Origin of the sequence: Veillonella sp. T34266-5, assembly GCF_002959815.1 — a bacterium.
Classification (GTDB): domain Bacteria; phylum Bacillota; class Negativicutes; order Veillonellales; family Veillonellaceae; genus Veillonella; species Veillonella atypica.
In genome coordinates this window covers 57,672-115,342 of record NZ_PPCZ01000024.1, presented here as the reverse complement: position 1 = coordinate 115,342, position 57,671 = coordinate 57,672, and the positions used below count along the sequence as shown (strand labels likewise).

Annotated in this window: 55 protein-coding genes (2 of these 55 cut by a window edge); 54 read left to right on the top strand and 1 reads right to left on the bottom strand. The window is 37.5% G+C overall.

The annotated features are described in order from the left end of the window. The 29 genes from VIHSUH07_RS08555 to VIHSUH07_RS08410 form a co-directional block, all read left to right on the top strand. A protein-coding gene (locus tag VIHSUH07_RS08555) for a sirohydrochlorin cobaltochelatase (protein ID WP_105084626.1) crosses the window boundary here: on the top strand, positions 1-340 show its 3' portion. 542 nt of this gene lie to the left of the window's left edge; 340 of the gene's 882 nt are visible here — the last part of the coding sequence; its start codon lies off the left edge, out of view; the stop codon is at positions 338-340. Between the two features lie 209 nt (positions 341-549). Beyond that, the gene (locus VIHSUH07_RS08550) at positions 550-1,404 is read left to right on the top strand and encodes a sirohydrochlorin cobaltochelatase (protein WP_105084625.1); all 855 of its coding nucleotides are present in this window, start codon (positions 550-552) and stop codon (positions 1,402-1,404) included. A gap of 93 nt (positions 1,405-1,497) precedes the next feature. Then, on the top strand, positions 1,498-2,205 hold the full coding sequence (cobI, locus tag VIHSUH07_RS08545; protein WP_005376046.1) for a precorrin-2 C(20)-methyltransferase: 708 nt from the start codon (positions 1,498-1,500) through the stop codon (positions 2,203-2,205). Between the two features lie 71 nt (positions 2,206-2,276). Beyond that, the gene (locus VIHSUH07_RS08540; protein WP_105084624.1) at positions 2,277-3,650 is read left to right on the top strand and encodes a cobyrinate a,c-diamide synthase; all 1,374 of its coding nucleotides are present in this window, start codon (positions 2,277-2,279) and stop codon (positions 3,648-3,650) included. An 82-nt stretch (positions 3,651-3,732) separates the two neighbouring features. Continuing rightward, positions 3,733-4,275, top strand: a complete 543-nt coding sequence (gene cobO, locus VIHSUH07_RS08535) for a cob(I)yrinic acid a,c-diamide adenosyltransferase (RefSeq protein ID WP_105084623.1) — start codon at positions 3,733-3,735, stop codon at positions 4,273-4,275. A 337-nt stretch (positions 4,276-4,612) separates the two neighbouring features. After that, positions 4,613-5,002: a class II SORL domain-containing protein gene (locus tag VIHSUH07_RS08525; protein WP_105084621.1), complete on the top strand. Its 390-nt coding sequence runs from the start codon at positions 4,613-4,615 to the stop codon at positions 5,000-5,002. A 233-nt stretch (positions 5,003-5,235) separates the two neighbouring features. Continuing rightward, positions 5,236-6,465, top strand: coding sequence for an aspartate kinase (locus tag VIHSUH07_RS08520; RefSeq protein ID WP_105084620.1), 1,230 nt, complete (start codon positions 5,236-5,238; stop codon positions 6,463-6,465). A gap of 8 nt (positions 6,466-6,473) precedes the next feature. Further along, on the top strand, positions 6,474-6,788 hold the full coding sequence (locus VIHSUH07_RS08515; RefSeq protein ID WP_105084619.1) for a hypothetical protein: 315 nt from the start codon (positions 6,474-6,476) through the stop codon (positions 6,786-6,788). Between the two features lie 225 nt (positions 6,789-7,013). Next, positions 7,014-9,920 (top strand): insulinase family protein, encoded by a 2,907-nt coding sequence (locus VIHSUH07_RS08510; protein WP_105084618.1) that lies wholly within the window; start codon positions 7,014-7,016, stop codon positions 9,918-9,920. A gap of 100 nt (positions 9,921-10,020) precedes the next feature. Next, positions 10,021-10,968, top strand: a complete 948-nt coding sequence (gene gluQRS / locus VIHSUH07_RS08505; RefSeq protein WP_105084617.1) for a tRNA glutamyl-Q(34) synthetase GluQRS — start codon at positions 10,021-10,023, stop codon at positions 10,966-10,968. A gap of 53 nt (positions 10,969-11,021) precedes the next feature. Continuing rightward, entirely contained in the window at positions 11,022-11,396 is a 375-nt protein-coding gene (locus VIHSUH07_RS08500) for a CoA-binding protein (protein ID WP_105084616.1), read from the top strand. A 9-nt stretch (positions 11,397-11,405) separates the two neighbouring features. Next, positions 11,406-11,726, top strand: a complete 321-nt coding sequence (locus VIHSUH07_RS08495; protein WP_105084615.1) for a thioredoxin family protein — start codon at positions 11,406-11,408, stop codon at positions 11,724-11,726. A gap of 361 nt (positions 11,727-12,087) precedes the next feature. Continuing rightward, a complete protein-coding gene (locus tag VIHSUH07_RS08490; protein ID WP_105084614.1) occupies positions 12,088-19,113 on the top strand; it encodes an ESPR-type extended signal peptide-containing protein in 7,026 nt (2,341 codons plus the stop codon). Between the two features lie 353 nt (positions 19,114-19,466). Next, entirely contained in the window at positions 19,467-19,898 is a 432-nt protein-coding gene (mraZ, locus tag VIHSUH07_RS08485; protein WP_005376259.1) for a division/cell wall cluster transcriptional repressor MraZ, read from the top strand. Between the two features lie 9 nt (positions 19,899-19,907). Then, positions 19,908-20,840 carry a 16S rRNA (cytosine(1402)-N(4))-methyltransferase RsmH gene (gene rsmH / locus VIHSUH07_RS08480; protein WP_005376203.1) on the top strand — a complete coding sequence of 311 codons (933 nt, stop codon included), beginning with the start codon at positions 19,908-19,910 and terminating at the stop codon, positions 20,838-20,840. A 20-nt stretch (positions 20,841-20,860) separates the two neighbouring features. Beyond that, on the top strand, positions 20,861-21,265 hold the full coding sequence (gene ftsL, locus VIHSUH07_RS08475) for a cell division protein FtsL (RefSeq protein WP_016475708.1): 405 nt from the start codon (positions 20,861-20,863) through the stop codon (positions 21,263-21,265). Between the two features lie 58 nt (positions 21,266-21,323). Then, the gene (locus VIHSUH07_RS08470) at positions 21,324-22,808 is read left to right on the top strand and encodes a UDP-N-acetylmuramoyl-L-alanyl-D-glutamate--2,6-diaminopimelate ligase (protein ID WP_105084613.1); all 1,485 of its coding nucleotides are present in this window, start codon (positions 21,324-21,326) and stop codon (positions 22,806-22,808) included. 1 nt (position 22,809) lies between these two features. Then, positions 22,810-24,168, top strand: a complete 1,359-nt coding sequence (locus VIHSUH07_RS08465; protein ID WP_105084612.1) for a UDP-N-acetylmuramoyl-tripeptide--D-alanyl-D-alanine ligase — start codon at positions 22,810-22,812, stop codon at positions 24,166-24,168. A 61-nt stretch (positions 24,169-24,229) separates the two neighbouring features. Beyond that, positions 24,230-25,216 carry a phospho-N-acetylmuramoyl-pentapeptide-transferase gene (gene mraY, locus VIHSUH07_RS08460; RefSeq protein ID WP_016475705.1) on the top strand — a complete coding sequence of 329 codons (987 nt, stop codon included), beginning with the start codon at positions 24,230-24,232 and terminating at the stop codon, positions 25,214-25,216. 126 nt (positions 25,217-25,342) lie between these two features. After that, complete coding sequence (gene murD / locus VIHSUH07_RS08455; RefSeq protein ID WP_105084611.1) at positions 25,343-26,707, top strand: UDP-N-acetylmuramoyl-L-alanine--D-glutamate ligase; 1,365 nt, start codon at positions 25,343-25,345, stop codon at positions 26,705-26,707. A 4-nt stretch (positions 26,708-26,711) separates the two neighbouring features. Next, entirely contained in the window at positions 26,712-27,821 is a 1,110-nt protein-coding gene (murG, locus tag VIHSUH07_RS08450; RefSeq protein WP_105084610.1) for an undecaprenyldiphospho-muramoylpentapeptide beta-N-acetylglucosaminyltransferase, read from the top strand. Between the two features lie 15 nt (positions 27,822-27,836). Beyond that, the gene (gene murC, locus VIHSUH07_RS08445) at positions 27,837-29,219 is read left to right on the top strand and encodes a UDP-N-acetylmuramate--L-alanine ligase (RefSeq protein ID WP_105084609.1); all 1,383 of its coding nucleotides are present in this window, start codon (positions 27,837-27,839) and stop codon (positions 29,217-29,219) included. Continuing rightward, positions 29,216-30,148 (top strand): D-alanine--D-alanine ligase, encoded by a 933-nt coding sequence (locus VIHSUH07_RS08440; RefSeq protein WP_105084608.1) that lies wholly within the window; start codon positions 29,216-29,218, stop codon positions 30,146-30,148. The genes murC and VIHSUH07_RS08440 overlap by 4 nt, the downstream gene beginning before the upstream one ends. 27 nt (positions 30,149-30,175) lie before the next feature. After that, entirely contained in the window at positions 30,176-31,144 is a 969-nt protein-coding gene (locus VIHSUH07_RS08435; RefSeq protein WP_105084607.1) for a cell division protein FtsQ/DivIB, read from the top strand. 29 nt (positions 31,145-31,173) lie between these two features. Continuing rightward, positions 31,174-31,854 carry a DUF881 domain-containing protein gene (locus VIHSUH07_RS08430; protein ID WP_005379199.1) on the top strand — a complete coding sequence of 227 codons (681 nt, stop codon included), beginning with the start codon at positions 31,174-31,176 and terminating at the stop codon, positions 31,852-31,854. After that, a complete protein-coding gene (locus tag VIHSUH07_RS08425; RefSeq protein WP_105084606.1) occupies positions 31,851-32,195 on the top strand; it encodes a small basic family protein in 345 nt (114 codons plus the stop codon). Before VIHSUH07_RS08430 ends, VIHSUH07_RS08425 begins: the two co-directional genes overlap by 4 nt. Before the next feature lie 146 nt (positions 32,196-32,341). Further along, a complete protein-coding gene (gene ftsZ / locus VIHSUH07_RS08420; protein ID WP_016475699.1) occupies positions 32,342-33,385 on the top strand; it encodes a cell division protein FtsZ in 1,044 nt (347 codons plus the stop codon). Positions 33,386-33,466: 81 nt separating this feature from the next. Next, positions 33,467-34,039: an outer membrane beta-barrel protein gene (locus VIHSUH07_RS08415; RefSeq protein ID WP_005376108.1), complete on the top strand. Its 573-nt coding sequence runs from the start codon at positions 33,467-33,469 to the stop codon at positions 34,037-34,039. Positions 34,040-34,195: 156 nt separating this feature from the next. Continuing rightward, a complete protein-coding gene (locus VIHSUH07_RS08410; RefSeq protein WP_105084605.1) occupies positions 34,196-35,443 on the top strand; it encodes an aminotransferase class I/II-fold pyridoxal phosphate-dependent enzyme in 1,248 nt (415 codons plus the stop codon). A 46-nt stretch (positions 35,444-35,489) separates the two neighbouring features. Here the strand turns inward: VIHSUH07_RS08410 and VIHSUH07_RS08405 are convergent, their stop codons facing one another. After that, positions 35,490-35,759 (bottom strand): DUF896 domain-containing protein, encoded by a 270-nt coding sequence (locus VIHSUH07_RS08405; RefSeq protein WP_105084604.1) that lies wholly within the window; start codon positions 35,757-35,759, stop codon positions 35,490-35,492. Positions 35,760-35,882: 123 nt separating this feature from the next. Here VIHSUH07_RS08405 and nth point away from each other — a divergent pair, with 123 nt between their 5' ends. From nth to VIHSUH07_RS08280, 25 genes are all read left to right on the top strand, one after another. Beyond that, entirely contained in the window at positions 35,883-36,518 is a 636-nt protein-coding gene (nth, locus tag VIHSUH07_RS08400; RefSeq protein WP_105084603.1) for an endonuclease III, read from the top strand. A 1-nt stretch (position 36,519) separates the two neighbouring features. Continuing rightward, the gene (locus VIHSUH07_RS08395) at positions 36,520-37,959 is read left to right on the top strand and encodes a hypothetical protein (protein ID WP_105084602.1); all 1,440 of its coding nucleotides are present in this window, start codon (positions 36,520-36,522) and stop codon (positions 37,957-37,959) included. A 102-nt stretch (positions 37,960-38,061) separates the two neighbouring features. Beyond that, positions 38,062-38,331: a YdbC family protein gene (locus VIHSUH07_RS08390; protein ID WP_005376370.1), complete on the top strand. Its 270-nt coding sequence runs from the start codon at positions 38,062-38,064 to the stop codon at positions 38,329-38,331. 73 nt (positions 38,332-38,404) lie between these two features. Then, a complete protein-coding gene (gene rpmE / locus VIHSUH07_RS08385) occupies positions 38,405-38,602 on the top strand; it encodes a 50S ribosomal protein L31 (RefSeq protein WP_004696185.1) in 198 nt (65 codons plus the stop codon). Positions 38,603-38,659: 57 nt separating this feature from the next. Then, the gene (locus tag VIHSUH07_RS08380; protein WP_005376009.1) at positions 38,660-39,571 is read left to right on the top strand and encodes a DUF1385 domain-containing protein; all 912 of its coding nucleotides are present in this window, start codon (positions 38,660-38,662) and stop codon (positions 39,569-39,571) included. 14 nt (positions 39,572-39,585) lie between these two features. After that, positions 39,586-40,668, top strand: a complete 1,083-nt coding sequence (gene prfA, locus VIHSUH07_RS08375) for a peptide chain release factor 1 (protein ID WP_005376124.1) — start codon at positions 39,586-39,588, stop codon at positions 40,666-40,668. After that, positions 40,661-41,530, top strand: a complete 870-nt coding sequence (gene prmC, locus VIHSUH07_RS08370) for a peptide chain release factor N(5)-glutamine methyltransferase (RefSeq protein ID WP_105084601.1) — start codon at positions 40,661-40,663, stop codon at positions 41,528-41,530. The genes prfA and prmC overlap by 8 nt, the downstream gene beginning before the upstream one ends. Before the next feature lie 4 nt (positions 41,531-41,534). Further along, a complete protein-coding gene (locus tag VIHSUH07_RS08365) occupies positions 41,535-42,569 on the top strand; it encodes an L-threonylcarbamoyladenylate synthase (protein WP_105084600.1) in 1,035 nt (344 codons plus the stop codon). Positions 42,570-42,684: 115 nt separating this feature from the next. Next, positions 42,685-43,125 (top strand): low molecular weight protein arginine phosphatase, encoded by a 441-nt coding sequence (locus VIHSUH07_RS08360; RefSeq protein ID WP_105084599.1) that lies wholly within the window; start codon positions 42,685-42,687, stop codon positions 43,123-43,125. Positions 43,126-43,136: 11 nt separating this feature from the next. Then, on the top strand, positions 43,137-43,574 hold the full coding sequence (gene rpiB, locus VIHSUH07_RS08355; protein ID WP_005376273.1) for a ribose 5-phosphate isomerase B: 438 nt from the start codon (positions 43,137-43,139) through the stop codon (positions 43,572-43,574). Between the two features lie 59 nt (positions 43,575-43,633). Continuing rightward, positions 43,634-44,875, top strand: a complete 1,242-nt coding sequence (gene glyA, locus VIHSUH07_RS08350) for a serine hydroxymethyltransferase (RefSeq protein ID WP_105084598.1) — start codon at positions 43,634-43,636, stop codon at positions 44,873-44,875. Positions 44,876-45,060: 185 nt separating this feature from the next. Further along, a complete protein-coding gene (gene upp / locus VIHSUH07_RS08345) occupies positions 45,061-45,687 on the top strand; it encodes a uracil phosphoribosyltransferase (RefSeq protein ID WP_005376354.1) in 627 nt (208 codons plus the stop codon). A 35-nt stretch (positions 45,688-45,722) separates the two neighbouring features. Beyond that, the gene (locus VIHSUH07_RS08340; RefSeq protein ID WP_146104945.1) at positions 45,723-46,079 is read left to right on the top strand and encodes a zinc ribbon domain-containing protein; all 357 of its coding nucleotides are present in this window, start codon (positions 45,723-45,725) and stop codon (positions 46,077-46,079) included. A 165-nt stretch (positions 46,080-46,244) separates the two neighbouring features. Next, positions 46,245-47,270: a sugar-binding transcriptional regulator gene (locus tag VIHSUH07_RS08335; protein WP_105084596.1), complete on the top strand. Its 1,026-nt coding sequence runs from the start codon at positions 46,245-46,247 to the stop codon at positions 47,268-47,270. 52 nt (positions 47,271-47,322) lie between these two features. After that, complete coding sequence (gene gap / locus VIHSUH07_RS08330; protein WP_105084595.1) at positions 47,323-48,333, top strand: type I glyceraldehyde-3-phosphate dehydrogenase; 1,011 nt, start codon at positions 47,323-47,325, stop codon at positions 48,331-48,333. Between the two features lie 17 nt (positions 48,334-48,350). After that, positions 48,351-49,529, top strand: a complete 1,179-nt coding sequence (locus tag VIHSUH07_RS08325; RefSeq protein WP_105084594.1) for a phosphoglycerate kinase — start codon at positions 48,351-48,353, stop codon at positions 49,527-49,529. 1 nt (position 49,530) lies between these two features. Then, on the top strand, positions 49,531-50,301 hold the full coding sequence (gene tpiA, locus VIHSUH07_RS08320) for a triose-phosphate isomerase (RefSeq protein ID WP_105084593.1): 771 nt from the start codon (positions 49,531-49,533) through the stop codon (positions 50,299-50,301). Positions 50,302-50,319: 18 nt separating this feature from the next. After that, positions 50,320-51,843: a 2,3-bisphosphoglycerate-independent phosphoglycerate mutase gene (gene gpmI, locus VIHSUH07_RS08315; RefSeq protein ID WP_105084592.1), complete on the top strand. Its 1,524-nt coding sequence runs from the start codon at positions 50,320-50,322 to the stop codon at positions 51,841-51,843. Positions 51,844-51,870: 27 nt separating this feature from the next. Beyond that, complete coding sequence (gene eno, locus VIHSUH07_RS08310) at positions 51,871-53,157, top strand: phosphopyruvate hydratase (RefSeq protein WP_005379220.1); 1,287 nt, start codon at positions 51,871-51,873, stop codon at positions 53,155-53,157. A gap of 220 nt (positions 53,158-53,377) precedes the next feature. Then, positions 53,378-54,394: a GspE/PulE family protein gene (locus VIHSUH07_RS08305; RefSeq protein WP_105084591.1), complete on the top strand. Its 1,017-nt coding sequence runs from the start codon at positions 53,378-53,380 to the stop codon at positions 54,392-54,394. A gap of 22 nt (positions 54,395-54,416) precedes the next feature. Further along, positions 54,417-55,415, top strand: a complete 999-nt coding sequence (locus tag VIHSUH07_RS08300; protein ID WP_105084714.1) for a type IV pilus twitching motility protein PilT — start codon at positions 54,417-54,419, stop codon at positions 55,413-55,415. A 12-nt stretch (positions 55,416-55,427) separates the two neighbouring features. Continuing rightward, positions 55,428-56,600 carry a type II secretion system F family protein gene (locus tag VIHSUH07_RS08295; RefSeq protein WP_105084590.1) on the top strand — a complete coding sequence of 391 codons (1,173 nt, stop codon included), beginning with the start codon at positions 55,428-55,430 and terminating at the stop codon, positions 56,598-56,600. Positions 56,601-56,616: 16 nt separating this feature from the next. Further along, positions 56,617-57,030, top strand: a complete 414-nt coding sequence (locus tag VIHSUH07_RS08290) for a competence type IV pilus major pilin ComGC (protein WP_005379173.1) — start codon at positions 56,617-56,619, stop codon at positions 57,028-57,030. A gap of 11 nt (positions 57,031-57,041) precedes the next feature. Continuing rightward, positions 57,042-57,608, top strand: coding sequence for a prepilin peptidase (locus tag VIHSUH07_RS08285; RefSeq protein WP_105084589.1), 567 nt, complete (start codon positions 57,042-57,044; stop codon positions 57,606-57,608). Beyond that, positions 57,566-57,671 carry the 5' end (the start) of a hypothetical protein gene (locus VIHSUH07_RS08280; RefSeq protein WP_105084588.1) on the top strand. It continues 353 nt past the right edge of the window, so 106 of the gene's 459 nt are visible here — the first part of the coding sequence; its start codon is at positions 57,566-57,568; the stop codon falls past the right edge of the window. The genes VIHSUH07_RS08285 and VIHSUH07_RS08280 overlap by 43 nt, the downstream gene beginning before the upstream one ends.

Genomic DNA, 57,671 nt, shown 5'->3' with positions numbered 1-57,671 from the left:
AAACGGATTCCCTACATTTAAGCAGGCCTTAACGATGGTAGATCGAATGGGTCATAAAGATGTACTCGTTGTACCATTGGCTTTGATTGGCTCCACTCATTTAATGGATTACCTTGGCGGTGATCGTTCCGATTCTATTTATGCACTTTTAACAGAACAAGGGTACAATGTAGATATCTGGAATGAAGGCCTTGGTGAAAACCCATATGTACAAGATTTATTCTTGAAACATTTAGGTCAAGCGATTCGTATGTCTGACAGAAAACGTAGCTCTCAACGCGAATCATATCAAACTGTTATCCGACCTTCCCGCATAGAAGCACAAGGAATGATTTCCTAATTGCTTCTGGTAAGGTTGTATATAAACTCTCTCATAAATACACACTATCTTCAAAAAGCATCCACCTTTAGGGGCGGATGCTTTTTGCTATGCATCTATAAGGGTATGAAAGTTAATTATAATATTACCTTTATACGGGGTATGGTATCCAACTATAGTAATGCGTGTGGTATGATGAATAATGAATTATATTTAATAAGGAGACCGTTATGAAACAAGCTATATTAGTAGTGGCCTTTGGCTCAACAGTTGATTCCGCTCGTGAACATCAAATCGATGCCGTTGTAAATCGTATTAAAGAGACATATTCAGATTATGAAGTGCGCTTAGCCTTTTCATCGCGTATCATCGTAAAGCGTTTGCGCGACCGTGGTATTGAAATTTCTACAGAGCAAGGCGCATTAGATGCTCTCATTGGTGAAGGATATACAGATATTTATGTACAACCATTGCACTTCACTGGTGGTGAAGAGTTTGATAAGTTGAAACACAATATTCTAAATCATGAACGGGCACACGAACTTAATACATTGCGTGTTGGCAGACCATTGGTATACTATATGGGCCAAGAGGAACACCCAAATGATTATCAGATTTTAATCGATGCATTTGTTAAATCTTTGGCTATTAGAGACAATGATGGTTTATTATTAGTCGGTCATGGTGGTTTAGGATCTGGTAATTCTGCGTATGGTTATTTGCAATACCAATTAATTCGCAGCGGTCTTGGTCATGTTCGTGTAGCCACCTTGGAAAATGCCCCTTACGTAGAGGATGTAGCAGTACCTTGGGAATGGCTTGATGGCAAGAAACCTAATAAGATTTATGTACACCCATTGCTCCTCGTACTTGGTGATCATGCACTGAATGATTTATTTGGCGATGAAGAGGATAGTGTAGTTAATGTATTGAAAGAGGCCGGTTATGAAGTAGAAGAAATGCATCATGCCCTCGGTGAATATACAGAAATCCAAGATATTTATTGCCAACATATTCAAGATTGTATCGATGATATATATGGTAAACGTAGCAGCCATAGACCGGCGATTCCGAATGTGAAATAAGCATCGGCTTTCACAAAAAATTTTGAATATATTTAATTAATTAGGTATAATAGTAATGTTAATCATATTGAAATATAGAATAGGAGAATCATCATGAAAGGTAAATTATATGGCATAGGTGTTGGTCCTGGGGACTCTGAATTAATGACTGTGAAAGCTGCGCGTATCGTAGGCGAAGCGGACGTTATCATTACACCTAAAACAGAGAAGAAAGATGGTTCTGTAGCCCTTAATATTGCGAAACCATATATTCAAGAACATACTGAAATTGTACCAGTTGTATTCCCAATGGTACTCGATGATGCTACACAACAAGAAGGTTGGGAAGAAGCTAAGCGCGTTATCGTATCGTATTTAGAGCAAGGGAAAAATGTTGTTTTCTTAACACTTGGCGATCCAATGTTCTATAGTACATATATGTATGTATATCGTTTGATTGAAAATACTGGATTTGAAATCGAAACAATTCCTGGTATCACTGCATTCTGTGCCATTGGTTCCCATCTTGGCTATCCAATCGTAGAAAAAGAAGAGGTTTTGGCTATCGTTCCAGCCACTGCACCTAAGGAAAAAATTGATGCTGTTATGGCTGTTGCTGATGATGCAGTTATCATGAAGGTGTATAAAAACTTTGATGAAGTGCAAGAAGTATTGTTGAAACACAATATGGCTGACGACGCGGTTATGATTTCTCGCGTTGGCTTGCCTGATGAACAAGTTTTCGTAGGTCTTGATAATATGCCTAAGGACAAGAAATTAAACTATTTGTCCACAATTTTGGCAAAACGTAAAGATCGTTAATTGACTATACTCTGATATCTGAATGCTTTTAGTGAAAGCCGTATAGATAGTATTAATAAGAGGTAATACATATGAATACTGTACCCATTCCACGTGTTGTTATAGCTGGTACCAATTCCGGTGTCGGCAAAACGACTATTGTTGCGGGCCTTCTCGCAGCGTATCGAGCAAGTGGCCATGGGGTGCAATCCTTTAAAGTGGGCCCGGATTATATCGATCCGGGCTTTCATAAAATTGCATCGGGCCGTGAAAGTTATAATTTAGATTCTTGGTTAGTTCCACCGGATACATTGCCAACATTTTTTTCATCCATGGCGGGCGATGCAGATCTGGCCATTATTGAAGGCGTTATGGGGCTGTATGATGGTGGCCGAGAGGGTGTGAGCAGTACGGCTCAAATCGCTAAGCAATTAGGTGCTCCTGTTGTGCTCGTTATCGATTGTAAGGCCATGGGTGAAAGTGCAGCAGCCATTGCCATGGGCTTTAGAGAGTATGATAAGGATGTGGATTTTAAAGGCGTCATTTTAAATCGCTTAGGTTCCGATAACCATGAACGCATGGTTCGTGAAGGTATGGAAAAAATTGGAGTTCCTGTTATTGGGGCTATACGCCGTGATGATCGCATGCACTCTCCTGAACGTCATCTTGGTTTGACACCGGTTACAGAAGTTGACCCTACAGAGGCAATTGCAACGATTCAGCATGCTGTAGAATCTATGGTAGATTTAGAGGCACTCTATAATGTAGCGGCCAGTGCAGCACCTATGCCGGCACCGATTGATATAACCAAGGGTGTTACAAAACGAACAAAAATTGGCGTTGCCTATGATGAAGCCTTTTCGTTCTACTACCCAGCCAGCTTGTCTGCCCTTGAAGCACAAGGTGCTGAACTAGTTTACTTTAGCCCTTTAAAAGATAGCGCTATTCCTGATGTAGATGGCCTCGTATTTGGCGGTGGTTTCCCTGAAATGTTCTTGCAGGCTTTATCCGAAAATACGGCCATGAAGGAATCAATCCGTAAAGCTAATCAATGTAGTATGCCTATCTATGCTGAATGTGGTGGCCTTATGTACCTTTGTGAACATATTCACGATTTTGATGGTAATGTGTTTGATACAGTTGGTGTTGTGCCTGCCAATTGTGTAATGCAACAAAAACTGCAAAAGGTAGGATATGTAACGGCAACGGCTAAACGCAATACATTACTTGGCAATACAGGAACAGCTTTACATGGTCATGAATTCCATTTCTCCACCATGGAACCAACCATTGAAGAATTCCCATGGGCCTTTCACTTAGAAGGGGGCCGCAAACCTCAGTCCTATGATGGCGGGTATGCTACCGATAATGTGTTGGCATCCTATCTACATCTTAACTTTGCTGGTTCTCTTGAAGGAGCTAAGCATTTTGTAGATATGTGTGAAGCCTTTGGTCATACTAAATAAATTTATTATATTAGTATTTAATTATTATATTAACTATAGATGCAGCCCTACATAGTGTGACATAGATAATAGGAGTATAGAAATGAGCGAACGTGGTTTAATTCTCGTAAATACAGGTAATGGTAAAGGAAAGACAACAGCCGCTTTAGGTGTTGTGTTACGCGCCGTAGGACAAGGCTTGAAAGTTTTGATTCTACAATTCATCAAAAGCGGTAATGGATACGGTGAACTAGAAGGCCTGAAAAAACTGGGGGATGCGGTTACCATTAAATCCATGGGGAAAGGCTTTATTTACTACAATCGAGATAAAGTTACTGTAGAAGAACTAGAAAAACACAAAGCAGCAGCTCAAGAAGCGTGGAAAACACTAGTAGAAGAAGTCAACTCCGACAAATGGGATCTCATCGTTATGGACGAAATCAACAATGCCATTAACTATGAACTCATCGATGTTAACTCCGTCGTAGACATGCTTAAACAAAAACCAGAGCGACTACATGTCATCCTAACAGGTCGCTATGCAAAACCTGAAATCATCGACATCGCTGATACAGTGACTGAAATGAACGTAGTAAAACACGCTTACGAAAAAGGCATAAAAGCAGCAAAAGGAATAGAGTTTTAATAGGTCGAGGCGAAGCCAATGACCTACAGATGGATTGAGGCGACTTTGGCCCTGCCCCGAAGGGACAGACCCGGCCGGTATTTCCCTCTCACCATGGAGTTTTCCGAAAATTTTCTAGAGTGCTGTAAAGGGATGGCTGCTGTGGTGACTTTTGGCCCTTCCGATAGGAAGACCCGGCCGATGGAGCCACAGCAGCCATCCCTTTACAAATAAATAGAAAATTTTCGAAAAAGTCCTTGATTAAACTATATCGAAAATGTATAATATAGTCATAAGCACAAGGTGCTAATATTCTTAGACATTAAGTATGTATATAACTATAACCAGGAGGTTAACTATGGCTGTACATGATTACATTAAATCTGGCGATTTCGCTACTGAAAAACACGTTCCTGTTATCGAAGCTGCTGACACAGTAAAAGCTGGTGAAGCATTCGACGTAAAATTATCCGTTGGTAAAGACATTGCTCATCCAAACACTGTAGAACATCACATTGAATGGATTAAATTGTACTTCGTAGCTGAAGGCACTCAATTGCCTTACGAAGTTGGTGAATTATCCTTCAACGTACATGGTGATGGTGCAACAGCAAACGAAGGTCCTGTACATGCAGTTTCCGCAGGTACATTGGCAGTATCCTTGAATAAATCTGGTAAATTGATTGCTGTTTCTTACTGCAACATCCATGGTTTATGGGAATCTGAAAAAGCTATCGTAGTTGAATAATAGATTGTATTTGACTGTAAAAGGCCAGCCTTAGGGCTGGTCTTTTTTGTATGGAGAGTATGACACGTTACGAACATTAACTATTGATTATAAACACAATGTATGTCCGCTATAAAAAGAAATTTGTTTTTTTATAGTGGAAAAATACCCGTGTATACCTTTACAGTGCGGTTTGTTTTGTGGTAAAGTATATGCATGTTATTTTTTAGTACAATGATAAATGAGGGATAATAGTGGCATTAATCGTCAAAAAGTTTGGTGGCAGTTCTGTTGCAACACCTGAAAAAATATTTAATATTGTTGATCGTGTCCTTCATGAAAAGAATGAGGACGATCGCATTGTAATAGTTGTATCTGCTATGGGCGATACAACAGATGACTTGGTAGCTTTGGCAAAACAAGTAACATCTAAACCATATGGTCGTGAAATGGACCGTTTGTTATCTACTGGTGAACAAGTAACAATTGCATTGATGGCTATGGCGTTTAATGAACGTGGTCAAAAGGCTGTTTCTTTAACCGGTGATCAAGCAGGTATTACAAGTAGTGACAACTTTAATAAGGGACGTATTTTAGGTGTTGATCCTAACCGTGTATTTGAAGCATTAGATGCAGGCAATATCGTTGTTGTTGCAGGCTTCCAAGGCATTACAGAGTACGGTGACATGGTAACATTGGGCCGTGGTGGTTCCGATACAACTGCTGTTGCATTAGCAGGTGCTATGAAAGCTGATGTATGTGAAATCTTTACAGATGTAGAAGGTGTATATTCTACTGACCCTCGCGTAGCAAAGGAAGCTTTCAAACTAGAAGAAGTTACGTATGGCGAAATGCTTGAAATGGCACGCTTAGGTGCAGGTGTAATGCAACCACGCGCTGTTGAAATGGGCTTCCGTTATGGTGTACCAATTCATGTTCGTTCTACATTCAGTAATAATACAGGCACAATTATTCGGGAGGATTATACCGTGGAATCTAACAAACACGTAATTACAGGCGTAGCCGATGATACAAATACAGCAAAAGTAGCTCTTGTGGGCGTTGAAAATAAACCAGGCGTTGCGGCAAAGGTATTTAAAGCTTTAGCAGCAAAAAACGTAGATGTGGATATGATTGTTCAATCTATTCGCTCTGTAGGTGAACCTAAGACAGACCTTATCTTCACAATTGCTCTTGATGATGTAGTATTGGCACGTGAAGTGTTAAGCGAATTGCAACAAACTGTTGATATTGAAGCTGTAAACATTGATGAAAACATGGCAAAAGTATCTATCATTGGTGCTGGCATGTTGGGTCAACCAGGTGTAGCAGCTCAAATGTTTGACATCCTTAGCCAAGAAGGTATTAATATTGAAATCATCAGTACTTCTGAAATCAGTATTTCTTGCTTGGTTGCACAAAACCGCGTAAAAGATGCTGTACGCGTTATTCATAATGGTCTTTTGTTAAACGAACGAGGCTAATATACACGATGGATAGTCTACGTACATTTATGGACGAAATGCTCGATGATCAGGGGCGTAAGGAAGGTTTTATTAGCGATTTGTTGGCGAATTTAAAAACACAACCTATCCCCACATTAGAGCAAGCACAGACAGGCTATACAACGGTGAGCAATTTACATGGTATATTTTATAATTATGATGCATCAGAAGTGACCATATCTTATAAGGTAGTACCAGATATGTATGCTCCCTATACATTAAGTTTTCGCCAATTTGAGGTTGTCCTCGAAGGTCTTTTGACAAGTCGACGCAACCAAAAATGGCAAATTAAACAAGGTTAATAATAAATCAGGACACTCCTATATGGGTGTCCTGATTTATTTTTACAATAGATGCGTCATTTATATCTCATGAATAAGAATAAGTTATAGATAATCTTTGTAATTTGATAATAATTCTTGAAAATTCGTGTAAATCTCCGTAATGTGGTATAATAGATAGTCAATAATAGATTAAGATTTTACATATATATATACATTATAAACAAATTAGAAAGAAGGGTATCTATGGAACTGAATAAAATATATTCTGGTTTTCGCCTTGATCGCATAGAACGTATTGATGAAATCAATGGCACAGCCTATGAAATGAGACATGAAAAATCTGGTGCTCGTCTTATTTATATTGATTCACCAGACACTAATAAAGTATTTAATATTGCTTTTAGAACGACTCCTCAAGATAGTACAGGCGTCGCTCATATCATGGAGCATTCCGTGCTCTGCGGTTCTCGTAAATTCCCATTAAAAGAGCCATTTGTAGAACTTGTAAAAGGTTCCTTGAATACATTTTTAAATGCCATGACCTATCCGGATAAGACGATGTATCCTGTGGCAAGTAAGAATGACAAGGATTTCCATAATTTAATGGATGTATACCTAGATGCTGTTTTCTATCCACGTGCCGCAAAGGATTCAGAAATTATGATGCAAGAAGGTTGGCATTATGAGCTCGACTCTGTTGATGATGAATTGACCTATAAGGGCGTTGTATTTAATGAAATGAAAGGGGTTTACTCCTCTCCAGATTCCGTATTAGAACGCGAATTGATGCATTCTTTGTTCCCTGATACAACATATGGCGTAGACTCCGGTGGCAATCCAGATAATATTACGGATTTGACCTATGAAAAATTCAAAAAATTCTATGATGTGTATTATCACCCATCCAACAGTTATATTTTCCTATATGGCACAATGAATATTGAAGAACAATTGTGCTTTATTAACGATGAATATTTGAGTCATTTTGATGCTATTGAAATCGATACTGAGGTGACTGAGCAGGCTCCGTTTAAGGAGGGTAAAGTAATCACGTATCCTTATAGTGTGGGTTCTGATGAAAGCACGGATAACCGTACGTTACATGCTTTCTCCTATGTATTGCCAGACGTGACACCAGAACAAAGCCTTGCTTTTGAGGTGTTAACACATGCTTTATTGACATCTCCTGCAGCGCCTTTAAAACAAGCGTTGGTGAAAGCAGGCATTGGTTCTGATGTATCTGGTTACTACCTAGATAGCATCCGTCAACCAATTTGGGTTGTTCAAGCTAGCGGCTCTAACATGGATAAACAAGGTCAATTACAAGAAATTGTTGAATCTACATTACAACAATTGTGTAAGGATGGCATCGACAAGGAATTGTTAGAGGCTTCTCTTAATAGCATTGAGTTTACCCTTCGTGAAAGTGACTTTGGGGGCCGTCCAATCGGTTTAGCATATGTCATCCGAATGATGGATAATTGGCTATATGGCAAAGATCCAATTGAGTTATTACACTACGAAGAAGCATTAGCTAATATCCGTAAAGGTTTGCAAGGTTCTTATTTTGAGGACTTGGTTCGTCATTCTATATTGGATAATAATCATAAGTCTCTCGTATCCTTATATCCTGAACAAGGCTTGCAAGATAAAAAGGATGCAGAGGTTAAAGAACAGTTAGCAGCTATCAAAGCTTCTATGTCGATAGATGAGCTAGAAGCTATCGTAGAACAAACAAAACGTCTTAAACTTCGTCAAGAAACACCAGATAGTGAAGAAGCGCTAGCAACTATTCCACTTTTAGAATTATCTGATTTAAGTCCAGACGTGGAAGATGTAGAGCGTCGTGAAAGTATGATTGGCCATACAAAAATTCATTTTGTTCCGACTTTCACAAAGGGCATCAACTATGTGGCCTACTATTTTAAACTAGATTGCCTTACTGAAGATGAATTATTCTATGCGGATATCTTAAGTGATATCATCGGCCGTGTAGATACATCCAAACGTTCTTATGAAGATTTGGCAAAGTTAATCAATCTAAATCTTGGTGGTTTGAGTGCTGATATTACAGGCATTAGTAAAGCAGGTAAACGGGATGAGTTCGTACCGCTCATGGTTGTACGTAGTAAGGTATTGCATGCTAAATTACCTGAATTGTGTAATATCGTAAATGAAGTTATTCACGATGCTCAATACACCGACGTAACGCGTTTAACAGAACTTGTACAAGAAGGCAAAGCTATTTGGGATAATGAGGCGTTCCGTAGAGGGAATACCATCGTTAGTCAACGTGTAATGGCTAAGGTATCGAAGGTTGGTAAATTCCGTGATGATGGTAATTTAGGCTATTATCAAAAAATTAGTGAGTTAGCAACTAATCCAGCTGCTTTACCATTATTGCCAGAAAAATTGGCCGATGTAGCTCGTAAGATTTTCCGTTCTAACAATGTAGAAATCATGTTCGTTGGTGAAGAACAAGAATTAGCACCATTTACAGAGTTGATGGAACCATTACTCAGTACTTGGAAGGCAGAAGAATTGCCAAACAATGTATTAACGATAGAACATACTACAAAGAATGAAGGTATTGTCACAGCTGGTAAGGTTCAATATGTGGCGCAAGGTGGTAATTTCATCGATCATGGATTTACTCATGTTGGTGCTATGAGCGTATTAGAAACGATCTTGCGTTATGAATACTTATGGATTCGCATTCGCGTACAAGGTGGGGCCTATGGCGCATTTGCTAACTTCTACGATGATGGCAATATGATTTTCTGTAGTTATCGAGATCCAAATCTTGTGGAAACACTTAATGTGTATAAAGAATTGCCTGAATATTTACGTCAATTTACATTAACAGACCGAGAAATGCGTAAATATATTATCGGGACTATGAGTGGACTTGATTTACCGATGACACCTGCATTGCGTGGCCCTCGTGCCATGGGGTTATACTTCAGCGGTGCCAATATTGAAGATAAAGTAGCATTTAGAAAACAAGTCATTGCTTGTAAGCCAGAAGATATCGTAGCTCTTGCAGATGTTGTAGAACCTGTGTTACAGGATAATCATATTTGCTCCATGGGTAACGAACAAAAAATTAAAGATGCTGGTGTCTTTGATAGTATCGTATCCCTTGGCTAATATATAGTTTGTAAACTGAGGCTATCCTCACCATGTGTTAATATAATAATGTATTAATATAATAGTATATTATTAGAGTGCATATAAGGAGATACTATTTATGAAAGGACGATTCGCACCTAGCCCAACGGGGTATATCCACCTAGGGAATGTGTGGATCGCCCTTTTGTCGTATATATCTACTCGTAATCAGCATGGTACCTATGTGGTACGCATGGAGGATATTGATTTACAACGATCCAAGCGCTCTTTAGGGGAGGCTTTGCTAGATGATTTAGAATGGCTTGGCTTTGAATGGGATGAGGGCCCTCGTGTGGGTGGACCAGAACCATCATACTGGCAAAGCGAACGGTTACCAATGTATGATGAGGTTTTGCAACGATTAGAAGATACAGATTTAATCTATCCTTGCTTTTGTAATCGTACTCGCTTACAATCAATTGCTTCCGCACCTCATCGAGGTGAAGTCGTTCATCATTATGACGGGCATTGTCGTAATTTGGATAGTGCTACTGTACAGCTAAAGAGACTTGAAAAGAATCCGTCTATGCGTATTAAGGTAAATGATTCTACTATGGAGTTCAACGATATATACCAAGGTCCACAGCATTTTGTACTGCGTCAAGGTGTTGATGATTTTGTGCTGCGCCGTGGAGATGGGATGTATGCCTATAATTTAGCGGTCGTTCTAGATGATATATCCATGGGGGTTACAGAAATCATTCGCGGTCATGATTTACTGGAAACTACGGCTCAACAAATGTATTTATATAGTATGTTACAGGCTGAGCCACCATGCTATGGCCATGCACCGCTGCTCATTGATAATGACGGACATAGGCTTTCAAAACGGCAGAAAAGTATAACTGTAAAAGAATTGAGAGATAACGGATGGTCAGCAGAGCGTATTTTAGGTGAATTAGCCGTATTAGCAGGATTTATACCTAAACGTGATGCACCAAGCATCTCCTTAAAATCATTACTAACATATACAGCGCGAACTGAAGAATTACGTTGTGAACATATTGTTTTAAAAAAATCGATATAATATATTGACAGTTTTCGATATTAATATATAATAGTATATAAGAGGTGGTAAGAATGACTATTAAAGATGCGTTAGCTGAAAAAGTTTGGGCTGTAATAGGTGCCACTCATAAAACCGATAAGTTTGGGTATAAGATTTATAAGTGCTTAAAAGAGCATGGATATGAAGTCTATCCGGTTAATCCAAATGTAACGAGTATCGATGGTGATACTTGTTATCCGAGTCTATCTGCGTTGCCAGTTGTTCCTAGCGTTGTTGATTTTGTAGTACCAGAAGCAGCAGGGCTTGCAGCAATTGATGAATGTAAACAGTTGGGCATTAAGATGATCTGGTTACAACCAGGTGCGGATAAACCCACAGTCTTGGCTAAGGCTCAAGAGGTAGGTTTGGATTACATTCAAGATTGTGTATTAGTTCAATTGCCTTAGGAGGAAATAATGAGCGAATTAAAAGAGTTAAAAACAGCAGAATATCAAGATCTTCTTAATAAAGGTGGCGTAACAGTTATTGATTTCTGGGCACCATGGTGTGGCTATTGTGTACGCATGATGCCAGTTATCGAAGAAATTGCTGGTGAATTAGAAGGTAAAGCAAACTTTGTAAAAGTAAATGCTGATGAAGAACCAAGCTTGGCTCGTGATTTACAAGTAGAAGTATTACCTACATTTGTAATTTTGAAAGATGGCGAAGTAGTAGATCGTAAAATTGGTTTCTTGCCAAAAGGTGATTTACAAGGCGCTATCGAATCTAAATTCTAATTAGATTAATATATACTAAAATATATAAGGCCTATTAATGTATACATATACATTAATAGGCCTTTTTTATCTGTTCAAATAAAAATACAAGTAAAACTATAAATTAAATATAAAATGAAGAGGAATATTTCTATATCGGAAAAAATTGATAAATAAGGCGTTTTCATGATTTATGATGTGTAAAAGCATGAGTAAAATATGAAGCATAAGTTTAACTTATTAAAAAAACGCTTTAATTTTAAAATATCTTGTGCTAGTATTTAATTAGATATTGTGAATATTTAGTGAAGTATATTCCGGTATTTTTCATTTATTTCATCTGTGCGGGGTGAGAGCCGCATAAGTTGGGAGGGAACTTAATATGAATAAGGTATTCAAAGTAGTATGGAGTGCGACTAAGAACGCATATGTAGTAACATCTGAGTTGGCTAAGTCGCATCAAAAAACGGCTACTACAATTGTAGCAGCTATTTTGTTAAGTGCCAGTTTGGGTGGAGGCATTGCTTCTGCATCCACACCTGCAGATTGGTATAGAACTGATCTTATTGGTAGTCAAAAATGGTTAACACCTGGCCAAGGTAGTCAAGCAGTTGAACAACAACCAATTGATTTACATCAACAAGATCAACAAGATCAACAACAATGGGGCCAACAATCTCAAAAACAAGGCTCTGGTAAGGTTATTGTTGATTTAACTAATATTAAAAATCAAGTTAACCAAAATACTTACAATATTAGCGTATTGAAAGGTAATGTTAACTGCCTTAATAGTAAATTCTATTGTTTAGCTGATAAAGTATCCAAAAATTCATTAGCTATTAATAATCTTAATATAAAAGTTGATACACTTAATAACAGTGTGAAAAATATTGAAAACAAAGTTACAAATAATGTAACTAAAAATGTTATCAACAATGTTACAAACAATGTTATTAATCAAGTAAATAATACTGTAAACGCAAAGATTGATGTTAAAATTGAAGAAAATAATAAGAATATTATTAATCAAGTAAATAACAACATCAAAAAAGAAATTCAAAATAATAACACTACTATTATCAATCAAGTAAATCAAAATATTGATAAAACGATTAATAATAAGATTGAAAATAACAATACAACAATTATTAATCAAGTAAATCAAAATATTGATGCTAAGATTGAAAATAACAATACAACAATCATTAATAAAGTAGACCAAAATATTGATGCAAAAATTGAAAAGAATAATACTTCTATCATCAATACAGTGAACAAAACTATTAATGAAAGTATTCAAAACAACAATACAGTTATTAATAACAACATTAAAAACGAAATCAATGCTAATAATGTAGAAATCAATAAGACTATTAAGAATGAAATTAATGCTAATAACACTGTTATTAACAATAATATCAAAAATAGCATTGAAGCTAATAATGTTGAAATTAACAAAACCATTGTTAATAAGATCAATGAAAATAACGTAAAAATCGATCAAAATATCGCTAATGTTAAAAATGAATTGCAAGCGAATATTAACAAGGTAGATGTTAAGGTCGATGCTAATAGCAAAGCTATCAACAACTTGACTGTTAACGTTAACAATAACAGCAAGTCTATTGCTGACTTGTCTAAACAAGTTAACGAAAACACTAAAAATATTACTTTCAACAATACCATTGCGATAGAAAACCGCAAACTTATCGGCGATAACAAAAAAGACATCAATGATAATAAAAAAGCTATCGAAGAGTTGAAAGGTAAAGTTGGTACTACTATCAACAACATCAACACAACAATTGATAATAAGATTATTGAAAACAACACTAAAATTATCAATCAAATTAATAAAGATGTAGACGTTAAAATTGATAATAGTAAAACCAATATTATCAATACAGTAAACACTAACATTGATAATAAAATTAACGCTAACAACACAATTATTAACGCTAATATCGACAATAGCATTAAACAAAATAATGTTGAAATTAATAAGACAATTAAAAATGAAATTAATGCTAATAACACAACTATTATCAATAAAGTGAATGCTGATGTTGATGCTAAGATTAATAATGTCAACACTACAATTAACAATGTAAATACAAAGGTTGATGGTAATACAGCAAAAATAGTAGATAATAGTAAACGCATTGCTGTTAATGAAGTGAATATTACAAATAATACTACAAACATTAATAAAAATGCGACGGCTATTACAAACTTGACGAATACAGTTAATAATAATCAACAATATACAAAAACTCGTATCAATTATCTTCTTGATGCTCTTGGTGACCATCAAGAACGTTTGCAAGCTGTAGAAAATGATGTTAAAAATGTTAAGACTGATTTAAGCAATACTACAAATCAAGTAAATATCAATACTAAAGACATTGCTGATTTGAAAGGCAAAGTTGGTCAAAATATTGGTAATGTTCAAGTAGATATCAACAATATTAAAAACGATATTACAAACATCAATAAAAAGATTGATCAAAACGACATCGCTATCAATACAAAAGTAGATAACAAAGTTAATGAAATCAATACTAAGATTGATAATAAGGTTACAGAAATCAACACTAAGATTGATAACAAAGTAATTGCTATTGATCAAAAAATTGATAATAAAGTAACTGAAATCAATGCAAATATTGATAATAATGTAAATATTATTAACAAGAAAATCGATAATAATGTAAATGTTATCAATACAAAAATTGATAATAAAGTAAACGAAATCAATACTAAGATTGATAACAAGGTTAACGAAATTAATGCTAAGATTGATAAGAACGATGTAACTATCAATACAAAGGTAGATAATAAAGTTAATGAAATCAATACTAAGATTGATAATAAAGTAACTGAAATCAATACAAACATTGATAACAAGGTTAACGAAATCAATACTAAGATTGATAACAATGTTATCGACTTGAGCAAGAAAATCGATGCTAATATCGTTGATGTTAACAAGAAAATTGATGCTAATACAACAGCAATCAATAATGTTAATGTCCGTGTCGATGGCGTTAAAGGTGATGTAGATGGTCTTACTAAACGTGTAGATCGTCATGACGAACGTTTAGACTACTTGCAAGGCAATATTGTAGATAACTCTACACGTATTAGTGCTAACGAAGATGATATCAAGAAATTGAAAGGCCAAATTGGTACTACAATCACTAATGTAGAAAATACAATCAATGCTAAGATTGAAGCTAACAATACAGTGATTAGAAATGATATCAATACTGCAATCACTAATAACAACACTGTTATCAATAAGAACATCGAAACAGCAATCAATAATAACAATACAGTAATCAATAATAATATTGAAACTGCTATTACTAACAACAATACTACAATTCTTAATAAAGTTGATAAAAATATCGACGTTAAAATCAATGAAAATAACACAACAATCCTTAATAAGGTTGATAAGAACATCGATGTAAAAATCAATGAAAATAACAAACAAATCAACAACACAATCAATACTAAGATTGGTGAAGTGAACGTTAAGATTGATGGCGTTAAAGGTGATTTAAATGGTCTTAAAGGCGACTTGGATGGCCTTAAAGGTCGCGTAGATCGTCATGATCAACGTTTAGATTACTTAGAAGGCAATATTGTAGATAACTCTACACGCATTAGTGCTGTTGAAGATAATGTAAAGGTTAATACTACTAACATTGCAAACAATACTAAGAATATCAATATCAATGCTAAAGCTATCGATGAATTGAAAGGTCAAGTAGGTCAATCCTCTACTGTTATCAACGATATTAAAAACCAAATCACTAATATTAATGGTAAGGTAGACAATAACACTACTAATATCACAAACAATACTAAGAACATCGCTGTTAATGCACAAGCTATCGTGGATAATAGCAAACGCATCAACGAAACAAATGTTAAGGTAGAAAATAACACTACTAACATTGCGAACAATACTAAGAATATCGCTGTTAATGCACAAGCTATCGTAGATAATAGCAAACGTATCAACGAAACAAACGTTAAAGTAGATGCTAATACAACAGCTATTAACAACGTAAATGTTAAAGTGGATGGCATTAAAGGTGATATTAATAACATCAATGTAAAAGTTGATGGTATTAAAGGTGATGTAGATGGCTTAATTAAACGGGTAGATCAAAATACAAAAGATGTTAATGTAGCTGGTACAATTGCCCTTGAAAACCGTAAGTTTATCGGTGATAACAAGGTAGCTATTGAAAACAACACTAAGAATATCAATATCAACGCTAAAGCTATTGATGAATTGAAAGGCAAAGTAGGTCAATCCTCTACAGTTATTAACGATATTAAAACTCAAATCACTAATATCAATGGTAAGGTAGAAAATAACACTACTAACATCACAAACAATACTAAGAACATCGCTGTAAATGCACAAGCTATTGTAGATAACAGTAAACGCATCAACGAAACAAATGTTAAGGTAGACGGCATTAAAGGTGATATCAATAATATCAATGTAAAAGTTGATGGTGTTAAAGGTGATGTAGCAGGTCTTAAAAATCGCGTAGATCATCATGATCAACGTTTGGATTACTTACAAGATAACATCGCAGATAATTCTACACGTATCAGTGTTGTAGAAGATGGTGTGAAATCCAATACTAAAGCTATTGATGAATTAAAAGGTCATATTGGTACTCAAATCACAAATATCGAAAATACTATTACTAACAAAATTAATGAAAATAATGTAGTTATTAATAAGTCTATCGATAATAAGATTACTGAAAATAATACTACAATTCTTAACAAGGTTGATAAAAATATTGATGTAAAAATCAATGAAAACAACAAACAAATTAACAACACAATCAATACTAAGATTGGCGATGTAAATGTTAAGATTGATGGCGTTAAAGGTGATGTATCTGGCCTTAAAGCTCGCGTAGATCGTCATGATCAACGTCTTGATTACATTGATGGTAACATTATTCAACATTCTGAACGTATCTCTGCTAATGAAGATGCTATTAAGAAATTGAATGGTAAAATTGGTACAACAATCACAAATGTAGAAAATACAATCAATACTAAAATTGAAGCAAATAATACAGTGATTAGAAACGATATCAACACCGCAATTTCTAATAACAACACAGTAATCAACAAGAATATTGAGACTGCTATCAATAATAACAATACAGTAATCAATAAGAATATTGAAACTGCAATTAACAACAACAATACAACTATCATTAACAAAGTTGATCAAAATATCGATGCTAAGATTATTGAAAATAATAAAAATATCGATAGCAAGATCAATAATGTAAATGTAAAAGTTGATGCTAATACAAAAGCTATTGAAAACAATAGTAAATCTATTACAGCTATTCAAAATAATGTAGCTAATATTAATAGTAAAGTTGATGTGAATGCAGCAGATATTAAAGCAATACGTACTGACGTAACTAATAATACAAACGCTATTGCTAGTGTATCTAAACAAGTAGCAGGTAACACAGCAAATATTGCAGAGGTTTCTGCTAAGGTAAACGCTAACTCCACTCGTATCGATGCAAATGCAGCAGCTATTGGTAACTTGAACGGTAAAGTTGATTCTAATGCGAAAGCTATTGAATCCTTGAAAGGTCAAGTAGGTAAAGGCAACACTACAATCGTTAATGTTGAAAAGAAAGTTGAAAACATCACAAACAACATTAAAGCTCAAAATAGTGTCATCAATGCTAATACTGTAAATATTCAAAACAATACTTCCAACATTAACAACATTAAAGCTAATGTAGTAAATGTTGAAAAGAATGTTAACAATATCAAAGCTGATGTAACTATCGTGAAGAATGATATTACAAACATTAATGCGAAGGTTGATGCGAAGATTAATATTGTGAACAACAATGTTGAAAACATCAAAAATGATGTGAAGACCATCAATAATCAAGTTACAAATATTACGAATGATGTAACAAGCATCAAATCTGATGTAACTAGCATTAAATCTGATGTAACAAATGTGAATGCTAAGGTTGAAAACAATATTAAGATTATCAACGGCATCCAATCGGATGTATCTGGCTTGAAAGATCAAGTTGGCAAAAATACACAAGCAATCAAAGATTTGCAAAATGTAAGCGCTGATGTATCTAAGGTAAAAGAACAAGTTAATGCGAACACAATCAAAGCTAATGCTAACGAAGAACGCATTAAAAATGTTCAAAGCCAAGTAGAAGTTAATACTGATAAGATTAAACACAATACTGAAAATATCAATATTAACAAAGCTGCTATCAAACAAAATGCAGAAGCAATTCAAAATACTAACGTAACAGTTCAAAAAGTAATCAACAAGGTTGATGAACATACTGCAGCAATTAATAGTGTATCTGCTCAAGTTAACAAAAATACTAATAATATTGCGACTATCAATGCATCCGTTATTGAAAATACAAACAATATTACAAAAGTAAATAATCAAGTAACAACAAATACGACTAACATTGCTAAAGTATCTAATCAAGTTAATACGAATATCAATAATATCAATGTAAATGCTAAGAATATTAGCGTGAATACAGAAAATATTAAAAACATTGATAGCCGTGTAACAACTAATGCAAATGCTATTGTTGGTATTACTGAATCTGTGAAAGCAAATGCTTCTAATATTAATGCTGTTAATAACCGTGTAACAGAAGTATCTAGCCAAGTTAATACAAATACACAAAGTATTGCTACTGTAACAAATCAAGTTAACGACAATACTAAATTAGCTAAGGCAGTAGGTGCGATTGCATTGGAAAACAATGAACGTATCAATGTAATGGGCTTACAAGTTAACAAGAATACTGCAGATATTAGTACATTAGCTGAAGCTGCAAATTACAGCTTGCGTGCAAGTGCATTAACAATTCAAGATCATGAAACTATTGAACAACATACAGCACAAATTCAAGATAACTCCCGTCGCATTAGCAGTGTAGAACGCGAAGTTAAAACAGTAGGTGCATCTGCAGCCGCATTGGCAGCATTGAAACCTATTGAATACCATGAAGGCCAAAAGGCTCAAATCATGGCAGCTGTTGGTACATACAAAGGTAAAACAGCAACTGCATTAGGTGTTGCTCATTATGCAAATCCTGATTTGTTATTCCATGCTGGTGCAGCGTATGATGGTGATAATGGTGTAATGGCAAATGCTGGTGTAACTATTGGTATTGGCTCTGCTCCTACAGCACCTTCCAAACCTGCATCTCCTGCAACTGTAAAAGTTCTTGAAGATAAGGTTGCTAGCTTAGAAGCACAAAATAAAGAAATTAAAGAAGTGCTTGAAAAAGTATTAGCCGCTAATCCTCAAGTAGCTAAAAAAACAACTAAATAAGGTACCTCCCATAAGGTAGGCACTGAATACCTGTCTATCTAAGGTATGTATAACCGCGTAGTACATCGTGCTACGCGGTTTTCTTTTGGCTTGATTTTGAAGTTTTAATTATGTGGTAAATGTGTATAGCTGGTGGTGAATGGTGGTACATATATGGTGAAAATGATAAAAATAACCATATAAAAGCGAACATACATTTGCGAAAAATAGAGATAAACGATGAAAAATAACAAAAAATGAAGAAAAATTCATAATTTCCTCAATTTTTACGTTTTATTTATTGTAACGAGTGGGGGATTGTGGTAAAATTTACCATATAGTGGTGAATGAGGATTGTAAGGCGGTGATGTTAGATGTTCATGGGTGAATATAATCACACTATAGATGCAAAAGGACGGTTGATTATACCTGCCAAAATACGTGAACAACTAGGTGATCACTGTGTACTTTCAAAAGGCCTCGATAACTGCATCGCTATATATACTGCCGAAAGTTGGGAGCAACTTTCAAAAACATTACAATCATTACCATCTAATAAAGCAAATGCGCGTGCAATCAAACGGTTTTACTTTGGTAGCGCCGCAGAACTTGAATTTGATAAACAAGGCCGGATTTTGGTGCCAAGCGCCCTTCGCGAGCATGCTGAGCTACAAAAGGATGCGGTTATTATTGGTACTGGTGATAAGGTTGAAATTTGGAGCCGCGAACGCTTTGATGCATATGATGCGGAAGTGGCTGACAGTGTAGAATCCTTGGCTGAAGGATTAGAAGGCATTGTGTTGTAGGAGGCTATCGTGGAATTTAATCATGTCAGTGTGCTGTTGAATGAAACGGTGGATTCTGTTGTTACCAATCCTGATGGTATCTATGTTGACTGTACCTTAGGTGGCGCTGGTCACGCTCATGCCGTAGGTGAACGATTGAGCTCACAAGGCATGATTATCGGTTTAGATCAAGATGAAGATGCTTTAGCGGTAGCGAGACAACGCTTGTCTGATTTAACTTGTCAGGTGATGACGATACCTACAAATTTTTCAGATTTAAAACATGCTTTAGAAGAGCAAGGTATTTATGAAGTTGATGGATTTATATTTGACTTAGGTGTTTCTAGTTATCAATTAGATACACCGGAACGCGGATTTTCGTATATGAATGATGGACCTCTTGATATGCGTATGGATAAAGAGGCACCTATTACTGCGGAAATCGTCGTGAATGAATATGAATCTGATAAATTATTACAGATTATCCGTGATTACGGTGAAGAACGCTGGGCTAAACGTATTGTTGAATTTATCGTGGCAGCCCGTAATGAAAAGAGAATTACCACTACTGGCGAACTGGTGTCAATTATAAAAAAAGCTATACCGGCAAAAGCAAGACAGGATGGTCCACATCCTGCAAAACGTACATTTCAAGCGATACGCATTGAAGTGAATCGAGAACTTGCTATTTTGCATGATAGTTTTGTAGATGCTGTGAGTATGTTGAAGCCAAAGGGGAGAATTGGTGTTATTACATTCCATTCCTTAGAGGATCGCATCACAAAACAAACATTTAAAGAGCTAAGTACAGCTTGTATTTGCCCACCAGAATTACCAGTATGTGTATGTCATCATAAGGCTGTTCTTAAGGCTAAAAATAAGGCCATTGAGCCTAGTGCAGGGGAAGTAGAAATGAATCCTCGTTCTAGAAGTGCAAAACTTAGAGTAGGGATTAAATTGTAGTATTGGAAGGGGTTATTTTAATGTTAGCGAGAAAGGCTGTTGTGGGCCACGTTAAACGTGATGTGTTGCTAGGTGTACAAGCGAAAAAAGCGAGAGCTAGTGTTGTTTTTGATATTAGTCCATTGATGAGACAAATCATTCAAGGTATAGCAATCCTTGTTGGTTTTTTGATGATTATGATGGCTATGAATGCATATACTACGAAATTAGGTTATGAAGTAGTTAAAACACAACAAACTGTAGTACAATTAGCAAAGGATAATGATACCCTTGATGTAGAGGTGGCATCCTTGAAATCTCCAGTACGCATTCAAAAAATTGCGGAAGAACAATTGGGGATGGTTTTGCCTGATTCCTTTGTGTATAGCACTAAAAGTACGACTTCAGAACGCAATGTACAAACGAAACAGCAAATTATAGATTAGCAGGCAAAAGCAGCTCTTATGGGCTGCTTTAATTTGCGTATATAGAGGAGAATGTAGTATGAAAACCTTAAAAGATATTTTAAGTACGTTAGATGTACAACAAGTACAAGGTAATCAAAATGTATCTATTCAAGATATAACAGCTGATTCCAGAGCAGTAAAACCAAATAGCTTGTTCATCGCTCTTGATGGGGCTACAGTTGATGGTCATAATTACATCGATAAAGCGGTTGATGCTGGTGCTGTTGCCGTTATCGTATCAAAACCGGTTACTGTGCCTGATGATGTGTGTGTCATCACCGTTGCTGATACACGTCAAGCTATGATGGCCTGTGTTCCATATTTCTTTGATTACCCAGCTAATTGCATGCGTATGGTTGGTGTTACAGGTACAAATGGTAAGACGACCACCACACATATGATTCGCCATATCCTTAAGGCTCAAGGCCATAAGGTAGGGGTTATCGGTACTGTCCATATCATGATTGGTGATACGAGTTATCCAATTCATAATACGACACCAGATGTTGTTGATTTACAACATATTTTGCATCAAATGGTTCAAGAAAATGTGGAATACTGTGTAATGGAAGTATCTTCTCATGCATTGGCACTCGGCCGTGTTAGTGGTGTTGAATTTGATACGGCAGTATTTACGAATTTGACGCAAGATCACTTGGATTTCCATAAAACATTTGAAAATTATTTGGCCGCTAAATGCAAATTATTTGAACAAGTTAGTGCGCCTAATCAAGTTAAAGATAATAAAGGTGCTGTTATTAATATCGATGATTCCTATGGTCATCGCGTTATGGAAAAAACTACAGCTCCAACGATTACGTATAGTACATTAGGCAAGGGCACATTGAATGCATCAGATGTTCATATGTCTACTAAGAATAGTCAGTATACTGTGAATTATAAGGGTGAAAGTTACCCTGTATCGATGAATACTACAGGATTATTTAATGTGTATAATACATTGGCTGCTATTGGAGCTTGTCTACAAGAAGGCATCTCCATGGAAGCGATTGATACGGCGTTAAAAACCTTTAGTTCCGTTCCTGGACGTTTTGAATTAATCGAAGAAGGGCAAGACTTTGCCGTTGTTGTCGATTATGCTCATACACCGGATGGTTTGCAAAATATTTTAGAAACTGCAAAGGCAATTAAAGAAAATCGTATCATCATCGTATTTGGTTGCGGTGGTGACCGCGATGCTACAAAACGTCCAATTATGGGCCGTATTGCCGCAGAATACGGCGATAAGATTTATGTAACATCTGATAATCCACGTACTGAAGATCCTGTACAAATTGTTAAGGATGTTGAAGTAGGGGTGAAAGAAGCACTTCGCGATGGTACTTCTTATGAGGTAATTGTGGATCGTAGAGAAGCAATTAATCATGCAATTCATGATGCAAAAGCTGGTGATATTGTTATTATCGCTGGTAAGGGTCATGAAAATTATCAAATATTAAAAAATGAAACAATTCATTTTGATGACCGAGAAGAGGCTCGAAAAGCTCTTAAGGAGATCTAATATGGCAGAATTTACATTACAAGAAATAATTGATGCTACTAGTGGCACATGTAAGGGCGATGTAAGTTTACAATTTAAAGATATATCTACTGATACGCGTACGATTGAAGCGGGATATGTATTTGTAGCCTTGAAAGGCGATACGTTCGATGGTCATGATTTTATTAAAACAGCCATCGAAAAAGGGGCCACTGCAGCAATCGTAGAAAAGGGACGCAGTGTAGATGGCATTATTTGCGTGGAAGTGGAAAACACGCTAAAGGCATACCAAGACTTAGCAAACTTTCACAGACGACGTTTTCAAATCCCTGTGGTAGCCATTACTGGTTCATCTGGTAAGACGACGACAAAAGAAATGGTAGCTGCTGTTCTTAGTACTGAGTTTAATATTTTAAAAACAGAAAAGAACTTTAATAATGAAATCGGTTTACCAAAAACATTATTGCAACTTTCACCAGAACACGAAGCCTGTGTTGTTGAAATGGGGATGCGTGGATTAGGTCAAATTGAAGAACTTGCCCTCATAGCAGAACCAACCATTGGTATCATTACAAATGTAGGAACTAGTCATATTGAATTGTTGGGATCTCAAGAAGCCATTGCTGAGGCAAAGGGCGAATTGATTAGATGCTTAGGTCCCGATAGTGTGGCGATTCTAAATGAAGATGATCATTTCGTAAAGGCCATGAGTTCCATTGCAAAAGGAAAAACTGTTACTTACGGTATTCATAGTAATGCTACGGTAATTGGCAGTCATTTACGCTATAAAAAGGATGGCATTAAGTTTACCTGCAAATGTTATGACGAAGTATTTGACGTATTTTTGCCTATGATTGGTGAGCATAATGTGTATGATGCGTTAGCTGCTATTGCTGCAGGTCGTGTGTTAGGCGTTAAATCTAGTAAGATTAAAAAAGGTCTTAGTGATTTTACAGGCACACCTATGCGTCAAGAAATTGTAGCATTCGAAGATATTGTTATTCTCAATGATGCGTATAATGCCAATCCTTCTTCTATGACTGAGTCCATCAAAGCATTGGGTCAATTAGAAGGTAAACGTAAAATTGCTATGCTTGGCGATATGCTTGAACTAGGTGATTTTACGGAGGAAGGCCATCGACAAGTGGGCAGATTATTGGCTGAAGAAGGCTATAGCGTTGTATTTACCTTTGGTGAGGCGGCAAATTTCATTGCTAAAGAAGCGAAATTAGCAGGTTTAGAAGTACATCGTTGTAATAGTCATCTCGAAATGGCAAATGCCTACAATGATATTCGTGAAAAAGGCGATGTTATTTTGGTAAAAGGTTCCAGAGGTCTTCGAATGGAACGTGTTGTAGAGGAATTAAAAGAACGTGAATAGAGGTTATAACGGCTAGATTCTTCTAGCCGTATTGGCCGTTATTAGAGAATAGGGGAGTAATATGATTTACCACATTCTATTAGCATTTGTAGTGACATTTATAATTACATTAGTATTGGGCAAGATTGGTATTCCTATGCTTAAATCATTGCATGCTCAACAAAGTATACGTGAGGAAGGTCCTGAAAGCCATCAAGCTAAGGCTGGTACACCAACTATGGGTGGTGCATTTATGATGGTAGCTCTTACGATCGGTGTGGCTATTTTTGCACCATGGAATGTGGCGACAGGTATGTTGCTATTCCTTACACTTGGTCATTGTTTGCTCGGATTCTTTGATGACTTTGTAAAAGCTGTTAAAAAACGTAATCTTGGCTTAACAGCAAAACAAAAATTATTGGGCCAATTCATTTTGGCTGCTGTATTCTGTTATTGTATTACTGAAATTATGGTTATTCCTACAACATTATGGATACCAGTTATAGATGCACATGTTCAATTGGGATTTGCCTATTATATTTTGGCTTTCTTGATTATTGTAGGTGCTACGAATGCTGTTAATCTAACGGATGGTCTTGACGGATTGGCATCTGGTACATCCGCTGTAGCAGCGATAGCGTTTTCTGTAATCGGCTTGATGATTTATTCCACTGAAAGTTCTGTAGCTGCTGAAAGCGTAGCTTTCTTTGGCGCTATTGTAACAGCTGTATGTTTAGGATTCTTGGTATTTAATATTAATCCAGCAAAGGTATTCATGGGCGATACAGGGTCCTTGGCTCTTGGTGGCGCATTTGCAGGCATGGCTATTTTAACTAAAACAGAATTATTACTCGTAGTGATTGGCGGTATTTTTGTAATGGAAGCCTTGTCTGTTATCATTCAAGTCATTTCCTTTAAAACACGAGGCGTGCGCGTATTTAAGATGAGCCCAATTCACCATCATTTTGAATTATCCGGATGGTCTGAACAAACTGTAGTTAATCGATTCTGGTTCGGTGGTGCAGTTCTAGCTGTGTTAGGTGTTATACTTGCAACTGTAACTATTTAATATAAGAACCCTATATTTGTAAATTGATAGTTAAATACGTGAAAATACTTAACTTGAAGGGCATTTAATGGTATTCTTATAAGATGAGATAAAAAATTTTCGTGCTTAGTGATTTAGGTGATATAAATGGATTATGGAGAGAAAAATATTCTTGTTCTAGGTGCTGGTTCCAGTGGAATTGGTGCTGCATGGGTATTGGCACAGTTACATGCAAATGTAGTTTTAAATGATTATAAACCAGTAGATTTTGAACCATCTACGCGTAAACGATTGGAAGATGCTGGTGTAACTATCATTACGGGGCGACAAGATAATAGCTTACTTGATGATGTAGATCGTATTATCATTTCTCCGGGCATTGCCTTATCCATTCCAATCGTACAAGAGGCTTTGCACCGTAAGATTGATGTAGTAAGCGAAGTAGAGCTTGCTTATGATGTTTGCAAATCTCCTATTTTAGGTGTTACTGGCACAAATGGTAAGACCACCACAACAACTCTATTAACGCAAGTTATGGAATCTACTGGCCTTCCTGTCAAGGTGGGCGGGAATATTGGTGATTCCCTAAGTGAAGCTGCATATCATATGCCAGAAGGTGGTTATTTAGTAGCTGAACTATCTAGCTATCAATTAGAAACAATTAAGTCCTTTTGTCCATTAGGGGCTATTGTATTAAATGTTACGCCAGATCATTTGGCGCGCCATAAGACGATGGAAAACTATGCAGCGGCTAAAGCTCGTATTTTTATGAATCAAACTGCTCATAATTTTGTCGTCCTTAATGATGATGACCCTATTGTGGCGGCTATGAAACAAGATGCACACAGTACAATTCTTAGCATTAGCCAACAGCATAAGGTTGATAATGGTGCGTATTTTGAAGGCAATACATGTTATGCTGTATTAGATAGTAAAGCTATTCCTGTTATTGATACAGAACATATTCACATTAAGGGCTCTCATAACATTGAAAATATATTGGCTGTAATTGCCTTAACATATGCTTTAGGCGTAAAGGTAGAGCATATTAAACATACTATTGAAGAATTTCATGGTGTAGAGCACAGATTGGAACGGGTCACAACATTCCATGATGTAACATTCTATAATGATTCTAAGGCTACTAATACAGACTCTGTAGTGAAAGCGTTAGATTCCTTTGACAAACCAGTTATTTTATTGGCTGGTGGTCACGATAAGATGACGCCGTTAGAAGATTTCATGAATATTGTAAAAGCACATACTAAAGAGGTCATTTTTATGGGGGAAGCAGCAGATCGATTTGAATCCGTTGCTGTAAAAATGGGTGTTCAAAATATTCATCGTGTACAGTCTATGAAAGAGGCTGTTGCATTAGGCTATCAATTAGCAAAAGCTGGAGATATTGTATTGCTTTCACCAGCATGTTCTAGTTTTGACTGGTATAGTTGTTTTGAAGAACGAGGCGACGATTTTAAAAACTGTGTTAAAGAATTAGAGGAAAGGGGCTAAGGGCGTGAAACGAATCATCATTTCTGGCGGTGGCACAGGTGGTCATATATACCCAGCCATTACGATATATAAGGAAATTATGAAACAGCAACCTGATGCTAAGGTCCTCTACGTGGGAACAGAACATGGTTTAGAAGCTGATCTGGTGCCGAAGGAGAACATCGATTTTGTTACATTACCTGTACAAGGTCTGCAACGTAAACTTTCATTAGGTACGTTGGTAACAATGGGGAAAACAGCGCTTTCTCTTGTAAAGGCCAATTCAATTATTTCGGATTTTAAACCAGATGTTGTGATTGGTACAGGTGGCTATGTATGTGGCCCTATTTTAATGGCCGCAGCATTGCGTAATATTCCTACATTAATTCAAGAGCAAAATGTTATTGCTGGTATTACAAATAAAATCTTGAGCCGTTTTGTTGATATAGTCGCGGTTGGTTATAATGAAGCCGCAAAATCATTTAGCAAGGCGAAAAGCGTCGTATATACAGGCAATCCAGTGCGTCCTGATGTACTCGTAGATTCTCGTGCAGAAGGTCGTCAATTTTTTGGACTGTCTGATGATATATTTACAGTTCTTATTGCTGGTGGTTCTCGTGGTGCTCGTACTATTAATACGGCCATGGTAGATGTACATAAACATTTCCAAGGTAAACCGGGCATCAAGTTGATACACATTACAGGGAATGGTGAATATAATACTGTATTAGAGCAATTAGGTATTGACGATGGTACTGGTTTGGGAGAATCATCGTTGATTTTGCCATATTTACATGATATGCCTAAGGCACTAGCTGCTACGGATTTGGCTGTATTTAGATCTGGTGCTATCGGTCTTGCTGAATTAGCTGTACGTGGTATTCCATCTATATTGGTGCCATATCCTTATGCTGCAGAAGATCATCAAACGTATAATGCGCGCATTTTCGTACAAGAAGGAGCTGCGCATATGATTGTAGATAAGGTTTTGACGAGCCATGATTTGATTGGTGAAATCGAAATGTTTATGGCAAATCGTGAATTGTTAGCTCAAATGGGGGCTAGTGCTTTGCGTTTAGGAAAACCAAATGCAGCTCATGATATTGCTGAGTTAGCGTTATCTATTGCGAAATAGTTAAGGAGAGTAATTATGTTAGAAGGTATCCATAAGATTCATCTCATCGGTATAGGTGGATCTGGTATGCGCGCTATTGCGAATATTTTAATTCAAAAAGGATATGAAGTATCTGGTTCTGATGTTAAAGAATCCGATGTAATTGAACGTTTTAGACAAATGGGAGCTACCGTTCATATCGGTCATAATGCTGACTATGTACAAGGTGTAGATGCTGTAGTTCGTTCTACAGCTATTCGTGAGGATAATCCGGAAATCGTAGCAGCAAAGGAACAAGGCATCACTATTTTACATCGCTCTGACATTGTAAAAGCCGTATTGGATGTTACAAATGGCATTGCCGTAGCTGGTGCTCATGGTAAAACATCTACTACTTCGATGATTGGTCAAATTCTCGTAGAAGGACAAATGGAGCCAACTGTTATTATCGGTGGTGAAGTTGATTATCTAAAGGGGAGTAGTTGCTTAGGTAAAGGTGAATACTCTGTCGTAGAAGCCGATGAAAGTGATGGTTCTTTCTTAAAATTAAGACCTAAGACGATTGTTATTACGAATATCGAAGATGATCATATGGATCATTATAAGACGATGGAAAATCTATTGAATGCATTCTGTCAATTCGTTGAAACATTACCTGTCGATGGTAAAGCAGTCGTTTGTGGCGACAATGATAACATTCGTTATGTTATGAGCAAAGTGAACCGTCAATTTATCACATATGGTTTGGAAGAGACTAATGATTATGTAGCAAAAAATATTCATTATGAAGACAGTTCTCTTGTCTATGATGTAGTTCGTAAAGGTGAAACGTTAGGTCGTGTATCTTTGCGTGTACCAGGTAATCATAATGTGCTAAATTCTTTAGCATCTTTTATTGTGGCTCATGAATGCTGTCATGTTCCAGTGCCAACTATTGTGAAAGCTTTAGGTAAATTTATCGGTGCTAAACGTCGTTTTGAAACAAAGGGACATGTAGCAGGTGTATGGGTAGTCGATGACTATGCTCATCATCCAACAGAAATTAAAGCGACTCTAAAAGCCGCTAAGGAATTAGAAAAACATCGTGTTATCTGTGTATTCCAACCTCATCGCTATTCTCGTACATCTTTGTTGAAAGACGAATTTGCAACTGCTTTCACAAGTGCAGATGAAATCTATATGACAGATATATATAGTTCTGGAGAAGATCCTATTAGCGGTATTGATGGTCATACAATTCCTAATATTATTGGTGAAGTAACGCATCAACATGTAAATTATGTGGAAGATGTAAATGATTTGCCAGCCGTCCTTGCGAAGGTGGTACGACCAAATGATTTGGTTATTACTATGGGGGCAGGATCTATTAATCAATATGGTCCAAAGTTATTAGCATTATTGGAAGAAGGTTTACAATGAAAGATAAACATATCATCGTATTAATGGGTGGTCCATCTGCTGAGGCTGAAGTATCTCGTAGAACTGGCGCAGCCATCGCAGAGGCTTTGATTAGCAAGGGGTATCACGTTTCCACATTAGAACTAAATCCTCGTACTGTATTACAAGACATTGAAAACCTTAAGGGCGATGTTGTATTTAATGCGATTCATGGACGTTATGGTGAAGATGGTGCGTTACAAGGTGCATTAGAGATGGCTGAAATCCCATATACAGGATCTGGCATTATGGCACATTCTGTAGGGATGAATAAAAAAGTAAGTAAAGATGTGTTTAAAGGTGCTCATATTCCTACGGCTGAATCTATTTCCTACAATGGCAATCTACAGTCGAAAGAAGATATCATTAAAGATATTGAATCTAAATTCTCCTTGCCTGTTGTATTGAAACCAGCAACGCAAGGCTCTAGTATTGGCGTTACCATTGTGAAAGAAGAAGATCAATTGGCTAAGGCTGTTACAGATGCGCTTACATATGATCCAATTCTTGTGGTAGAACAATTTTTAAATGGTCGTGAATTTACTGTTTCTGTATTGGACGGTAAGGCATTGGCTATCATTGAAATTAGACCACATTCTGGTGAATATAATTACGCTAGTAAATATACAGCAGGTGCTACTGATTATTTAGTACCGGCTCCAATCAGTGAAGATATGACAAAAGAAATGCAAGCTATTGGTGAACTTGTGTATCGTGAAGTACAAGCGAGTGGGGCTATTCGCGTTGATGTCATGACTGATGATAAAGACAATATGTATGTATTGGAATACAATACAATTCCAGGTATGACAGCTACTTCTTTGGTGCCAAAGGCTGCTAAAGAGGTGGGCATAGATTTTCCTGAATTATGTGAAAAAATCTTATTAACAGCAGGTTATGGGAAGTTTTAAATGCTGTAGTATGTAAGGAGAGTAGTTATGGATGATTTTAAGCAACATCCACCCAACTCAAATCAGATAGATGCGGAGCATGATAGACCCGATTTTCTTCGTCCTGAGACTGAGCCAATCCACAAGGATGATGGAGATTCAATACATAACAGTGAGCGTGAATTAGCTCGTAAACGTAAACAAGAGAAAGCGGAGGTTAGAAAGAAGTTTCTAAAAATAGGTGGTGTTGTAGCCATCGTGTTGTTAGGCTTATTTAATCTACCTATTCCGCTTGGATCTATTAAAGTTATTGGATCTGATAAGGTCACTGTACAGGATGTTGAGGTTGCTGGTGATATTGGGGAACCAGTGAATGTACTTCGCATCAATAGAGAGAACTTGCGGCACCGATTATCAAAGGATCTCCGTATTGAAGATGCTCAAATTAGTTACGAATTACCATTGACGATGGTGGTCCGTGTAGTCGAGCGTAAGGCTATTGCTGTGATACCAGCTCAATTTGGGTATCTAACCTTGGATAAGAATGGGCAAGTGATTGCGTCTGATAGTGTAATTGAAGACACTACGGTGCCTATGATTTCAGGTGTTAAGGGTGGTAATATACTGCTAGGTGATGTGGTTACCGATAAGCCGATTGTACAGGCTCTTGATTATTTGCGCGCCTTAGATGATGATACATTTAAGCAAATTGCAGAAATCAATATCGGTGATCCTAATAATATGATGGCGTATACCGTATCCGGTATACAGATTCGACTAGGTGATGGCGAAGATTTGAAAAGCAAAGCTGATTTAACAGCGTCTATGCTAAAAGATTTACCTAAGAGTCAAGGTAATGTTCAATACATAGATGTTAACCCGTCATCTCCTTTCATTAAGACCGATAAGGTAACGGTGCAACCAAAATCTAATAAATCTAAGTCAGACACTAGCCAATCTGAGAAAAAAGATACATCAAAACAAAGTGCTAATGTATCAAAATCAAAACAAGATTAGTTATAAGCACAAAAAGGGTGGATGATGTTGTGAAACACGAACGATGGGCTATTGGACTTGTCAGCTTTGTATTGGGTTTCATGGTCATTACTCAATACAAGATGACACAAGATAATATTCAAGAAAATATACGGCTACAACGAACTGGTGATTTGGTGGCTCAGTTAAAGGATGCAGAACATGAAAAGGATGCTCTACTAAAACAAATTGAGCAATTAAAAGCCAGTGGTTCCGGTTCTAGTGCAGATGAAACATTACTTCGTAAAGCTGCATTGACTAATGTCAAAGGGCCTGGGGTAACCGTTTTGATAGAGGATAGTGCTAAACCAATTCAAGGGGGCGAAAATCCTAACTTATATGTAATTCACGATGAAGATATTCTTCGTATCGTCAATGAATTACGAGCTGGTGGTGCTGAAGCATTGGCGATAAATGATCAACGTTTGATTGGTACATCTGAAATCCGTTGTTCAGGTCCTACAATTACTGTAAATGGTAAGGTGTATGGGGCGCCATTTACAGTTAAGGCTATAGGTGATCCTAAAACATTGAATTCAGCCCTTACTATGCGTGGAGGTATTGTAGATTCTCTAAAACATTGGGGGATTAAGGTGACCATTAAAGAAGAACCATCCATTGCTATTCCAGCATTTACAGGTTCTTATAGAGAAGAGCATTTACAATCAAATGAGTTAGGAGGTAAAGAATGAATATTTATATCTTTGCTATCATTGGACTCATAGTAGGTGTTGTTGTAGGATGGTTCACACCATTACATATTCCGGCAAGCTATGCCAATTATACTTCTGTAGCTGTGCTAGCTGCATTAGATGCGGTATTTGGTGGCAGTCGTGCTGCATTAGAGAGGATATTTGATTTAAGTAATTTTATCAGTGGATTCTTCTCCAATGTAATACTTGCTGTTGTATTAGTATATATTGGCGATTTAATTGGGATTAATTTATACTACGTTGCCTTGATTGGTTTTGGTTTACGAGTATTTATTAATTTAGCTGCTATTCGAAAGAACATTATGACTAAACGTTTCTAATTATCAAGATTCGATTATAGTTGTAGTGGAAAGTTTTTAAATTTTAGTGTAAAATAAATGTAATTGTTATAATTAACTCAGTATATAAATAGACGCATTCGCATTTATATTGACAAAAATAGATAACGATAAGAGGAGGAAGTTCAATGTCTGATTTTGCAAATATTAAAGTTATCGGTGTCGGTGGTGGCGGTAATAACGCTGTTAACCGCATGGTTGAAAGTGAACTTAAAGGGGTTCAATTCTTATCCGTTAACACTGAAAGCCAAGTACTTGAATTGTCCAAGGCTGATGTAACTATTCAAATCGGTGAAAAAGTTACTAAAGGTCTTGGTGCTGGTGCTAACCCACAAATCGGTGAAGCAGCTGCTCAAGAAAGTCGCGAAGATATCATCAAAGCTCTTGAAGGTGCTGATATGGTATTCGTAACTGCTGGTATGGGTGGTGGTACTGGTACTGGTGCTGCTCCTGTAGTTGCTGAATGCGCTAAAGAAGTAGGCGCATTGACTGTAGGCGTTGTAACAAAACCTTTTGCATTTGAAGGTAAACGTCGTCGTGCTGCAGCAGAAAAAGGCATTGAATTCTTGACTCAAAAAGTTGATACAATTATCGTTATCCCTAATGATAAATTGTTACAAGTTGTAGATAAAAAATGTTCTTTGTCTGATGCATTCGGTAAAGCTGATGATGTTCTTCGCCAAGGTATTAAAGGCATTTCCGATTTGATTCAAATTCCTGGTTTAATCAACCTTGACTTTGCAGACGTTAAAACTATCATGACTGAACAAGGCGAAGCTTTGATGGGTATTGGTATAGCTACTGGTGAAAACCGCGCTGCAGACGCTGCTAAGATGGCTATCAACAGCCCATTGTTGGAAACTTCCATCGATGGTGCTAAAGGCATCTTGCTTAATATTTCCGGTAGTGCAAACTTGAGCTTGTTCGAAATTAACGAAGCAGCTGAAATTATTTCTGATGCAGCAGATCCTGATGCAAATATCATCTTCGGTTCTGTTATTGATGAAAGCTTGGGCGATAGCGTTCAAGTTACAGTTGTTGCAACTGGTTTTAACTCCAGTACTAAGAATGTTCCAGAATTCGGTAAAACAACAACTGCTGCACGTCCAGCAACAAATACATCTGCTCCAACAAGTGGTATCCCTGATATCCCTGTATTCATGAAACGCTAATATTTAATATATATACTTATACAATATTAGAATAAAAGTAACTTATTAAGACACATATTTATGTGTGTATAGGAGGTACAAATGAAAAAATTAGTATTATTATCTTTAGCTGCAACAGTGATTACTGGCAGTGCATTCGCTGCATCCGTGCCTGTAACTAAAATCAGTGATAATTCCACAAAAATTCAAGCTGATTATGCGTTCAATCAACGCGTATCTAATAGCGGTGGCACTAACAATGATGGCTTTGGCGTATCTTTAGAACATGATTTAAGCAATAAATCTGCTCTTCAATACTCTTATAACAAAGTAAATGCTAAAAATGGCGATATTAAAGATCACCAATTGGCTTATGTTTACAAAGTACATCCTAATGTAAATATTTACGGTGCTGGTACAGCTATCCGTACACATGACACTGAGTTAGGTGTTCAAGCTGGTGTAATTGGTCACGTGCCTTTGACTGACAAAGTGAACGGCTTTGCTAAAGCTGGTTGGGGCAACGATATTAAACAATCCTATCAAGTAGGTGCTCAATATGAAGTTAAACCTAACATTGATTTGAATGTTTATTATGGTTATGACAAATATAGCGTAAACGATAATGACAAGACTTCCAAAGGCTTACATGCTGGTGTAGGTTATACATTCTAATCGTCATATATGCAATTGAAACCACTCATCGTTGATGGGTGGTTTTTTGTATTCACTCATGTATACAATATTTTTCATGAATACTCATTGTATAAATGCTTAACTTTAGGTATGATATTGATGTAATAGTTCTTTTTAGTTAGGATGGTGTATGCGATGACAAGTGTAGCAGCGAAACACGCAAGAGGAAAAAAATTAAAAGATGTAATCTTTGTAACTGCAGGACAGGCGGCGGAAGATACAAAATTAAATGGTCGTGAAAATGTAGTAAATGGTACTTTGGGTGCTATTTATGATGAAGAAGGTAATTTAGTATTCTTAAAAACTGTAAAAGAAGAATATTTAAATTTATCTGACACCGAACATATTGGATATGCCCCTATTGCAGGGATTCCACAATATTTGGAATGTGCTGAAAAAGAATGCTTTGGCGATTCTCGTCCTGATGGCTTTATTCGTAGCATCGCAACCACTGGTGGTACAGGCGGTATTCATCATTTGGTACATAACTATACTGAACCTGGAGATGAAGTATTAACCGCAGATTGGTACTGGGGTGCATATCGTATTATTTGTAGTGATAATGGACGTACACTTGTTACATACTCTTTATTTGATGAACATAATAACTTTAATCATGATGCATTCCAACATCGTGTTAAGGAATTAGCTGCTAAACAAACAAATGTTGTTATCTTATTTAATACACCAGGTAATAATCCTACAGGATATTCTGTAGAGGATAAGGACTGGGATTCTATTCTTAGTTTCTTGAAAGAATTAGTTGCTATTGGTCGCAATAACGTCATCATTGGTATCGATGTGGCTTATTTGGATTATTCTGGTGAAAAAGAAGAAGTCCGCGCATTCTTTAAAAAGATGGGGCAATTACCAAAGGAAATCCTAGTTTGTGTATGTTATAGCTTATCTAAGGGCTTTACAATGTATGGTCAACGTGTTGGCGCTATGATTGGTATTTCTTCTGATGAAGAAATCGCCGATGAATTCTTAGAAGTGAATAAATCGACTAGTCGTGCAACCTGGTCTAATATTTGTCGTCCAGCAATGCGCACTATGGCTAATATCGTTTCTGATCCTGATAAATTTAAGGCTTATGAGGACGAACGTAATTGTTATTATCAATTGATTCGCGATCGTGCAGATATCTTTAAACAAGAGGCAGCACAAGTGGGCTTACCTATGTTGCCATATCGTGGTGGTTTCTTTATAACTATACCAACTGATTCTGGTACCGCTATTTGTGAAGAACTTAAAAAAGAACATATTTATTGCATTGCGTTAGGCAATGGTATTCGTATCGCTGCATGTGGTATTCCTAAATTCCAAATGAAGGGATTAGCTGGAAAAATCTATGATGCAATGAAACGATTAGGCAAATTATAAAGAAATGAATTTAAAAAGGCACTTCAAATTGAAGTGCCTTTTAGTGTTAGTGAATGTCCTTACGTTCTTTAATTTCTTCATCTGCCTTTAACGCTAAGTTTTCAAGCGCTTTTTTAGGTGCTGTTCGTTCACCTGTTTTAGGATCAACAAATTCAACGCGATCTAAGGTGTCTGTGATTTGTCCTTTAATAAAGCCTAAATAGATGTTATATAGCTCTTTCTTTTCGGCTAATTCTTCAGGTGTTAGTTCTTGACCAGATTTTTTCTTAGCTGCTAGTTCATTTATACGTTTTAATGTATCATTAATATTGTTCATAGTTGCCTCCTGTATTCTATATTAGAATAACATGATTTATTATAACATAGAACTTAATGAATACGTATGGTAAGATATAAATTGTACGAGTTCGTACTTTCACAGGTGAGAAAGGAGTTTATCGTGCGTGTTACGAAAGCAATTAAAGCAGAACAATTAGCATTATTAGAAGAACATTATATTGATGCTAAACCTGCTCTTGAATACACAAATGAATTTGAATTATTAGTCGCTGTTGTGTTATCTGCACAGTGCACAGATGAGAGGGTTAACATTGTTACAAAACGATTGTTCCCTGCATTAAATCATCCTGCTAAGATGCTAGAAATTGGTGTTACAAAACTAGAAACTCTTATCAAGGATTGTGGTTTGTATAAATCGAAGGCGAAGAATTTGATTGCCACTTGTCATATACTGGTAGAACAATATCATGGAGAAGTGCCACGCGAATTTGATCAGCTTGTTGAATTGCCCGGTGTAGGTCGAAAAACGGCAAATGTTGTAGTGTCTGTATTATTTGGAACACCGGCTATCGCAGTAGATACACATGTGTTCCGCGTAGCAAACCGATTGAAATTGGGCATTGCGAAAACGCCAGAAGAAATGGAACAAAAGTTACAAAAGGCTATACCAAAAGAGAAGTGGTCTGCGGCCCATCATTGGCTGATTTATCATGGACGACGTGTCTGCAAAGCACGTAAGCCTCTATGTGAAACATGTTTTTTAAATCATCTTTGTCCGTCAGCAGGAAAGGTTTAATATGAAAAAGAATAATGAAGAATTTATTGCTCTTTGTGCCCAATATGGCATAGAAGGTATTGATATCGTCAATGAATTAATGCGTTTTAAAGTATTAGATCAATTGCTCTCCAGCAATGCAAATTCTCGTGAATGGGGTGTTACACCAGAGGATTTGTATGGATTAGCAGAGAAGTCTACTGTTGAATCCTTTGGACCTATTCCATATGATGTAAACACATTCCGTGCATTGTATGGACCATCCTTTACGGTAGAGCTCTTTGATTTTATTAGTGATACTGGTATTCTAGATGGCCTTGATGTGGGGACTGTATGGGAGTCGCCTGTACGTGAAAGTATAGAAGCTCATAGCAAAACGGGGGAACTCGTGTTATATGCTTATGTAGAAGAATATGCTGGCATGATAGAAGAAATCTTGCAATCCTATGAGGATAAAAAGGTAGTACTTTATACAGCATCTCCTATATGCTATAGCATTATCTCTCGATTATATCCAATGGCTCAGATTATTAATCAATGGCCTCATCGTAGCTATTTTGACCATATCTTTACAGGTACTGTTGGTATGTTCCAATCCTCTGAAGATATTGTAGAAGAGGTAGCTAATGGTTTGCATAATTTGGTTCCTGAAGGGACTGCTCAATTGTTCTTACCAGCAACAATGGCACAAAATCAATTGGGATTGAATAATATGGCATTACAATTCTTTTTGAACCAAAAACGTGTAGAATCTATTCGCGAATGGACTCCTCTAGGGGCTTATGAAATCATTTATGGTAAATATGATGTTAAAAAGATGCGCGTAGGCCTTCGTGAACGGGTTGGTGATGACTGGAAAGCTATTAATTATATTCCATTACCTCATGGTGTCTTTGCTCAATTACCAGTATTTACCGTACTAAATTATGGTTTGTCCCTACGTTCTATTTTATTGCCTGGCGGTCAAACTGATGTAGCTTTAGGGCAGGATGGCATTTATTGTATAGATAGTCGTGTTTCAGAACTAGGACGTGCGGCACTTCGTGAAAATGGAGCGTATTACTTAGCTTTTACCCGCTATAGTGACCATGTAGAGGTGTCTATGGGTACAGAAGCACCTAGTACGGGTGTATATTGGATGTTCCCTGATGTAGAATTGGCATATATGTGGTATACATATTTCTCTAGCACAATTGGGCAAACCTTAATGCAAGAGATTTCTATGCTCGTTCAAACAGAAGAATCCTTCGGCTATATGCTTAGCAGTGTACGTCGCCGTGTACTCGATGTAAATGATGAATCGCTACTAGTTAATGCGGCCAAAAATATTGATGAAGCGTATAAAGAGACTATCAAATCTGCACGAGCATCATGGCAAGAAAATATGAATTCTTTGGGTGCTGACGTAATGCCTCCGACGACATCCATCGATATTGAAGACTACAGTGACTATAAAAAATAATTGTCAATATAGGTAATTTGGTTTACAATATATCGTATCGATTTAGAACTACATAATTTGACACATAGTGTACACTATAATTAGGTGAGGAGGGAGGTAACAATGGCTGTTATTAATTTCGAAATTTTCAAAGTTATCGGCACATTATCTGAAGATAAAGATGGCTGGAAAAAACAACTTACATGCACAAGCTGGGGGAAATATAATCCTAAATTTGATCTTCGTGCTTGGGATAGCGAATATACAAGTATGAAAAAAGGGATTACTCTTTCCTTGGAAGAATTGATTGCATTACGCGATCTTTTGAATGAAAGTGATTTAGAAACTATCTTAGCGGAAGCAATTGAAGAAAAACAGGCTTCTAAAGAGTAGTTTCTTGATTTGTACGCATTATCGTGCTATAATCTATAAGAATAATATTGATTGCTGGAAAGAGGTGTATAGAATGAAACAAGGTATTCATCCAGACTATAAAGAAGCTACAGTTACTTGCGGTTGTGGTAACACATTCAAAACTGGCTCTGTAAAAGAAGACCTTCGTGTAGACGTTTGCTCCAAATGCCATCCGTTCTTCACTGGTCAACAACGTGCGGCTCAAGCTCGTGGTCGTATCGAACAATTTAACAAACGTTACGGTAAATAATAGTTTATGTAGCGAAACAACTATTGGCAGGGCTTTGGGCTCTGCCTCTATTTGTTTATGAAAGGAAATCCTTTGGCAAAAGAACGTATTAAGAAGTTCGTTGGTGGACAAGCTGTCATTGAAGGCGTCATGATGCGTGGCCCAGGATATACGGCGACAGCTGTACGTGAGCCTTCCGGTTCTATCGTGGTGCAAAAGGAAGCCACCACGTCCATTCAAGAGCGATATCCTATATTAAAGAAACCATTTTTACGAGGCTGTATAGCCTTATATGAATCTCTTGTTATCGGTATGAAGGCCTTGTCCTTCTCTGCGAAAGCGGCTGGTGATGAAGAGGAAGAAATGTCGAATAGTGAAATTGCCATTACCATGGTATTTTCCACACTATTTGCAATCGCTTTATTTGTAGCCCTTCCTACATTTGTAGTTAAATTTATTCCTGGTATTCAAGATAATCACTTTATTTTGAACCTTGTTGAAGGTGCTATTCGATTGGCTCTGTTTTTGCTCTATATATGGGGTATTGGTCAAACTAAGGATATACAACGTGTATTCCAATACCATGGCGCAGAGCATAAAACCATTCATGCTTATGAAAATGATCTACCTTTGACCGTAGAAAATGTGCGTGCTCAATCTCGTTTACATCCGAGATGCGGGACTAATTTTCTACTCATTGTAATGGTAGTTAGTATATTTGTATTTGCCTTTTTAGGTTGGCCTAACTTGCTAGAGCGCATTGTGTCACGTGTTTTACTGATGCCCGTTGTAGCAGGTATTGCCTATGAATGTATTCGTTTTGCAGGACGTAGTGAAAGCTCCTTTGTAAAATCTCTCGTTAAACCGGGCTTGGCGTTGCAATATATGACGACCCGTGAACCAGAAGCAGATCAAATCGAAGTGGCTATTCGTGCTCTAGAAGAGGTACGTCCTCCAGAAGAAGATGCTTATGAAGATGAAACATATTAAGATTGAGGTTATATATGTTAGTAGATAAATTACAAGTTATTGAAGATAAATTTATGGATCTAGAGCAACGCATCAGTGACCCTGAAGTCATTGCGCGTCAAGATGAATGGCGTAAACTAACACGTCAACATGCCCAATTATCTGAAACTGTAGAAGCTTTTAGAGAATATAAAAAGGTTTTAGCTGGTATTGATGAAGCCATGGAAGTCATTGAAGACAAAACGATGGATGAAGAATTCCGTGAAATGGCTCAAGAAGAATTGAAAGAATTAAAACCTCAAAAAGAGGAATTAGAAGAAAAATTACAAATTCTTTTATTACCAAAAGACCCTAACGATGATAAAAATATTATCATCGAAATTCGCGGTGGCGCTGGTGGCGATGAAGCGGCATTGTTTGCAGGCGACTTATTCCGTATGTATACTAAATATGCTGAAAGCCAAGGGTGGCGTTGTGAAATTATCGATGCTAATGAACCTGAATTAGGCGGTTTTAAAGAGGTTGTATTCTCTGTAGATGGTGAGAATGTATATTCTAAGATGAAATTTGAATCTGGTGTACATCGTGTACAACGGGTTCCAGCTACAGAAACACAAGGCCGTGTACATACATCTACGGTTACTGTGGCAGTACTTCCTGAAATGGAAGATGTTGATATTGAAATCAATGATAAGGATTTGAAAATCGATACATATCGCGCTAGTGGTGCCGGTGGTCAGCATATTAATAAAACAGAATCTGCTGTCCGTATTACTCACTTACCAACAGGTATTGTCGTAGCTTGTCAGGATCAACGTTCTCAGCTACAAAACAGAGAGAAAGCGATGCGCGTATTGCGTGCAAAATTGCAAGATAAAGCCGAACAAGAGGCTACAGCTAGCATGGCCGCAGACCGCAAGAGCCAAGTTGGTACAGGTGATCGTAGTGAACGTATTCGTACCTATAACTACCCACAAGGTCGCGTAACAGATCATCGTATCAATTTAACATTGTATAAATTGGATGCCATTTTAAATGGTGATCTCGATGAAATTATTCAAGCCTTAAATGCCGCTGATCAAGCAGCTAAAATGCAGGAGGCTAATACAAATGTATAAGGAGATTTGGACGGTTGGTCGTATTCTCCAGTGGACAGAGCAGTACTTTCAAAGCAAGGGGATGGATACACCTCGTCTTGATGGGGAAGTACTGCTTTCTCACGTTTTAGGGAAGAATCGTATATATCTATATACGAATTATGATCAACCATTAGAGCAAGAAGAACTGGATAAATTTAGACCGCTTGTCATTGAACGGGCTAAAGGACATGCTGTAGCATCTTTAACGGGAACAAAAGACTTTATGGGATTGACATTTGCTGTAAATGATAAGGTCCTTATTCCTCGTCCCGATACAGAAACATTAGTAGAATATGTATTAAGTGCTTATCATCAACAAGACTCTATTCGAATCCTTGATATGTGTACGGGCCCTGGTACTATTTTACTAAGCCTCTTGCATTATCTGCCTACAGCAACGGGGATGGGCCTTGATATTTCTCGTGATGCACTTGAAATAGCCACAAAGAATCAAGAAGCATTTAAGCTAGAGAATCGTAGCGAATTTCACGAATCGGATATGTTTTCTTATTTAGAACATCATAATGAGTTGTTTGATGTGATTGTATCTAATCCGCCGTATATTCGATTAGAGGATAAGAAAATCCTGTCTCCTGATGTACTTAATGAGCCTCATATTGCATTATTTGGTGGTGAAGATGGACTTGATTTCTATCGTCAGTTAGCTATGGAGTGCGTTACATATTTAAAACCTCATGGACTTGTAGCTTTTGAGGTAGGATATGATCAAGCTAAGGCTGTGAAATCTTTACTGGAGGCTGTTGGGTCCTATGTAGATATATCTTTTGCAGCAGATTTAGCGGGCATTAATCGTGTTGTGACGGCTCGCGTGAAGGGGTGAGAATGTGGAGACTAAAATCATTACCGAACTTACAAGAGATAATCTTCAATTAGTTGCACATGCGTTGCGTCATGGTGATGTTGTAGCAATTCCTACGGAAACTGTATATGGCCTTGGTGCTAATGGTCTCGATGCAGACGCAATGGATAAAATTTATGCTGCTAAAGGTCGTCCTTCAGATAATCCATTAATATTACATGTATCAAATGCGGAAAGTATTAAACCGCTTGTGAAAGAAATACCTGAAACAGCAAAGCTATTGATTGAGGCTTTTTGGCCGGGTCCTTTAACAATTACATTGCCTAAATCTGATCTCGTGCCTGACCGTGCAACTGGTGGGTTAGATCGGGTGGCATTACGTTGCCCAAATCATGGCGTATGCCGTGACATATTAGAGTTGGCTGGTGTGCCAATTGCCGCGCCTAGTGCCAATATTTCAGGCCGCCCAAGCCCTACTTCTGCTCAAGCTGTTTATGATGATATGAACGGTCGTATTCCTTATATTGTGGATGCTGGAATCTGTACGATTGGTGTGGAATCCACTGTTGTAGAGGTTAGAGATGATGGGGTGACCATCTTACGGCCCGGCGGCATCACAAAAGAAATGTTAGAACAAGTTGTAGCTAATGTGTCCTATGATCCATTCTTATCGTCTCAAAATGAAGCGCCAAAGGCTCCGGGTATGAAGTATAAGCATTATGCTCCAGATGCACCTATGCGTGCATTTATAGGCAATCCCAAGGATGTGGCGGAAGCTTTCAACAATGTAATTCATGAACAGGAAACTAAATGTGGTGCATTTCTTGTTAGCCAAGAAACATATGATTTGTTAAAAGATAGTGTACACGGTGAATTTCATGTATATGGACATAGTGGTGATGCAGTAGCTTTGGCTCACGATTTTTATAAGACACTACATCATTTTAATGAATGTAATGTAGACTATATTTTAGCAGAAGGTGTTCAGAATACAGGCCTTGGCGTAGCGGTTATGAATCGCATGGAAAAGGCGTGTGCTGGTCAGATTATCTACTTATAAGCAATTAGGTAATATTTATTATGTCCATTCATAATAGAAAAATGTCTTTACATATTGGATGTATTTGCTATAATGTATAAATAGCCACAGAAATTGTGGCAGTAAGGATGTCATTATGAATATTTTGTATGTATGTACTGGTAATACCTGTCGTAGCCCAATGGCAGAAGGTATTACGCGGGCCTTAGCAACAGAGCTTGGTCTAGACGTGAACGTCGTTTCGGCTGGATTATTTGCTGCTTATGGTGCTAAGCCTACAGAAGAAGCTGTGATTGCGATTCAATCTATCGCTGATATTTCTGAACATGAATCAAGACCTCTTACAATGGAACTTGTCAATTCAGCAGATTTGATTATTGGTATGACACAAGACCATAAATCTGTGTTACTTCGTCAATTTCCATTTGAAGTAGCTAAAATTAAAACCCTTGCTGAATGGGGGCATGGTACAGGAGATGTGGTAGATCCTTTCGGTTCCAATCAAGACGTGTATAATCAATGTGCTGAGCAAATTTATAATTTGGTGAAAGCTGGATTAGTATCATCAAAAGAATAGGAGAAAGAGCTATGAAAATTGCTATTGGTTGTGATCATGGTGGATTACATTTAAAACAAGAAATTAAGGAATTATTGTCTACATTAGGCCATGAAGTGGAAGATTTTGGTACTCATAGTACAGAATCTTGTGATTATCCGGATATTGCTGAACCAGTAGCACATGCCGTTGTAGATGGTGCAGCAGATCGAGGTATCTTAATCTGTGGTACAGGCATTGGGATTGGTATTGCAGCCAACAAAATTGCAGGTGTACGTGCAGCGCTTTGTCACGATACATTTTCCGCACATGCTAGTCGTGAACATAATAATGCCAATATTCTTACGATGGGGGAACGCGTGATTGGACCGGGCCTTGCAAAGGATATTGTTACGATTTGGCTTAATACAGAATTTGAAGGCGGACGTCACGCGCGTCGCGTAGAAAAAATTTCTGCTCTTGAAAAATAATACATCTTTACTCAATTAGTTATCACATTATATTTACATATGTTTCAAGGAGGATTCCCATGAGTTTCTTAGCAAAACAAGACCCTAATGTTAAAGCAGTTATCGATCAAGAATTAATGCGTCAACGCGATAAATTAGAAATGATCGCTTCTGAAAATATCGTATCCCAAGCCGTTATGGAAGCTCAAGGTAGTGTATTAACTAATAAATACGCCGAAGGCTACCCTGGCAAACGTTATTATGGTGGCTGCGAACATGTGGATGTAGTAGAAACATTGGCTATTGAACGCGCTAAACGTTTGTTTGGTGCAGAACATGCAAATGTACAACCACATTCTGGGTCTCAAGCTAACTTTGCTGTATATTTTGCTATGTTAAAACCTGGTGATACTATTGTAGGTATGAACTTGTCCCATGGTGGTCACTTAACACATGGTTCTCCTGTAAACGTATCTGGTACATATTTCAATGTTGTTCCTTACGGTGTTAATGCAGAAACTCAACAAATCGACTATGATGAATTCCGCAAAATCGTATTAGAAGCAAAACCTAAATTGATCATTGCTGGTGGTAGTGCTTACAGCCGTCAAATCGACTTCAAGAAAATGGCTGATGTAGCTCACGAAGTAGGCGCTATTTTCATGGTAGACATGGCTCACTTTGCTGGCCTTGTAGCTGCTGGCTTACATCCAAATCCAGTAGAATATGCTGATATCGTTACAACTACAACACATAAAACATTGCGTGGTCCTCGTGGCGGTATGATTTTGTGCAAAGAAGAATATGCAAAAGCTATTGATAAAGCTGTATTCCCTGGTATCCAAGGTGGTCCTTTGATGCATGTTATCGCTGCAAAAGCTGTTGCATTAGGTGAAGCTCTACAACCAGAATTTAAAGAATACGCTGAACAAGTTATTAAAAATGCAAAAGTATTGGCTGCTGAATTGATGGCTAAAGGTTTGACTATCGTTTCTGGTGGTACAGATACACATGTTATGCTCGTAGATGTGCGCAATACAGGTTTAACTGGTAAAGAAGCAGAACATCTTCTTGACGAAATCGGCATCACAGCTAATAAAAATACAATTCCATTCGACCCAGCTAGCCCATTTGTAACTAGTGGTGTTCGTTTAGGTACACCTGCATTGACTACACGTGGTCTTAAAGAAGACGATATGAAAGAAATTGCAGATATCATTGCTACAGTACTTCAAAACCCAGAAGATACAGCAAAACACCAAGATGCTGCAAAACGCGTAGCTGCATTATGTGAAAAATATCCTTTATACCCTAACTTATAATTTATAGGTATTGGTATAGTAAGAACCCAAAAGGGTGAGCAAGAGTTTTTCTTGCTCACCCTTTTTATGTTGTAGTGGTCATATTTATATGGCAGGATTTGTAAATATGTGATAGAGTATGTATGAATAGTAAAAGGCCGAAATAATGATTTCGGATTCGGATTGTTTTTATAGGGGGCATAATCATGAACGTTAATGTTATGACACATCCATTGATTCATCATAAGGTTACATTGATGCGTGATGTACAAACAGGTTCAAAAGATTTCCGCGAATTATTAGATGAAATTACATTGTTGATGGGCTATGAAATTACACGTAATTTGCCATTAGAAGATGTAGAAGTGCAAACACCATTGACTAAGATGACAGGTAAACGCATTGCCGGTAAAAAATTAGGCATTATTCCAATTTTGCGTGCTGGTCTTGGCATGGTAAATGGCATGCTTAGCTTGATTCCAACAGCTAAGGTTGGTCATGTCGGTTTATATCGTGATCCAGAAACATTAAAACCAGTAGAATATTATTGCAAATTACCTAGCGACGTGGGCGAACGCGATTTCATCGTTACCGATCCAATGCTTGCTACTGGTGGTAGTGCATCTGCAGCGATTACGTTGTTGAAAGAAAAAGGTGCTAAGAGCATTAAATTGATGTGCCTCGTAGCGGCTCCTGAAGGTGTAGAAGTTGTTAATAAGGAACATCCTGATGTACCTATTTATGTAGCAGCTCTTGATGAAACATTGAATGAACATGGCTATATCTTGCCTGGTTTAGGGGATGCTGGGGACCGTATCTTCGGTACTAAATAGATAATTTTGGGGAAATTAGGGGGAGTTGTGTTATTATGAAATATTTTTTGGGGTATATATTCTCTACTTTTATTTCTATGTTTTATATTCTTTGTGTATTTCCACCGGGAGGAGATAGACCAATACCATTGTCTATTATATTGGGGATAATTGCTATGATTCCGGCTATTATTGCTAATAATAAAGGTCGTTCTTTTTGGGGATGGCTTATTTATGGTAATTTTTTGTGGATTATAGCCTTAATTCATTCAATCGTACTTACTGATAATGACAATGCTATGAAGAAAAATAGTGATTTAAAAAAATGTCCATTTTGCGGTGAGTTTATTCGTCAAGAAGCTGTTAAATGTAGATATTGTCAATCCGAATTGCCAGTAGATACCATTAAATAAAAGATACATCAAGTAAAGACGCCCGAAAGGGCGTTTTTACTTGAATAAAGTTGTAATAAGGTATAAAATAATTGTGTAGAAGTATTTTTTTATTCTAGGTGGGACTAATTTTGTTTGTCTGGGACGAATATCGTTATCCTTATCAAAGGGTAAAGGAGGAACCCTATGAATGAGTTGTTAATGGTATGCGAGCGTATAGCACCGGAATTAATGACAGTCTTAAAGGATCGCTACAAATTATTGAGCCATCTAGCCTATGAAGAACCTCTCGGCCGTAGGAGTTTAGCTCTAGCTACGGATATATCAGAACGTGCGGTACGTTCTCATGTTGATGCATTGCGCGGTAATGGATTAGTTGAAATCTCTAAACCTGGTATCTATCTAAGTGCTGAAGGACGAGAACTAGTTCCCAAATTAAGGGGTATTCTTTATGAATACGAACGTGTTGGTGAATTAGAGCAACAGTTAAAAGCGGCGTTACATATTGATGATGTGATTATCACACCTAGTGAAGGCTCATTGATGTTAAAGCGCTTAGGCTTTACTGCTGCCAAAGTGGTTCAACGTATGGTAACCGATGAGTCTGTCGTAGCTGTTAGTGGCGGTAGTACCATGGCAGCCATGGCTGATGAAATGCCTAGTAGTGTGTTGCATCCTGTGGTTGTACCAGCCCGTGGTGGTGTTGGTGAAGTCGTTGAATATCAAGCGAATGTAATCGCCTCTGTATTAGCAGAACGTTGGCATGGCTCGTATAAGATGCTTCATTTACCAGATGGGCTATCCAAAGATTCCCTAGATATGCTTGTAACATTAGAACCACAAATCAAGGAGATTAGCGAATTAATCCATAGAACTGATATATTAGTTTTTGGTATTGGTCAAGCACTCCATATGGCCGATGTACGACATATACCGGATGGTGTGCGCCGTCAACTTGTTGATAGCGATGCTGTAGGTGAAGCATTAGGTCAGTATTGCTCTATGGATGGTTCTATCGTCTATGCGACGAACAACATAGGGCTTTCATTAAGGGATATAGTAAATATACCACATGTTATAGCTGTAGCAGGTGGCTTTGATAAAGCTAGTGCAATTATCAGCGTTATGAGGTCTTGTAAAAAGGGCATTCTCATAATAGATGATCAAGCAGCAGAAGGTATGCGTCAATTACTAAATATTCCTGCATTATAATTTAGTTTATCATTTTTAAGTATTATATAGTTCTTTTGAGGAGGACAAAACAATGGCAGTTAAAGTTGGTATTAATGGTTTCGGTCGTATTGGTAAATGTGTAGTACGTGCGGCAATTAATAATCCAGATGTTGAAGTAGTAGCTATTAATGCAACTGGTGATAATGAAGGTACTGCATTATTGTTAAAATACGATTCCGTACATGGTACAATCCCTAATGAAGTAACATTTGATGACGAAAACATTTATGTAGATGGTAAACGTATTCGCGTATTCCATGACCGTGATGCTTCTAAATTGCCTTGGTCTGAAGAAGGCGTTGAAATCGTTATGGAATGTACTGGTAAATACCGTGATGCAGAGGAAGCAAAGGTTCATTTGAATCAACCTACTGTAAAAAAAGTATTGATTTCTGCACCTGGTAAAAATGAAGATTTAACAATGGTTATGGGCGTTAACCAAGATATGTACGATCCTGCAAAACACCACATCATTTCTAATGCATCTTGCACAACAAACTGCTTAGCTCCATTTGCTAAAGTATTGTGCGATGAATTCGGCATTAAACGCGGTATGATGACTACAATTCATTCTTATACAAATGACCAAAAAATTCTTGATGCACGTCATAAAGACCCACGCCGTGCTCGTGCAGCAGCTATGTCCATCATTCCTACAACAACTGGTGCAGCAAAGGCTGTTGCTAAAGTATTGCCTCAATTAAAAGGAAAATTAGACGGTTTTGCATTGCGCGTTCCTACTCCAGACGTATCTGCTACTGATCTTGTTTGCGAACTTGAAAAACCTGCTACTAAAGAAGAAATCAACGAAGCATTCCGTAAAGCAGCAGCTGGCAAATTAAAAGGCATTCTTGGCGTGTCCGATGTGCCATTGGTATCCTGTGATTTCAGCTCTGATCCTCGTAGTTCCATTGTTGATGCTGATTTGACAATGGTTATGGATGGTAATATGGTGAAAGTTGTTTCTTGGTACGATAACGAATGGGGCTATTCAGAACGCCTTATCGATATGGCAGCTTTCGTAGCTAGTAAAGGTCTATAATGGGAGGAAATTCTAGGATGAAATTAACCATTTTAGATATGAATGTAGATAATAAACGCGTCTTTGTACGCGTGGATTTCAATGTGCCTATGAAGGATGGTGTTATCACTGATGACACTCGTATCCGTGGTGCACTAGAAACAATCAAATATTTAATCGACCACAATGCTAAGGTAATTCTTGCATCTCACTTTGGTCGTCCAAAGGGTGAACGTAAACCGGATATGACATTGGCTCCTTGTGCTAAACGTTTATCTGAGCTTATCAATAAACCAGTTGCATTTGTAGATGATTGTGTTGGTCCTAAGGTTGAGTCAGCTGTTGAAGCATTACAACCTGGCGATGTATTGATGCTTGAAAACTTGCGTTACCACAATGAAGAAACTAAAAATGATCCTGAGTTTGCTAAACAATTAGCATCTCTTGCTGATGTAGCTATCAATGATGCATTTGGTGTATCCCATCGTAATGCAGCATCTGTAGTTGGCATTGCTGATTACATCCCTATGGGTGCAGGTTTCTTACTTAAAAAAGAAATTGATGCACTAAGTGCAGCTGTAGTACATCCAAAAACACCTATGGCTGCCATTATCGGTGGTGCTAAGGTAACAGATAAGATTTCTGTTATTTCCAATCTATTACCTAAGGTAGATGTTATGATTATCGGCGGCGGTATGGCGAATGCTTTCATTAAGGCTCAAGGCTGTAACATCGGTAGTTCCTTATATGAAGATGGTCAAGATGCTATCGCTACAGATTTAGTTATGGAGGCACGCGTTGCAGGTGCTAGATTATTGACACCTATCGATGCTGTAGTGGCAGATGCTTTCAGCAATGATGCGAACACAAAAATCGTGGATGTCGATAACATCGAAGATGGCTGGATGATTTTGGATATCGGTCCTAAAACACGTGACCTATATACAGAAGCATTGGCTAATATGAAAACTATCATTTGGAATGGCCCAATGGGCGTATTTGAAATGGATAATTTTGCAGCTGGTACGAATGCAGTAGCTAAAGCCGTTGCAGAATCTGATGCCATGACTATCGTTGGTGGTGGTGATTCTGTAGCTGCTATTGAAAAAAGCGGCTTAGCAGATAAAATTAGCCATATTTCGACTGGTGGCGGTGCATCCCTTGAATTATTGGAAGGTAAGGTTTTGCCAGGTATTGCTGCTTTAACAGAGGCCTAATATGAGAAAACAAATTATTGCAGGAAACTGGAAGATGAACGGAACCATTGCATCTGGTTCTATCTTGATTGAAGCATTTACTAGTTTTCTAGGTGATAAAGATTTGGACTGTGACGTAGTTGTATGTCCGCCCTTTACTGCGCTTGAGAGAGCTGTGTCCTTAACACGAGATACACAGGTTGACGTAGGGGCTCAAAATATGGATTATCATGATGCCGGTGCATTTACAGGCGAAGTTTCTCCGTTGATGTTAACGGAACTCGGTGTGTCCTATGTCATCATTGGCCATTCCGAACGCCGTGAGTACTATGGTGAAACAGATGCTATGGTTAATGAAAAGATTAAGAGTGCATTTCATCATAATTTGCAACCTATTGTCTGTGTTGGTGAAAGCCTTGCTCAGAGAGAGGCAAATGAAACGATTTCTTTCATTCACGGACAATTACAATGTGCATTACAAGATATTCCAGCGGATCAAGTGGAACAATTGATTGTCGCTTATGAACCAATTTGGGCTATTGGTACGGGCAAGACTGCGACTGCTGATCAAGCAGAGGAAGTATGTAAATCTATACGTGATTATATAGCGGAGCTATATACCTCTGCTGTAGCAGAATCAGTTCGAATTCAATATGGTGGTAGTGTAAAGGCTAATAATGCGCGTGAAATTTTAAGTGAGCCTAATATTGATGGGGCCCTCGTTGGAGGCGCTTCGTTAATCGTGGATGAATTTAATGAAATCATCATGGCGGCTCAAGACGTAAGTAAATAACATACTAGAGGTATAAATATGGCAAAATTACAGGCACCCGTAATGCTAGTCATCCTAGATGGCTTTGGTATGGGGGACCAAACAGATACGACGAATGCCGTAGTACAAGCAAAACCAAGTTATTTTAATTATTTGTGGGATACGTATCCTCATACAACATTACAAGCTTCAGGTCTTGCAGTCGGTTTGCCAGAAGGGCAAATGGGTAATTCAGAAGTTGGACATCTCAACCTTGGTTCAGGCCGTATTGTATATCAAGACTTAACGCGTATTACGAAGGATGTAGAGAGTGGCGAGTTTTTTCAAAAGCCTGTAATACAAGAGTTATACAAGCATGCTAAGCATGGTAAATTACAAATTATTGGCCTTGTATCTGATGGCAATGTACATTGTTCTTTAGAGCATATTAAGGCCGTAATTGCTGGTGCTAAACATGAAGGCATTAAAGAGGTATATGTACATGCGCTTCTCGATGGACGCGATGTACCACCACAATCAGCATTAACCTATCTTAATGATTTAGAATCCTTTATGTCCGATATAAACTGTGGGAAAATTGCTACTGTAAGTGGCCGTTACTATGGGATGGATCGCGATAACCGGTGGGACCGTGAGGAATTAGCCTATAATGCTATTGTCAATGGTGTTGGTAATAAGGCTAATTCTGCGTATGACGCTGTTACACAATCCTATAATGATGGTGTGAATGATGAATTTGTAGTGCCTACAGTTATCGATCCAAACGGGATGATTTCTGATGGCGATGCCGTTATATTCTGTAACTTTAGACCTGATAGAGCTCGTGAATTGACGAAGGCTTTAACTTTACCTGATTTTGAAGGTTTTAAACGAGAACCTATATCTATCTTTATGGCGACAATGACCAAATATGAAGATGGATTACCTGTTCATATCGTCTATGAAAAGGATACGTTACATCATACATTAGGTGAAGTCCTTGCTAAGGGGGGCTATCGTCAATTACGTATTGCTGAAACCGAGAAATACGCACATGTAACATATTTCTTTAATGGCGGTAATGAGGTTCCCTTTGAAGGTGAAGACCGCATTCTTGTGCCTTCTCCAGCAGTGGCAACCTACGATTTGCAACCTGAAATGAGTGCTCCTAAGGTAACCGATAAGGTAGTTGATGCCATTCATAGTGGTCAATACGATATGATTATCCTAAATTATGCAAATCCAGATATGGTAGGGCATACAGGCGATTTTAAAGCTGCAGTGAAAGCAATTCAAACTGTGGATGCAGGATTAGAACGTATTGCGAAGGCTATATTAGAGGTTGGAGGAAAGCTTTTAGTTACCGCCGATCATGGTAATGCAGAGCAAATGGTCAATCATGAGACTGGAAAACCTCATACAGCCCATACAACGAATGTTGTGCCATTGATTTTAGTGGGAGCTCAGGATATACATAAACAACTTAAATCAGGTAAATTATGTGATATTGCACCGACAATGTTAGCGTTGGCTCATATTGATAAGCCAAGTAATATGACCGGTGAAAGTTTGTTATTAGATTAATTTAGTATATAAATAAGAGGTAGTATTATGGCAGTAATTGAACAAGTCGTAGCTCGTGAAATTTTGGATTCTCGTGGTAATCCTACAGTAGAAGTAGAAGTATGTTTGGAAGATGGTACAATTGCAACAGCTGCAGTTCCTTCTGGTGCATCTACGGGGATGTTTGAAGCAGTAGAACTTCGTGATGGCGATAAAAAACGCTATGGTGGCAAAGGTGTTTTACAAGCTGTAGACAATGTAAATGCTAAAATTGGCCCAGCTATTATCGGTTATGATGCGACTGAACAAGTGGCGATTGATAACTTAATGCTTAAACTTGATGGCACAGATAACAAAGCTAACTTGGGTGCCAATGCAATTTTAGGTGTATCTATGGCTGTAGCACGTGCTGCTGCTGAATCTTTAGATTTGCCTTTGTTCTTATATCTAGGTGGTTTTAATGCTAAAGAACTTCCTGTTCCTATGATGAATATTCTAAATGGTGGTGCTCATGCTGATAATAACGTAGACCTTCAAGAGTTTATGATTATGCCAGTAGGGGCCAAAACATTTAGCGATGCATTGCGTAGCTGTGCAGAAGTATATCACACATTGAAATCCGTGCTTCACGATAAAGGCCTCAGCACTGCTGTAGGCGATGAAGGCGGTTTTGCACCAAATTTAGCTTCCAATGAAGAAGCTTTGGAAGTAATCTGCGAAGCTATTAAACGTGCTGGTTATGAACTTGGTACAGATTTTAAATTAGCTCTCGATGTGGCTTCTAGTGAAATCTATAAAGATGGTAAATATCATCTAGAAGGCGAAGGCAAAGTATTGAGCGCTAGCGAAATGGTTGACTTCTATGAATACTTAGTCGATAAATATCCTATCGTATCTATCGAAGATGGCCTTGCAGAAGAAGATTGGGATGGATGGAAAGTATTAACCGAACGCCTTGGTAAACGTGTTCAACTCGTAGGTGATGATTTATTCGTTACTAATACAAAACGCCTTGAAAAGGGTATCGACCTTGGCGTAGCTAATTCTATTCTTGTCAAAGTAAATCAAATTGGTACATTAACTGAAGCCTTTGATGCTATGGAAACTGCAAAACGCGCTGGCTACACATGCGTAGTATCTCACCGTTCCGGTGAAACAGAAGATACATTTATTGCAGATATTGCAGTAGCTGTTAATGCGGGCCAAATTAAAACAGGTGCTCCTGCACGTTCTGAACGTGTTGCTAAATATAATCAATTGCTTCGCATCGAAGAAATGTTATACGAAACAGCACAATATAAAGGCGATGCAGTATTTTATAATTTGAAAAAATAGAATAATACATTTTATTTTAGAATAACATACTAGATAAGAGACTCTTTTGAGTAGTGAAAACTCAAGAGAGTCTCTTTTTTGTTGTTTTTTTGCGTACCTGTACACGCATTGTGGATTTTTTAGAAATAAAGAGGAGTTTTTCTTGTTGTACAGAATTACATAGTGCAATGAGCAGAGGTGATGTATAAACACACCGCAAGGTATGAAGGAGGGGGTGACATTGTATGTAGATGTTGCATTAGATTCAATCATTACATATGCCATTACGATTAGTGCTAGTGATATACATTTTGATCCTATTCCAGATGGCGTACAAGTGCGATTGAGAATTGATGGATTATTAACGGATTATATGTTTATCGATGCTACTGATGCGGATATGATTGTGAACCGCATCAAGGTATTCAGTGGCATGGATATTAGCGAAAAGAGATTGCCACAAGATGGACGATGGGAATGGACAGCTAAATCGTATGCTGTCACCATGCGTGTATCTAGTTTGCCTAGTCTATATGGTGAGGCCATCGTGTGTCGCCTAATGGGAAATGAAGGGGTGCATAAAAATCTATTAGAACTGGGTATGTCAGCCAATCTACAAGAGAAGATTATTGCATTACTAAAACGTCCTTATGGGCTTATTACCATTTGTGGACCTACGGGAAGTGGTAAAACGGCTACCTTATATGCCATGTTACGCATGTTGAATTTAAAAGAAACAAAACTTATATGTTTAGAGGATCCTGTAGAAGCGGCCATTGATGGAGCTATTCAAATAGGGATTAATGAAAAGATTGGATTTACCTTTTCGAAAGGGTTACGCACTGTATTGCGGCAAGATCCTGACTCTATTATGATTGGTGAAATACGAGACCATGAGACGGCACAGCTAGCTGTAAAAGCCGCCTTAACCGGACATCGTGTAATTACCACGGTTCATACGAATACCGCACTAGGTGTTATTGGACGCCTTATTGATATGGGAGTTGAACCATATTTATTACATGCTACGTTAATTGGCTCACTATCTCAGCGTCTCGTAAGACGTATTAATAGCACTACAAATTCTTATCAAGGGCGATTAGGTTTGTTTGAATATGTAGAGATACCGTCTAGTGATATTGATTGGAATCATGTTGATACATATCTATATGTTTCACTGCAAGATTCGGCGCAGACTGCTATTAATTCGGGCATTACAACAGTAGAGGAGGTACATCGTGCAGGCATCTTATTGTGATTGTGTAGTGACAACCGACTCGATGATAACAATAGAAGATGTAATTTCCCTATCGTTAGAGCATAGTGCTACTGATATACATTTAGAGGTGGGAACACCGATTTATATTCGAGCCGCTAATGGGTTGGAATCTATTTCAAGTATTTGCAGTGTGGATATGATTAAAGATGTATTACAACGATGTGGCGTCACACATGATGAATGGCACTCTGTAGATAATGCTTTCACCAGCAATGGCATTCGAATTCGGGCTCATATTTATAGGGCTAATCATAGAATTTGTGGAACATTGAGACTACTCTGTCATGCTAATTTATCGCTTGATACATCTAAAGATAGCGATGTATTAAAACAAATTTGTGAATATCATGATGGGTTAGTCCTTGTTACAGGCCCTACAGGTAGTGGCAAATCATATACCTTAGCTTGTTGCATAGAATATATAAATAAAACTATGAATAAACACATAATAACGTTAGAAGATCCTGTGGAATATGAGTTCATACCATTGCAGTCAATTATTCATCAGCGCCAACTCGGAATTGATGTGGATTCGATGGCGCATGGGATACGTGATGCCTTACGAGAGGATCCAGATGTCATTATGGTAGGAGAGTTGAGAGACCGAGATACGTTAGAGGCCGCATTACATGCTGCGGAAACAGGTCATCTTGTGCTTGCAACCATGCATACACAACGAGCAGTTATGGCCGTGCAACGCATGATATCTTTATTTCCTGGTGAACAACAAGATGAAGTGCGCAGTCAAGTATCACAAGTATTGCGTGCGGTCATATGTCAACGTTTGTTACGATGGGAATCCTCGTTTATAACAATACGGGATATTCTGTTAAATACGAATGCAGTGGCAAATCTAATTAGAAATCGAAAGGAACCTCAAATTGTTTCAATCCAAGAAACGCAGGCCCCTATGAAGACATTAGAAATGGCAGTGCGTGATGTAAAAACGCAATATGGATCAGTTCACCAATTACATGCTTTATTGGAACAACAATTATAATAGAGGAATTACATGAATGCTTATGAATATACAGCGATAACAACAGACAAGAAAAGAATACAAGGCTTATTATGGGCCGATTCTGAGGATGAGGTTAGCACTAAACTCAAGTTAGAAGGATATGTCATTTGTAGTATAGCTAAATCCTCTAGCAAATCGGTACGTTGGAATCATAAACAAGTGAGTACCACAGCATATCAACTGGGATTATTGCTACAATCAGGTATTTCCCTTAGGCGTTCGCTAGAACTTTTAATGGATGGCTCAAAAACGATGTTATATCGCTCTTTATACGAGGGTATACAACGAGGCCAACCTTTATCAGAGGCTCTTCGAGAAAAGGGGTTTCCTCCTATAGCCTTGGCATTGCTTGAAAGTGGTGAAATGTCAGGGAATGTTGGGGAAGCTTTGCAGTATATAGCTTCTTATTATGAACGAGAACGAAAATACCAACAAAAGATAGTAAGTGCTATTTCATATCCCTTATTCTTACTGGTGCTTATGAATGTATTTTTCTTGGTTACTATATTATTTATTATTCCATCGTTTACCCGCGTATTTGCTACTATGCATATAGAATTACCATGGATGACAAAAGGTTTATTTGTATTAGGAACTTCCCTTCGAGAACATCCATTACTGTATGTTAGTGGGCATGTGGTTTTTATTGGAATACTCATATATGCTTTTAAACAATCTGCAATTAGATATAGATTTGATAGATGGTTATGGCAGTTGGCTCAACATAATACATTTTTAACATCTCTATATTACACGAATATTTTACATATTTGGTCATTATTGCTAGATTCGGGAATTTCAATTATCAACACTATAGATATTACAAAGCATATATGGCGAAATTCGTATGGTGAATCCTGTAGTAATCAAGTTTATAACATGCTTTGTAAAGGACATTCTTTTTGTGAAAGTTTAAAATCATCGTCTGTAGGGAACCCATTTATATGGCAAATGGTCGCTGTTGGAGAAGAAAGTGGTGAATTGGTAGCCATGTTGAATCATTGTAGTCACTATTATGAATCGTTGTTAACACAATATATAGCAAGAATGGAGCGCCTTATGGAACCCATACTTCTCACCATTATGGGCGTTGGCATTGCAATCCTCGTTATATCCGTCATGTATCCATTATTTACATCAATATCATCTCTAGGTGGTCAATGAAAGGAGAGTTTTTAAAATGCTTATGTATTGTAGAGAACTACTAACTCAATTAGAACGATCGTTTCTTAGATATATTAGTTTGCGTCGTATGCAACGAACTAAACAAGGTGGATTTACACTGGTAGAACTTATGGTGGTAGTAGCTGTTATTGCTATTTTGGCAGCTATTGCAATGCCTCAATTTATGTCCGCTGCCGATAAGGCAAAGAATGCTAAACAAGTGGCAGATATGCAAATTATACGTAATGCGACACAACTCTATATGATTGATAAAAGTTTAGATACACCACCAACAGTAGAAAAATTATATCAAGAAGGTTACTTAACGGAGCATGTTAAAACTACAAAAGGTAAGGAATATGTTATTACCTATGAACAAGTTGCTGGTAATGCCGGTAAGTCTGTAGTCGTTACGGCCCCTGAAACATAAAGGATTTTGCAATGAAAGGGAGAAAGGAATATATCTGTTTAGTTATATGGATATTGTCAATTGTAATTCCATTAATGTATAGGGATTACACACTATTTGAAATTATATGTTATAGCTTCTTTTCACTATTTCTCGTAATAGGTGCTACCATTGATAAGCTATATTTCATATTACCCGATGAGGGTGCTATCGCTCTTACATGTATAGGTATCCTTTATAGTGTCGTTGAACAGTATGCAGTCATCGACACCTGTGTACATGTTCTAATCGTTGCTAGTATCAGTATTGCATTACGCATATTGAGTCGAGGTGGCCTTGGTTGGGGCGATATTAAATGGATGAGTGCTATATCCATATGGCTAACAAACATACAAATTATTGTTATGATTTACGTTTCTTGTTTGGCTAGTGTCCTCTATCTCTCCAGCTTATATAGTATTCGTAATACAGGTAGACGGTATATTCCTTTTGGCCCTTTTTTATGCATTGGTGCATGGAGTGCTTTGCATTTTGCTAATGTGTGGGAGGCGATATATTGGTCGGTGGTAAAACACATTATTGTAATGGCTCTATATTAGTAGAGTGGCTTGTGGCGATTACCATATTACTATCCTTGATTGGTATAGGTCTAAGTAGTATCG

Bases quoted from the DNA above. Each gene is read 5' to 3' on its own strand.
- rpmE (WP_004696185.1), top strand. From the start codon at position 38,405: ATGAAACAAGGTATTCATCCAGACTATAAAGAAGCTACAGTTACTTGC.
- ftsZ (WP_016475699.1), top strand. From the start codon at position 32,342: ATGTCTGATTTTGCAAATATTAAAGTTATCGGTGTCGGTGGTGGCGGT.
- VIHSUH07_RS08300 (WP_105084714.1), top strand. From the start codon at position 54,417: ATGATAACAATAGAAGATGTAATTTCCCTATCGTTAGAGCATAGTGCT.
- murC (WP_105084609.1), top strand. From the start codon at position 27,837: ATGTTAGAAGGTATCCATAAGATTCATCTCATCGGTATAGGTGGATCT.
- VIHSUH07_RS08540 (WP_105084624.1), top strand. From the start codon at position 2,277: ATGAATACTGTACCCATTCCACGTGTTGTTATAGCTGGTACCAATTCC.
- tpiA (WP_105084593.1), top strand. From the start codon at position 49,531: ATGAGAAAACAAATTATTGCAGGAAACTGGAAGATGAACGGAACCATT.
- VIHSUH07_RS08410 (WP_105084605.1), top strand. From the start codon at position 34,196: ATGACAAGTGTAGCAGCGAAACACGCAAGAGGAAAAAAATTAAAAGAT.
- gap (WP_105084595.1), top strand. From the start codon at position 47,323: ATGGCAGTTAAAGTTGGTATTAATGGTTTCGGTCGTATTGGTAAATGT.
- prfA (WP_005376124.1), top strand. From the start codon at position 39,586: ATGTTAGTAGATAAATTACAAGTTATTGAAGATAAATTTATGGATCTA.
- cobO (WP_105084623.1), top strand. From the start codon at position 3,733: ATGAGCGAACGTGGTTTAATTCTCGTAAATACAGGTAATGGTAAAGGA.
- ftsL (WP_016475708.1), top strand. From the start codon at position 20,861: ATGTTAGCGAGAAAGGCTGTTGTGGGCCACGTTAAACGTGATGTGTTG.
- VIHSUH07_RS08435 (WP_105084607.1), top strand. From the start codon at position 30,176: ATGGATGATTTTAAGCAACATCCACCCAACTCAAATCAGATAGATGCG.
- cobI (WP_005376046.1), top strand. From the start codon at position 1,498: ATGAAAGGTAAATTATATGGCATAGGTGTTGGTCCTGGGGACTCTGAA.
- upp (WP_005376354.1), top strand. From the start codon at position 45,061: ATGAACGTTAATGTTATGACACATCCATTGATTCATCATAAGGTTACA.
- VIHSUH07_RS08495 (WP_105084615.1), top strand. From the start codon at position 11,406: ATGAGCGAATTAAAAGAGTTAAAAACAGCAGAATATCAAGATCTTCTT.
- VIHSUH07_RS08285 (WP_105084589.1), top strand. From the start codon at position 57,042: ATGAAAGGGAGAAAGGAATATATCTGTTTAGTTATATGGATATTGTCA.
- VIHSUH07_RS08405 (WP_105084604.1), bottom strand. From the start codon at position 35,759: ATGAACAATATTAATGATACATTAAAACGTATAAATGAACTAGCAGCT.
- VIHSUH07_RS08415 (WP_005376108.1), top strand. From the start codon at position 33,467: ATGAAAAAATTAGTATTATTATCTTTAGCTGCAACAGTGATTACTGGC.
- VIHSUH07_RS08490 (WP_105084614.1), top strand. From the start codon at position 12,088: ATGAATAAGGTATTCAAAGTAGTATGGAGTGCGACTAAGAACGCATAT.
- VIHSUH07_RS08500 (WP_105084616.1), top strand. From the start codon at position 11,022: ATGACTATTAAAGATGCGTTAGCTGAAAAAGTTTGGGCTGTAATAGGT.
- VIHSUH07_RS08395 (WP_105084602.1), top strand. From the start codon at position 36,520: ATGAAAAAGAATAATGAAGAATTTATTGCTCTTTGTGCCCAATATGGC.
- VIHSUH07_RS08380 (WP_005376009.1), top strand. From the start codon at position 38,660: ATGAAAGGAAATCCTTTGGCAAAAGAACGTATTAAGAAGTTCGTTGGT.
- murD (WP_105084611.1), top strand. From the start codon at position 25,343: ATGGATTATGGAGAGAAAAATATTCTTGTTCTAGGTGCTGGTTCCAGT.
- gluQRS (WP_105084617.1), top strand. From the start codon at position 10,021: ATGAAAGGACGATTCGCACCTAGCCCAACGGGGTATATCCACCTAGGG.
- prmC (WP_105084601.1), top strand. From the start codon at position 40,661: ATGTATAAGGAGATTTGGACGGTTGGTCGTATTCTCCAGTGGACAGAG.
- gpmI (WP_105084592.1), top strand. From the start codon at position 50,320: ATGGCAAAATTACAGGCACCCGTAATGCTAGTCATCCTAGATGGCTTT.
- VIHSUH07_RS08440 (WP_105084608.1), top strand. From the start codon at position 29,216: ATGAAAGATAAACATATCATCGTATTAATGGGTGGTCCATCTGCTGAG.
- eno (WP_005379220.1), top strand. From the start codon at position 51,871: ATGGCAGTAATTGAACAAGTCGTAGCTCGTGAAATTTTGGATTCTCGT.
- VIHSUH07_RS08525 (WP_105084621.1), top strand. From the start codon at position 4,613: ATGGCTGTACATGATTACATTAAATCTGGCGATTTCGCTACTGAAAAA.
- VIHSUH07_RS08335 (WP_105084596.1), top strand. From the start codon at position 46,245: ATGAATGAGTTGTTAATGGTATGCGAGCGTATAGCACCGGAATTAATG.
- VIHSUH07_RS08360 (WP_105084599.1), top strand. From the start codon at position 42,685: ATGAATATTTTGTATGTATGTACTGGTAATACCTGTCGTAGCCCAATG.
- rpiB (WP_005376273.1), top strand. From the start codon at position 43,137: ATGAAAATTGCTATTGGTTGTGATCATGGTGGATTACATTTAAAACAA.
- mraY (WP_016475705.1), top strand. From the start codon at position 24,230: ATGATTTACCACATTCTATTAGCATTTGTAGTGACATTTATAATTACA.
- VIHSUH07_RS08550 (WP_105084625.1), top strand. From the start codon at position 550: ATGAAACAAGCTATATTAGTAGTGGCCTTTGGCTCAACAGTTGATTCC.
- VIHSUH07_RS08340 (WP_146104945.1), top strand. From the start codon at position 45,723: ATGAAATATTTTTTGGGGTATATATTCTCTACTTTTATTTCTATGTTT.
- VIHSUH07_RS08325 (WP_105084594.1), top strand. From the start codon at position 48,351: ATGAAATTAACCATTTTAGATATGAATGTAGATAATAAACGCGTCTTT.
- VIHSUH07_RS08465 (WP_105084612.1), top strand. From the start codon at position 22,810: ATGGCAGAATTTACATTACAAGAAATAATTGATGCTACTAGTGGCACA.
- VIHSUH07_RS08515 (WP_105084619.1), top strand. From the start codon at position 6,474: ATGGATAGTCTACGTACATTTATGGACGAAATGCTCGATGATCAGGGG.
- VIHSUH07_RS08295 (WP_105084590.1), top strand. From the start codon at position 55,428: ATGAATGCTTATGAATATACAGCGATAACAACAGACAAGAAAAGAATA.
- VIHSUH07_RS08290 (WP_005379173.1), top strand. From the start codon at position 56,617: ATGCTTATGTATTGTAGAGAACTACTAACTCAATTAGAACGATCGTTT.
- VIHSUH07_RS08470 (WP_105084613.1), top strand. From the start codon at position 21,324: ATGAAAACCTTAAAAGATATTTTAAGTACGTTAGATGTACAACAAGTA.
- glyA (WP_105084598.1), top strand. From the start codon at position 43,634: ATGAGTTTCTTAGCAAAACAAGACCCTAATGTTAAAGCAGTTATCGAT.
- VIHSUH07_RS08390 (WP_005376370.1), top strand. From the start codon at position 38,062: ATGGCTGTTATTAATTTCGAAATTTTCAAAGTTATCGGCACATTATCT.
- mraZ (WP_005376259.1), top strand. From the start codon at position 19,467: ATGTTCATGGGTGAATATAATCACACTATAGATGCAAAAGGACGGTTG.
- VIHSUH07_RS08510 (WP_105084618.1), top strand. From the start codon at position 7,014: ATGGAACTGAATAAAATATATTCTGGTTTTCGCCTTGATCGCATAGAA.
- VIHSUH07_RS08425 (WP_105084606.1), top strand. From the start codon at position 31,851: ATGAATATTTATATCTTTGCTATCATTGGACTCATAGTAGGTGTTGTT.